Below are 57,671 nucleotides of genomic sequence, written 5' to 3' on the forward strand. Positions count from 1 at the left end.
ATACGTGGCTGGCACATCACTACAACTAGATCTTGTTAAAAAACCAGGTTCTGTACAGAAACGACAAGATTGGATATTTTACAAATCGTTACATGCAAAAATCACGAGAGATTTCCCAAGATTAGGTTTTGGTGATTATACAATTGAGACTCCAGATTTTAGCTCATTAGATATGCGAATGATGAAACCAGCAGCGAAACTTGTTTACTCATACAAAGATAATTGGGTTATCTATAAAGGTGGGTCTTTTAGAGATGACACTTCTCAAATGAAAGATTTGTGCTCCAAGTTGGTCAATTCGCCTCAAAATTACTTTTACGGGGAACCATTTTCTCCAGGAGACAAGAAGATCTATGACTGCGCTCTGGGCCAGTGTGGTACGGGTAACCTAAGTACATGGAAAGAAGCTGCAATTAGTCATCACCTCACACTAGTTGTACACCAGAACGCCAGTTTGAACGGTTTTCAAACGTTACCTTAATATTTTTTACAAGCTGATCTGTACTGATATGTTCAACGAGAGTTTTGTATAGATCTAACCTGGTAGCTCGACGGTTTTTAGATGAAACTCCCAGCTCCTCAAGCAAAGCTTGAGTTTCATCTTTCCACAAAAGGTGCGCAACTTTTATAGCTTCAACCTTAGGATTTCTTTTCGCTTTCCGATGCGTTCGGAAATGTATAGCTCCTTTACTTCCTTTAGTTGCAATAATGATACCGACCCAATCAGGAGCTACATCTAAAATACCGTTTACATGATTTGGTGCAGTAATTACAGTCAGCTTCTGTAAAGTTTTCATATAAGTATCAAGTTGATCTTTAAAGCGTGTTAGTGTGTCTTTAGAGCTTTTTATTTCATACCCATGTATACAACCATTAACTACAGCAATATCAATCCGATTCGAACCATGCATAAGCCCTAGCTCATCAATTACAAGAGTTTGGTTATCTTCATGTTGGTTCTTTAACTTTTTCTTATGAAATGCTTCTCTAATTTCAGAATCATTGGTCGCGAACATCTTTTCAATCTCAATCGAGTAGTTTTTAAATAACTAGTTTTTCAATATCGTATTCTACACCAAATTTGACAATACGGTCATCTACGCTGTTGCACTAGAATGGCTCACACCTCTTGCTTTTAATCTAATTCATAGCGAACATCTCTATCCAAAAGAAACAGCAAAAAAAGGCCTCGCAATTGCGAGGCCTTTAGTTTTTCTATCTATCAGAAGAGATTAGTCGCGAAGTGCTGCGCCGAATTTCTCTGAGATTGAAGCTACGATAGCATCTACTGAACCAGCGATGTCTGCATCTTCTAGTGTGCGCTCTACAGACTGTAGAGTCAGTGCGATAGCTAGGCTCTTCTTGCCTTCTTCTACGCCCTTACCTACGTAAACGTCGAACAGTTTAGCGTCTGTTAGGAATTCGCCACCAGCTGCGATACACGCTTCTACGATGTCGCCAGAAGCTACTGCTTCGTCAACAACAACCGCGATATCACGACGGTTTGCAGGGAACTTAGATACTGCTACTGCTTCTGGAAGCACGCGAGTGTTGATAGCTGCCCATTCGATTTCGAATACGATAGTACGGCCGTTTAGACCAAACTTACGCTCTAGTTCTGGGTGAACAGTACCAATGATACCCACTTCTTTACCGTCTACTACGATAGCCGCAGTTTGACCTGGGTGAAGTGCTGGGTGCTTAGCTGCTTTGAAGCTGTATGCTTTTTCGTTCGCTGTTAGCTCTAGAACTGCTTCTAGGTCGCCTTTTAGGTCGAAGAAGTCAACAGTGTTTGTTGCAACGTCCCAGTGCTCTTCGCCACGAGTGCCAGAGATAACGCCTGCTAGCATCATTTCTTGACGCATGCCGTTTTCAGCTGATGCTTCTGGGATGAAACGTAGGCCAGATTCGAATAGACGAACGCGTGGCTGTTGACGCTTCTGGTTGTGAACAACCGTGTTTAGAAGACCTTGGATTAGGCCAAGACGCATTGCTGACATGTCCGCAGAGATTGGGAATGGCAGGATTAGCGGCTCAACATCTGGAACGATCAGTTTTTGCTGTTCTGGTTCAACGAAGCTGTAAGTGATTGCTTCGTGGAAACCACGGTCAACTAGAAGATCACGAACGCGCTTAAGCGGTTGGTCAGCTTCTTTGTGGTCGTTCATCTTAAGTGCCGCTTTAGGCGCTTGGTTTGGAATGTTATCGTAACCGTAGATACGACCTACTTCTTCAATTAGGTCTTGCTCGATTGCGATATCGAAACGCCAAGATGGAGACGTTGCCGTCCAACCTGCGTCCGTAGTCTCAACTTCACAACCTAGACGAGTTAGGATTTCTACCACGTCTTCAGATGGGATTTCGTGACCTAGTAGGCTGTCTAGCTTAGCGCGACGTAGAGATACTACGTTTGCTTTTGGTAGATCAGCTTCAGATTCGCTGCCGTTTACTGGCGCAACTTCACCGCCACAGATTTCAACTAGAAGCTGTGTTGCACGCTCCATTGCTGCTGCTTGTAGTGTTGAATCAACACCACGCTCGAAACGTAGAGAAGAATCAGTGTGTAGGCCGTAAGCACGTGCGCGACCACGGATGTGATCCGGTGCGAAGAATGCTGCTTCTAGAAGTACGTCTGTTGTTTCAGTTGTTACACCAGACTCTTCACCACCAAAGATACCAGCGATTGCTAGTGCTTTGTTGTGGTCAGCGATAACAAGCGTGTTGCTGTTTAATTCAGCTTCGTTGCCATCTAGAAGTGTTAGTTTTTCGCCCTGCTCTGCTAGACGAACCACGATGCCACCTTCGATCTTAGATAGATCAAATGCGTGCATTGGTTGGCCTTGCTCTAGCATCACGTAGTTTGTGATGTCTACAACTGGGTCGATTGAACGGATACCACAACGACGCAGTTTTTCTTGCATCCAGATTGGCGTTTCCGCTTTCACGTTTACGTTCTTAACCACACGGCCAAGGTAACGTGGACAAGCATCAGTTGCTTTGATTTCAACAGATACTGTGTCTTCAATGCTTGTAGCAACAGCTTCAACTGCCGGCTCTGTAACGTCTGCGCGGTTTAGTACGCCAACTTCACGAGCAAGACCACGGATGCTGAAACAGTCAGCGCGGTTTGCTGTTAGGTCTACGTCGATCGCTACGTCTTCTAGATCTAGAAGTTCACGAACGTCCATGCCTAGAGTAGTACCTTCTGGTAGCTCAAGGATGCCGTCAGACTCTACGTCGATACCTAGCTCAGAGAAAGAACAAAGCATGCCGTGCGATGGAACACCACGTAGTTTTGCTTTCTTGATTTTGAAGTTACCAGGAAGTACTGCGCCAACTGTTGCTACTGCTACAGTTAGGCCAAGACGACAGTTAGATGCACCACAAACGATGTCTAAAAGCTCTTCTTCGCCGATATCAATTTTTGTAACTTGTAGTTTGTCTGCGTCTGGGTGCTGACCGCATTCAACCACTTTACCTACTTTAACGCCGGTGAATTCACCAGCAACAGGTTCTACATCGTCAACTTCCAAACCAGCCATAGTGATTTGGTGAGCTAGCTCTTCGCTGTTAATTGCAGGTTTAACCCACTCGCGTAGCCAAGATTCACTGAATTTCATAGTTTTGACTGCCCCGGATTACTTGAATTGTTTTAGGAAACGAAGGTCGTTCTCGAAGAACGCACGAAGGTCATTTACGCCGTAACGAAGCATTGTTAGACGCTCAACACCCATACCGAATGCGAAACCAGAGTATTTCTCAGGGTCGATGCCTACAGAGCGAAGTACGTTAGGGTGAACCATGCCACAACCTAGAACTTCTAGCCATTTGCCATCTTTACGTTTCACGTCAACTTCTGCAGAAGGCTCTGTGAATGGGAAGAATGAAGGACGGAAACGCACTTCTACTTCTTCTTCAAAGAAGTTACATAGGAAGTCGTTCAGAATACCTTTCAGCTGAGCGAAGTTTACGTTCTCATCTACCAGCATACCTTCCACTTGGTGGAACATTGGCGTGTGAGTTTGGTCGTAGTCGTTACGGTAAACACGGCCCGGAGCGATGAAACGGAAAGGAGGCTTGCCGTTTTCCATTGTACGGATTTGAACACCAGACGTGTGCGTACGTAGCATTAGGTCTGGGTTAAAGAAGAAGGTATCGTGGTCAGTACGAGCTGGGTGATCTTCTGCGATGTTTAGTGCATCAAAGTTGTGGAATGCATCTTCAATCTCAGGACCAGACTCAGTGTTAAAGCCTAGCTCACCAAAGAACTGTTCAATACGCTCAACTGTGCGTGTTACTGGGTGTAGACCACCGTTCTCAATGCGACGACCTGGTAGGCTCACATCGATTGTCTCTTCAGCCAGTTTCGCTTCTAGCTCTGCACGTTGTAGTGCGTCTTTGCGAGCTGCAATCGCTTGTTGAACAGCACCTTTCGCTTTGTTGATCTCTTGACCAGCAGTGCGACGCTCTTCAGGTGGTAGTTTACCTAGGCTTTGAAGCTGTGAAGTTAGTTCACCTTTCTTACCTAAATACTGAACTCGCACTTCATCAAGTGCGACTAACGAATCAGCGCTTTCAATCGCTGTCGTTGCATTAGCAATGATCTCTTCTAGATGTTGCATCGTTTCCTCATCTACCTTCTGGTAGTGTCCGTATCGGATGATTAGTTTTTTCGATAGCTACACATAGTAATCAAACCAGCTACTAATGCCAAATTGAATTGCCAAAAGAACAAGTTATTGACTAAAAACACGGCAACTTTAACGGGATATGAGTGAGGAGTAGGAGGAAGTGGTACAAATAGAGGTACCACTCCTTGATTTAAAGGTGAGTTTCACTTGAGATTATAACTAAGTTACACCCGAGAGAATGAGCAAACGGTATTCCAGAACAGGAAGAAAATCAGGCCTGAATCTGAATCGAACAAACGCTGTTTTTGCCCGCATCTTTCGCTAAGTAAACAGATTCATCGGCGGCTTTGATCAACTCACTCATCGATTCGAACTCTGGGGCTATTTCTGCCACACCAACACTAATACTGCCTACCCAAACTTGATGACCGGTTTCAACCTTTAATTCAGACACTTTCTGTCGAGCCGTTTCCGCGATGTACATCCCGCCTTTCAGGTCAGTATCCGGGCAAATAACCAAGAACTCATCGCCACCTAGCCGACATACAATATCGTCATTACGGAAGGTGTTTTTTAACTCACGTGCGAGGGTTTGCAATACCAAGTCACCAGCATCATGGCCACAGGTATCATTTATGCTTTTGAAATGGTCGGCATCAATCATAATGCAAACCAAAGGCAGGCCAAGCTCTTGGGATTCTTGCCAATGCACTGCGAGCTGTTTAAACGCACAGCGACGATTAGGTAATTTGGTGAGCGAATCTGTTAACGACAGCTCTTCAAGTTTCTTATTTGCTCGTTTTAATTCAGCAGTACGCTCCTCGACTTTATCTTCAAGTAACTGATTGAAACGTAATAACTGTTTATTGCGCTCAGAAACCTGTTCAAACAGACCTTTAAGTGCCGCTAATAAAGGAATGGTCGAAGAGTCTTGCTGCTTCTCTTCTGCTTCAAAGGCTTGTAGAGGTGTTGCGCCCTCTGCGATCGCTGCCATTTGTCGCGCCATGTTTTGGTCGATGCCAAGGATATGATAAGCAAGCCAATGGATCAGAAAATCAAGTAACTGTCGTGCCGATGATTGATCTTCTTCTAAGATAAAAGCCTGCATGCTGTAGATGTCTTGCATAAACACACGATGCACTTTGATGTGCTCTTCAATGTGCTTTTCATGCACACCACGCTCTCTCATCAAACACTCTTCTTCCTTGAAATGGAATTCGGCATAGCGTGTCAGATCGAGCAGAGCGACGTTAATGTCACCGATAGAAATCGTATTCTCCGATAACAGGTTGCCGTAGTGGTTGATAAAGCCAACAAGGTATTGATGTTGTTCGTCTACAGCATCAATACCTGTTTCAAAATTTTTATCCCAATTAAATGAATTCATAAGTCCCTTAGGGCCAATGCCGCCAGCATAATTTAAATGCATATCCGATCATTATAGGTGGTCAATTAACATAACCACCTTACCTTTAGGGCTATTTGATTTCTCGCCGATTTTATAAAAAGACGACCTTGATCGTTATAAACCGCAGTCCTAACTAAAATTGAGGCGTTTTGTTCAACAAGAACGCCTCAATTAGCCAACATTAGAAGTAATACTCCAACGCCAGCTCAACAAAGTCGTCCTTTCTAGCAAAGAAGAGCAAGTCTTCCGGCGTTTCATTCTCGAACAACCAACCGTTCAATCGCCACTTAAAGTGGTTATTGATGCGGGCTGAAGCTTCTACGCGCGCACTGTAAACATCGCTGTTGTCTAAGTCTTGCGTCATGCCGACCAGAACTTCGGTGCCGTCTTCATCGTTGAGCGCAAATCGCGTTCCGACAAACACATCGTTTTGGCCCACGTTTTGCGCATTATTGCCTCGGCTGTCATACAGATATTCTGCAAGAAAGCCAATGTCCCAATACGAATCTAACGCCCCTACCCAAGTGTATTCAAAACCTGTGACGAGCCCTGTGTGGTTATCGAAACTGTCTCGATAAACGCTTTCTAACTTGAGTAGCCAATCACCGACAATGCCTTGTACATCTAACCCAACGTGCTGCATTTGCGCGTAATAAGGTTTAAGCTTGTTCCCTTCAAAACGAAAGTATGGGTCGCGATTGGTACCCGCTAGATAGCTCAAGCCAACGTCCCAATCTCCGTACATTTGGCTATAACGCAGCGCAACATCGACGTGTTTTTCTTCTCTCGAAGATTCATACAGCGCATCATCAGAAACTAGGATGGTTGGTCGCAACCTTCCATCTTCGCCCGCAAAGGTACGCTCTCTGAAATACGGCAGTAGCATTGCATCCACGGTGCCCCAATCTTTAACAGACGTGAAGTGCACCATAGGTTGGCCAAGTTTGGCTTCACCATCGACCGATTCAATGGCATCGGTCTGGTTAACCACATCCACCAAGTGCGCAGATTCCGTCACGCCCCAGAACACTTTGCCGACACCGGCACGCAGTTCATAGTCGTCCCAGTAAGTAAGGTACAACGCCTCACGCACATCACCGTGGGTTCGCTCATCGTCTTGGCTGTCAAAACGATAAAACGGGGTAAAGGTGAAGCTACCATTGCCGTCTTGCTGTTCCCAATAGAGTTCAGGTTGCAGCACCAATGAAGTTTGGTCTTTGCTCTGCCCTTGTAAGCCGTCACTGAAGAACTGACGATGCTCCACGTTGACTTGCCCTGCCAGCTCAACCGAATGACACATCGAAGAGACACTCATTAAACCGAGTGTCGCTGCAATGGTCACCGCCAACTGCGAGCCTAGTAACACATTCCTTTTCATATCAATGCCCTACTTCGCTCGCTTGAGGGTGTTTTTCTGGAAGTCGCGGTCTTCAAGTCCGTTCTGGAACACCAAATCTGTTGTGGTTAGGACGGTGCTTTTACCCGTTTGGTGGTTCTGCATCGCCATAGTGTGAGCACGCCAGTACTGGTTTAGGTACTGCTTGTAATCTTGGAACGACAAGGTTTTCAACAGTGCACCTTTACGGTCGTAGAATTCGACTTTCATTGGGCGGTAATGCTCTTGGTCTAGCCACACTTTTTGCTTGGTGTAACCTGAGTTTTTGTCGGTCGGCACTTGCTCTAATACAAAGGTATCTAGCCCATCGAGTTTGGCGTCTTCTACATAGTTAAAGGTGTACTTTTCTAGCTCGAATGAACTCAAGTCTTCGTAAGCGAACTCACTGCCCATAAACGGGCCCGACTTATTACGTGAAGAGATACGTTTCACGCGTTTTAGAGCTGGAAGATATAGCCATTGATCGTCTGGCTTGGTGATGTGCGAATGGTTGAGGAAAGCCGTGCCTTTCACATCTCTCGGTTGGTCGAAGATGGTTAAGCCTTTATCGCCATCGTTATCAACCTCTAAAGATTTAAGGCGCATTAAGCGAGTGCTGCTCTCTCCTTGTTTATTTTTAAGCAGCATCTCCATGGTCGCAACCGAATCGCCCCAGCCCGTATCTAGGCTTTTGCGTTTTTCTGCAATTTCTAACCCTTTTGCAGGGTCAGCCAGCGCAGGTAAAGCCGCAAATGAGCCTATGGTTAGTGCACCCATTGTTATCATTGACGTTATTAGTGTTTTCTTTGCTTTTGTTTTGTTACGAATAGAATGTTTAAAGCTTTTCATAATGATCTCCTTGGTCAGCCCACATCTGCAGGCTGACATTTCCTTATTTGGTCGAAGTAGATAACTCGGCGGTTGGGTTTGCCTGTGTGTTAGCGGTTTGCTTTTTTGCGTCGCTCACGTAGTGGTTTTCTTTGTCGAAAATCATCAGCAAGATTGGTAGCAAAATGAAATCCACAACCAGTGCGATGAAGATAACAATGGCACTCAGTAAGCCCATGTCAGCGTTGAGTCTGAAACCAGATAGCGCGAGTACGCTAAAGCCAGCAACAAGCACCACTGTGGTGATCCACAATGCGCGACCAACGGTGTGGAAGGCGTAACGCACCGCCTGTTCAGCTGATTGGCCTTCTTTGCGAGCACGCTGGTATTTACTTAGGAAGTGCACCGCATCATCAACCACGATACCCAAAGTAAGCGTGACTACGACTGACAAACCAAGATTGATTTCGCCCGAGATAAGCGCCCACAAACCAAAGCCAATGATCGCTGGCGCAATGTTTGGTACTAGGCTTATCACCCCTAAGCGAACCGAACGCAGAGCGAAGATCATCAGCGCAGAGATAAGCACTAAGGTGATTGGCAAGGTAGAGAGCATGCTCGCCATGTTGGTTTCGCCGATGTGAGCAAACATTAGTGATGGACTAGACGCGACCACTTCATATTGAGGTGCATTGGCTGCGAACCACGCGTAGATACGCTCTTCAAGTTCCACTAGCTCCACACTGCCGAGGTTGTCGACGGTGAGTACCATTTTGATCGAGGATTTATCGACGTTGATCTGGTTGTTTAGGTCTAACCCGTAAGGCAGAGACATCTCGTAAAGCAGCAGGTATTGCGCCGCGAGTTCACGGTCGAGAGGCAGTTGGTAATAGCTAGGATCGTCACCATGCATGTTCTTATTCAAGCGCTTATAAACGTCTGACAATGTCGCGACATGGTCGGTTTCTGGTTGAACGCGTAACCACTCCGTAAAGTCGCCTATCGCTTGCAAGAATACAGGGTCAGCAATGCCTTGAGACTCATTGGTTTTTATCGCGATACTCAAGTTGGTCATGCCACTGATGGTCTGTTCCATAAAGTCAGCAGCTTGGCGAAACTCGTTTGAGGTATCAAAGTACTTCACCGACTCGTCATTAACTTTATTAAGTGGAATCAAGGCCGCAGCAACCACTATCACTAGCGTAGAAACAGGCAACAAGGCTTTGCGATTGTTGACAACGAAATCGCCCAACTTGTCCATGAAGGTGACTTTTTCAAACTCACTAGTGGTTGGCGCAAGGCGTTTCACTGGCAGCAGGTTAAGCAGCGCAGGCAGCAGAGAGACGGATAGTAAGCAAGCGATCATCACACCCAGTGCAGACAAGTTACCGAAGTCACGCAGTACTGGAGAATCTGACATATTCATCATCAAGAAACCAATCGCTGTGGTCACGGACGTGATTAGAATTGGTATGAAGTTAAGCTTGATGCTGTATTGAATCGCTTCGGCTTTGGTCATTCCGCGCTGCATGGCTTGGCGCATGGTTACAATCACGTGCACACAGTCAGCCACCGCTAGGGTTAACACCAATGTTGGAACGTTCACGGTTGCCGTACTTAAGAACATACCAGCCCAACCAGACAAGCCCATGGTCGCGAGAATCGAGGAGATGATCACCACAAGAGTTGCGACAACGCTAAAGAACGAACGCAGCATAAAGGTAAGGAACACCAACACCACTAACAGCATTAACGGTACTAGCGTTGAGCTGTCCTCTTGAGCTGAAGTCATAAAGGCGTTGTTCATGGCGATGATGCCCGCTTTATGGAATTCAACATTCGGATACTGAGCTTGGTACTTGCCGATCATGGTATTAATAGCCGCGATAACTTCTTGTACTTCAGCAGTTTTATCCACTTCTGGCAGTTGCACGGTTACGTTAACAATCGTGACATCGCCAGACGCTGACACCAACGCATTCTTGAGTAGTGGCTCATTGAGGGCGATCTGTTTTACTTTGGCGATTCGCTCTGGCGTGTGCTCGTACTCTTCATACAAGAGGTCTTCTACCAATAGGTCGTCTTCGAACGCTTCGGTATGTTGATAGTTAGCGATGGAATCGACACGACTAGAGTATGGGATCTGCCATGAGTCGACGGTGAGGTTTTGAATCAGAGTGAGAGTTTCTGGAGTGAAGACATTGCCATCGTCTGGGGCGATCACAATAGAAAGGTTGTCTGTTTTGGCGAAGGTGGTTTGAATCTCGTCAAACGCCATCAACTGTTTGTTGGTCCCTTCAAAGAAGATGTTGTAGTCACCTCTGAAATAGAGGTTCTTGGCGCCAAACGTAGCAACGGCGATCACCGCTAACACTACGAACAGCGTTATAAACGAGCGTTGGGTGGGTAAAGTATGCCAAGCACTCTGTGTTTCTGATGGTTGATTTTGGGGTTCCATCACAGCCTCCATATGTGACGATTCGTCATAAATGTATATTTAAAAACCAGCAATTCGCTGGCAAACATACAAAATGAGGTCAAAATTAAGAACTGACTCGCTTCTACTCAAATCAGCTCATTTATTTGACGATTCGTCACTAATGGCGCTTAAATAACCCACCAAGGTGGGTTAAGTATGATCAACGACCAACAGATTCTAGGTAGGCAACTTCTTCACTGAACAACTCTTGCTCTACTCGACGCCAGGTCTTTTTATAATCCCATTCCGAAGAGAGCGGCTGCCAGTTCAAGCCATCTAAAAGCATATTGGCGTTGTGTAACACTGAATATGGGTCTTGGATTCGTTGAATACAGTGGCTATTGGACGCATTTTGGTTCAAGGCGTTAGAACCAAAAGCGATCGACCAGTTAGCAAAAACAATAGCATCAGACCCGATCCCAGAAGAGAATTTCAGATCCCCAGCTTCAACAGCGCGATAAACTAACTCATCAGCATGGTTGATCACCATCTCTTCAAGTTCGTTAAGCTCTTGCACTCTTGTTGGTGAGGCCTTCTCTAGTATCCAAGGACTCTTAGCCATAATTGCACAAGTTGACAGTACAGGCTCCATGCGAGCATAGATTCGGTATGCAACGTGCAACGCTATTACTTTTTCACGGCTTGTGCCTTCAAACTCTCCAGAGCGCGCAAATAACATCGCCTCTGTTTTAAGTGAATGAATACACAGGGCTAAAACAACGTCTTCTTTGCTGCAAAAATGATTGTATATCGTCCCTTTCGAGTAAGAGCTCGCTGCGGTTAACTTATCCATAGTTAAGTTACCAAAGCCCTGCTCTCGAACGATATCCCTTGCCAACAACATAAGCTCTACCTCGCGTTCTGCGATCGCCTGTTGTTTCTTAGTCATGCCCGAGATGCACCCTAGCATTCCTTTTATTTCATCTTTGCAACCTAAGCCAAACTTCATGTTTAGTCCGTACCTTAACTTAGCCTATTTACAGGCGTGGTCTGTTTTAAACCTTGTCTGTATTAAACAATACTCCTACTCAAATAATAACATGAATCCCGTAATCATGTACGCTGCCATTTTGTGACGCTTCGTCATTTTTGACTTATCGTCATAATAGCTCAACTATTGATCAAATCAAGTCTCATTTATAAATTTATTCGACTCATGAATCATTTCTAACCATTACTCAACCAAGCTCATACACTTTCAATACCTTACGTGACGAACTGTTCACTCTTGGTCCGTTATGGTTCTTAAATAGGTCGGTATGATTCTGAAATACGCCGTTTTGAAATAGATGTGGAGTGTTGAATGCTCAGCAATGCTTAATATTTGTTTAGCTGACATTGATTTAGCTGAAGTTGCTATAAATTCCGGTGTGGGTGGCTTACAATGGGAACATGAGTTGTACTTTATCAAGAGCATCATTTTGAGCGCTAAATTTACCTATCTTACTTGGAAAATTAATACCAGCAGCCCAGCTGAAAAGTTGGTGATGCTTTTACTCGCAGACAATGCCGATGATGAAGGCTACGCAACGATTGAACTTAACAAGGCTTCTACGCTGACGGCTCTATCCGTTTTCGGATTAGCGGACTGCCTAAAAGCCCTAGTCGACAATGGTTGGCTAGATAAAGTGAAAGTCGAGCGCAGAGACAACCAAGAAATTCACGTGTTTAAGATGCTGCTGGAACAAGAGCAACCTGCACAACAGGTCAACTCCATTCCAGTTTATTCACCTGCACCTGCACCTGCACCTGCACCTGCACCTGCACCTGCACCTGCACCTGCACCTGCACCTGCACCGAAATATCAGCCTGCTCCAGCGCCAATGCAAGTGATGTCGACTTCCCCTCGCCCACAAAGCCGCGGTGGAATGAATGGCAACACAATTTCAACTCACGATCTGGACGAAGAGAACATTCCATCGTGGGCTGAACGTGCGTTTAAGTTTTCCGGATTGTCCGGTGACCATAATCTAATATGGAAGAAGTTTGTCCTTTGGTACAAAGCCAAAGCCAATGAATTAATGCCAATATCTCGAATTGAATCTAAGTTGCAGTACTGGCTAGTAAACGAGAAGCAAAATGAAAGACAACAACCGAAAACCGCTCAATATTCAGGAACTTCAGGACAAACTCAAGGAAATGGGTATCGACAAAAGCTTAGCCCATCTGAGCGCTTCAGGCAGCAACTCATCCAGAAAGGCAAAAAGCCAACTTTCTGATCCTGAGCCTACTGTTGTTCCAGAAGTTTTACCGGTCGCTGCTTCGCCATCGGTACCTGTTGTTGAGTCCAATACAGGCTCAAATCAGCAAGTGCCCGTCGTTGACCAAGATCCGGCTGAGCTAGAGCTGTCTGACTGGTGTATCCATGTATTCGGTTCATTCCTAAGCGTGTATGAAACTCAATGGGAATACCAATACGGTAGTGAGCCAAGCGGCAAGTTCATCGAGTTCGCGAATACCATCGACTCTGACGGCTTAAACCGCGTGCTGATGCACTGTCATGAGCGTATTCAATTGGGTAACAGCTGGCCGCCACAAATGGGTGAACTGTGGATCCTAAAAGATTCACTGACAGAAGAAGAGCTATTGGATAGCCGCATTCGCGTGTTGTCTCGTACTGCTATCAACCCAATTGAAAAGTGGCTAATTCAGAACAAGCTCTACGACTTGAAACGCACGGCTGAAAACAAGCTTGATGCTCTATTCAAGAAGTACTACTTGGAAGCGAAACGACTCGATGAGAAAGGTATGCTTCATACTGAGTTGCCACAACATTTGCTGGCTGCTAACTCAGTGAAGAACCTCAACGACTTGAAACGTGAAGAGTACGAAGAGAAGCACGGCAAAGCGCTGAACCCGAGAATCCAACAGATTCTAGACAGTAAAAAGTCTCGCTAAACTAGTTAGTTGCAATAGAGCTAGCTATTCGCAATAAACTCGCTAGTTAAAGCCCAAATACAAAAACGCCAGCAATTACGCTGGCGTTTTTATTAATTCGTTGTTTTTGGTGCGATTCAAATCGAAAGCGCCAAAATGACGACTCACTGCTTTAGAAGAATCTTACAGTAGGTGGATTGTCGCGTTTAGCGTGAATACACCTGAGTCATCGTCTTTCATCTTGAAGTTCTGGTAGCTTGCACCAACAGATACTGGGCCAAAGATGAAGTACTCTGCACCAACACCGTACATGATATCAACGTCGTCTTGCTTAAATGTTTCGCCCTTCAGCTCGTAAGAGTGCAGACCGCCTTTCGCGTAAACGTGTAGAGGGCCGAAGTCGATGCTTGGCTTAATAGCAAGGTAAGCTGTTGATGCGTCAATGTCTTGAGCAGTGCGGTTGCCGTATTTAGTGTTGCTGAAAGAACCTAAATCCCAGTAACCTGCTTCTACACCGATGATAGGTAGAATACCTGTACCCACGTGGATACCCACCGCTGATTCGCTCTCGTCAGCAAATGAGTTTTGACCACCCATTACACCACCGTATAACCATGAATCAGCCATCGCTGTTGAAGATGCACCTAGCAGAGCTAGCGCTAATAACGTTTTTTTCATACTTGACCTTCTCGTCCTAGCGACGCTTAAGCGGTAAATGATTGCCACTAAAACGTCTTTTTGTAATTACTATCCAATTAACAAGAAAATAAGCAAGATTCATACCTGAACCTTGCTCGATTATCTCGCTCAATCCTTAACAAGCATCGATAGCGTTTTTAACACGCTTGTCCGATACTGGGTACGGCGTGCCAAGTTGCTGTGCGAAGAAGCTTACACGAAGCTCTTCTATCATCCAACGCACCTCTTTGACATTTTCTGGAACCGCGATCCCTTTTGGCACCTTATTCAGTAACTCTTTGTAATCGCTCATTACTGATTCGACTTTAATCATGTGTAGGCGGTCTTTGTTCGGATCAATCGGCAGTTTCTCCATACGACGCTCAATCGCGCGCATGTAGCGCAGGATGTCCGGCAGACGCTTCCAACCACACTCAGTCGCAAAGCCCTTGAATATTAACCCTTCTATCTGCGCTTTGATATCCGACAAGGCAAATGCCATCGATAGATCAACACGCCCTTTCAGCTTTTTGTTGATGTTGAACGCTGTGGTCAGAATGGTTTCAACTTGCTGAGCGATCTCAACAACCGTATCACCAAGCTCTGCACGAACGTGTTCTTTCAATGCTTCAAACTGCTCTGGTTCCCAAACCAAACCACCCTTCTCTTCGATAAGCTTATCGATACCACAAGCGATACAATCATCAATCAAATCAAGGACTTTACCATAAGGGTTGAAGTACAGACCTAACTTAGACTTGTTTGGCAGGTTCGAGTGTAGGTACTTAATCGGCGATGGCACGTTAAGCAAAATCAGACGACGCTGACCTGCTTTCATTGCTGAGATCTGCTCTTGCTCAGTTTCGAACAGTTTGATCTCTACGCTGTCTTTGGTATCCACTAATGCAGGGAAGGCTTTTACGTCGTAACCGCCACGTTTCTGTTGGTACACCTTCGGCAGTTCGCCAAAGCTCCATGTGTGAAGGTTCTGCTGCTCGATGTCGTCATCAGCCACTTTAGAAAGCGTTTCTTGAACCTTGTCTTTCAAGCTCTCTTTCAACTCGTGCAGATCTTTGTGCTCTTTCAGCTTACGGCGACGGTGGTCTACCGCGCGGAATGTCACTTTCAAGTGCTCTGGAATCTGATCAAGCTTCCAATCATCACGCACGACTTCAACACCTGTCATACGACGCAGCTCTTTCTCTAGAGAATCGAGTAGCGGCGCTTCCAGTGGTGTGACTCGCGCAAGGAATGCATCTGCATAGTTTGGCGTAGGCACAAAGTTACGCCGTAACGTCTTAGGTAGCGATTTGATCAGGCTAATGACAAGTTCTTGACGTAATCCTGGGATCTGCCAATCAAAGCCACTCTGCTCTACTTGGTTCAGAATCGGCAGTGGAACATGAACCGTCACACCATCGTTGTCGTCGCCCGGCTCAAATTGATAGCTCAGTTTTAACTTCAGGCCATTTTGGTGCCAGAAGTTCGGGTAATCTAAATCGGTAACATGGCTCGCATCACCACGAAACAGCATCGATTTCTCGAAGTTCAGTAGCTCAGGCGTCTGTTTGCTGGTTTTCTTCCACCATGTATCAAAGTGACGGCCAGAAACCACCTCTTCACCAACACGCTGGTCGTAGAAATCAAACAGCTCATCGTCATCAATCAAGATGTCACGACGACGCGATTTATGCTCTAGCTCTTCAACTTCTTGTAGAAGCTTGCGGTTCTGTTTGAAGAAAGCGTGTTTGGTTTCCCACTCACCTTCAACCAGTGCACTGCGTACAAACAACTCACGGCTGACAGTTGGGTCAATTGAACCGTAGTTCACTAGGCGCTTAGGTACGATTGGAATGCCGTAAAGCATCACTTTCTCGTGGGCCATGACCGCGGCTTGTTTCTTCGACCAATGAGGTTCGCTGTAGCTGCGCTTGATTAGATGCTTAGCTAACGGTTCAATCCACTCAGGCTGAATCTTGGCGATGATGCGACCCCAAAGTTTTGAGGTTTCCACCAGCTCAGCGGACATGATCCACTTAGGCTGCTTCTTAAACAGGCCAGACGCTGGGAAGATATGGAAGCGAGCGTTACGTGCACCTTGGTACTCGTTCTTCTCTTGGTCTTTCATACCAACGTGCGATAGCAAGCCTGATAGTAGCGACTGATGAATACCTTCGTAGCTACCCGGTTCGTCGTTTAGCTTGGTATCCAATTCACGCATCGCTTGGTGAATTTGGAAGTAAACATCTTGCCACTCACGAATACGCAGGTAGTTCAGGTAATCTTGCTTACACTGTTTGCGGAACTGGTTGCTCGACAGCGCTTTTTGCTGCTTCTTGATATAGTCCCACAGGTTCACGAAGGTGATGAAATCTGAGTCTTTATCGAAGAAGCGCTTGTGTTTGTCGTCTGACGACTGTTGTTTGTCTGATGGACGTTCACGCGGGTCTTGAATCGAAAGTGCAGACGCAATAACCATCACTTCATGTAGGCAGCGATTGTTGGGCGCTTCAATCACCATACGCGCTAAACGTGGGTCTATTGGCAGCTTAGATAGCTTGCGACCAATAGCCGTTAGCTTCTTAGTATCGTCGCCTTGGTTCTTGTTCTTGCTATTTGGTTTGCCCGATGCAATTGCACCTAGCTCTTCAAGCAGTCTTACACCATCTTGGATATTGCGTTTGTCTGGCGCTTCTACAAATGGGAAGGCTTGGATATCACCTAGACCAAGAGCCGTCATCTGCAAGATTACCGACGCTAGATTGGTACGCAGGATCTCAGGATCGGTAAACTCTGGGCGTGATTCAAAATCTTCCTCGGAGTACAGACGAATACAGATACCTTCAGCCACACGACCACAACGACCTTTACGCTGGTTAGCACTTGCTTGAGATACCGGCTCAATCGGTAGGCGCTGAACTTTAGTGCGGTAGCTATAGCGACTAATACGCGCAGTACCTGGGTCAATCACGTATTTAATACCAGGAACCGTTAGCGAGGTTTCCGCTACGTTGGTTGCCAGTACAATTCGACGGCCCGTGTGCGATTGGAAGATACGGTTCTGCTCACCCGCTGACAAACGTGCATACAGCGGCACGATTTCAGTGTCACGCAGGTTACGCTTACTTAGCGCATCTGCGGTATCACGAATCTCACGCTCACCGTTCATGAAGATCAGGATGTCACCTAAGCCTTCATCACACAGCTCATCAACCGCTTCGAAGATACCTTCCATTTGGTCGCGATCAGAATCGCTATCTTCTCCACCCAGTGGGCGGTAGCGAGTTTCTACTGGGTACGTACGACCTGATACTTCAATGATTGGCGCATTATTGAAGTGCTTAGAGAAGCGCTCAGGGTCGATGGTTGCCGACGTGATGATCACTTTTAGATCCGGACGCTTTGGTAGCAACTCTTTCAAGTAGCCCATGATGAAATCGATGTTCAAGCTACGTTCGTGCGCTTCATCGATAATAATGGTGTCGTATTGATTTAGATAACGGTCGTGTTGAATCTCCGCCAGTAGAATACCGTCGGTCATCAGTTTGATTTGGGTGTTATCAGAGATTTGATCGTTAAATCGAACCTTATAACCCACAAACTCACCCAGTTGGGTTTCCATCTCTTCTGCAATGCGGTTTGCTACAGAGCGCGCAGCTAGACGACGTGGCTGAGTATGGCCAATCAGGCCATAGCGACCGCGTCCAAGCTCAGAACAGATCTTAGGAAGTTGAGTTGTTTTACCTGAACCCGTTTCACCCGCAACGATCACCACTTGGTTCTCTTCAATTGCCTTAGCGATATCGTCACGCTTTTGGCTTACTGGCAGGATTTCTGGGTATTCGATGGTTGGCTTTTGCGCAGCGCGCTGAGTTGCCGTCATCATCGATTGGGCAATATCTAGTGCAATCTCGTCAAAGACGGCGTGTTTCGATTTCTCGTTTTTAATTCGGCTAGCACCTGCAATTCGCTTACTCAGACGGAAGCGATCGCGCATCATACATTCTTTGAGCGCTTTACGAAGAGAGGCAGGTGTATTTTGGGAGGCCTTAGCCTGAGAAGCAGAATTCTTGTCTGCCGCGTCCGAACGTGCGGCGTCTTGATTCTTATCTGCTTTTTCCGGAGACGAAGTCAAAGCGTGTCCTATTCTTTTCATTACATAAAACTTTGCGAATTGTAGCACATAAGGGCTAGAACAAGATAACGGAAAGCACCTTACAAAGGCGCACCTTCTAGAGTCATTCAATTTTTTCGAACAACTCAAGCGAATCTATCGTCTTTTAGGCTTTCTTTGTTCTCCTATAATGCATCACATAACAAAAAGCACTTATTCAAGGAAAACCATTATGTCTCGTGTATTAGCCCTTAAATCAAGCATCCTAGGCGATTACTCTCAATCAACTAAACTGGTTGAAGAGTTCATCAAAAATGTAGACCAAGATAAACTGACGGTTCGCGACCTAGCTGCAAATCCACTTCCAGTGTTGGACTTTTCAGTAGCAACTGCGCTTCGCGCAACGGAAGACCTATCTCAAGACCAGCAAGCGATTGTTGACCTATCTGATACTCTAATCGAAGAGATTAAAGCGGCAAATACGCTAGTGATTGCTGCACCTATGTACAACTTCACTATCCCAACTCAGCTGAAAAACTGGATTGACCTAATTGCTCGTGCTGGCGTGACGTTTACGTACACAGAGAACGGCGTGAAAGGTCTAATCGAAGGTAAGAAAGCGATCGTAGTAACGACTCGTGGTGGTATTCACAAAGACACGGCGACTGACAGCGTGACACCTTACCTACGTACAGTACTTGGCTTCGTTGGCATCACAGATGTGGAATTTGTTTACGCAGAAGCACTAAACATGGGTGAAGACGCAGCAGCAAAAGGCATCTCAGAAGCACAGAGTAAGCTTGCTGAGCTAGTTTAAAACTGAGCCGACACAGCAAATCGCAGTGTTGGTTTGATCGATGTAAAAAGAGCCCCCTTATGTGCAGAAGCTTAAAGGGGGCTCTTTTGTTTTCTATTTGAATTTACTAAAGCATGTTTGGGTTATTTCAGAGTCACAGAAACTTTATCTGTCGCTAAACAGCTTCCACCGACATACACATCTACCTCACCCTCTTCGTACATAAAGCATTGTTGGCTGCCGTAGAACTTGAGTTCATTTGCATCAATCTCAAGCCGAACTGTTTTGCGCTCATGTGCTTCAAAATGGCACTTAGCAAAGGCTTTTAGTTCCCTCTGTGGACGAGTCGTCGAAGAGACCTTGCGAGAGATATAGCACTGAACGACTTCTTGCCCAGCAATCGCAGAGTTGTTCTCAACGTCAACCTCAAGAATGAGGCTCTCGTTCTCTGTAATTTCAGGCGTCAACGCCGTCAATTTTCCATACTCAAACTGCGAGTAGCTTAAGCCGAAACCGAATGGGTAAAGCGGTGTATCTTGCTCATTCTTATACGGCATGTACTCTTGATACGCTCGCATTTTTCCTATCGGTTTGCGGCCGTAATACATCGGGATTTGCCCTGTACTTCTTGGTACCGTCATGGTGAGCTTGCCACTCGGATTACTATGACCAAACAGTAAGTTACCGACCGCATTGCCTGTCTCTGTGCCGCTTTGCCATGCATAAACCAGTGACTGAGCGTATTGCTCAATCTTAGGTGACGGTACAGGTCTGCCAGTACATTGAACCACAATCAAAGGTTTGCCCGTTTTGCCAATGGCCTCAATCAGCTCTTCTTGTCCCGGTGGCAGCACAAGCTCGGCAATGTTGCGTGCTTCTCCCGTTCGGCGATGACTCTCACCTACGCATAGCACGACTACATCACTGCGATGCGCACACTCCATCATGTCATCACTGAATGCACTTGAATCAGTAATTATGGTGTTATCTGGCGCTGCGGCTTGAATACCATCAGCGATCGTTGCAACGTCGTCCGCATTGCCATCAAGACACCAAGAACCAAGGTGCTGCCTCTGCGAATGAGCATGAGGGCCAATCACAGCAATGGTTAAACCTTGTGAGTCCAACGGTAGCAAATCACCTTCGTTTTTTAGCAGCACCATACTTTCTTGTGCTAATTCCAGCGCTTTTTGTTTATGTTCCTCTAAGCCCAGCACGCCCTTATGCAGTTCAGGGTCGATGTATGGTCGTTCAAACAGCCCAGCGCGGAACTTAGTTAACAACACACGGTAAACGGCTTCATCTAGATTTTCTTCCAAACTTGGATTGCTCTTAACCAACTCTTCAAGGGTGTCTTCGTAGGCTTCGTGGGTCATCGCCATATCCACACCCGCATGCAACGCCTTTAATGCCGCAGCCGATGGGTCTTTCGCAACTTGGAAGTATTCCAGATCGGAAATAGATCCCCAATCACTGACGACCATGCCATCAAACTTATGCTCGCCTTTGAGCCAGTCTCGAATCAATGGACGAGAGCCAGTTACCGGTGTACCACCAAGGTCGTTAAATCCAGACATCATGGTTGCAACACCTGCTTTCACTGCTGAGGCAAACGGCGGCAAGTGTACATTGTGCAAGGTGTTGTCGCTGAATTCCGTGGTGTCGTAATCGCGACCACCTTCTGATGCGCCATAGCCAACAAAGTGTTTAGCACACGCCACCAGCTTATTTGGCTGCGAAGGGTCATCACCTTGAAAACCTTTCACCACCGATTTTGCAAACTGACTGGTTAAGTACGGATCTTCACCAGAGCTTTCAATCACTCGGCCCCAACGAGGGTCTCGAACGATGTCGAGCATCGGAGCGAAAGTCCAGTTGATGCCTAATGAGGCCGCCTCAGCTGCAATGCACTCGTAAGCCTCTTCAACCAGTGTTGGGTTCCAAGAACATGCTTGAGCCAGAGGAATAGGCAGCACTGTCTTTTGACCATAAATCACATCTCGAGCGAATATGACGGGAATCCCAAGGCGGCTTTTTTCCATCGCCACCTTTTGGATCTCATTCAGCTGGTGCGGATCAACCGATTCACCCGGCGCATTACCTGCCCAAGCCGTGTCAGCAAGGATGCGTGAGCCATACGCCCCCTGCTCCACTTTCATCAAGTACTCTTGCTTGTTATCGTCATAATCCAGCATTGGCGATTGGCAAAGCTGACCCACTTTCTCGGCAAGCGTCATCTGAGACAGTAAATCTTGCGCTCTGGTTTGGTAACTCGCTGAGCTGTCTTTGTATAGAGCCATCGATTAGATCTCTTTCATTTTGTAACGTGGGAAAGCTTCGGTTAGAAACTCAGTCATCTCTTGGTACAACGCATCATTACCAGACTGCTTCGCTAAGCGTCGCAGTTGGTCAGCGGCCGTTGGCACATAACGAGAATCAAGCTGAACGTAGATCTCGATGAACTCCATTAACTGTTGTTCGTTAAGTTGTTCAATGATCAATGCAGGCTTTTCTAATGACGCGTAGTACGCGTCTGGCTTAGGACCAAGCGTTGCGTTACGCCAAGTTTCAATCACCTGCTGATAGCCCCCCAAATACTCGTCTTCAATTCTAAGCTCGAGTTTGTTCATCCCTTTTAACGCAGTCACTAATTTACCTTGCTCGTATTGCTGCTCTGCGTATGCAAAGTAGTTTTCAGATAGTGAATAGGCTTTCAACCACGCCGAACCGTAGGCGATTAAAATAACCGAGGCCAGCGCTAATAATTTATATCCTATCGATACTTTCATTACTTAACCCCTACGCCAGTAAATGCCTTGATGAAGTTCTTCTGTAGGCAGAAAAAGACAATCACAACAGGAACCGCAATCATGGTGGTCATCGCCCACAGTTGTTCTAGGTTGGTTCCCGGTACTTCAGTTTTAAAGTTGTACAGAGCAAGCTGTAGCGTCATCAGAGAATCATCTCGTACGTAAAGTAATGGCCCCATAAAGTCATTCCACGCTCCCATGAAAGTCAGGATGCCGACCGTTGCCAAAGCTGGTCGCATCATCGGCAGAATGATTTTGAAGAAGATACGCATCTCACTTGCGCCATCAATACGTGCCGCTTCCAAATAGGCGTTGTCTATCTGCTTCATGAACTGCACCATCAAGAAGATATTGTATGCACTGATGGCACCCGGAATGATCAACACGCGATAGGTGTTAATCCAATTCCACTCATACATCATCATGTAAGTCGGGATAGTGAACAGAATCGCTGGAATCATCATCGAACCAAGAATCACTTTCAGCCAAAACTCGCGGCCAGGTAAGTTGGTTTTGACAATCGAATACGCGACCATCGACGAGAACAGTGTGTTTAGTACCGTGACAGTGACTGAGATGAAGATGGTGTTGAAGAACACTCTCCCCAAATTCACTGAATCAAACACCTTGATGTAGCCAGCGAACGACCACTCTTTTGGTAAGCTGTTCGGGCTGTGCATAATCTCAGGGCCGGTCTTAAATGAGTTGATCACCATGTAGAAGAACGGATACAACACAATAAGGGTGGCAACCAGAAGTGTGCCATAAATCAGTAGGTTCTTTTTCTTATCAGCATTCATGATTAGTCTTCCTTACTGGTGATTTTTAACTGCATCATCGTCAGCAGGTAAATTACGCAAGCGAGCATTAAGCCAATGGTTGAAGCTTCACCCATCTTCATCTGCTCAAAACCGGTTTGGTATAGGTAGAGCACCGGAGTGAGTGCCGATTGGTAAGGGCCACCGTTTAAGTCGAAGTTCATGAACACTTCGATAAACATCTGTAGGCCATTGATAATGTTCATTGTCATCACGAACACGATCTGAGGCATGATCATCGGCAGAGTAATTTTCTTGGTCTTACGCCACCACGACGCACCATCAATGTCAGCGGCTTCGAACAGAGATTTGTCGATGCTGGCGATACCACCAAGGAAGATGATCATCTGTACACCAAACCACTTCCATGCACTGAACACGGCAATCACAGGCATTGGTAACCACTCTTCAAACTTCCAGAACACTGGCTCTGAAAGAAGATTCGCGCCCACCATGGTGTCTTGAATTGGGCCTGAAGGACCAGACACGAAGTCGAAAATGATCATCGCTACGGTAATCGAGGTCACCACTGGAATGAACATGATGGTGCGGAACATGCTCGATAAGAACTTAATCTCATTGAGAAGCAACGCCAAACCCAATCCAATCACGAAGCTTAACGAGACGAAGATGACTTGGTTAAACACCACATTGAATAGCGACTTCCAGAACAAGAAGTCCGTTACCACGGTAATCCAGTTGGTTAAACCGATGAACTTGGTGTTCTCTGGCATCAAGATATTTACGCTGAGAAAGCTGCTCTCAAATGACAAGAAGAACGGATAAATCAAAAAGACCGCGAAGTACACAATCCAAGGTGCAAGGAACAGGTAGCCGGTTATGAGGTTATCTTTTTTCATAGTTTCACTTAGACCTATCACACTATTCGTTAATGAGTTTTTCAGCTTGCTGCGCCGCCGCTTCCACCGCTTCCTCAGCAGAGACATCGCGCTTAACCACAGCCTTTGAATACTGCTCAAGAATGACGCCAGCCATGTCCGATGACAGCGCAAAAGGCTCATTCAATTTGGCATTAGGTAGTTGTTCTACAAATGGCTTAGCTTCTGGCGTGTTGTAGTAAGGTCGGTCTTTTAGCGAGATCAGTGTTGGCAGTTGACCCAGTGCCATATTGGCCTTGTGGTTGAACTCGTCTTCCATCATTAGCTCTAAGAACGCCCACGACAGCTGCTCTTTCTCGACGCTATTTTTGAAAATCATCAGAGCGCGACCGTCTAGTGTGGAATATGAGGTGTCGCCCTTGTTCAGCGTCGGAATCGGTGCTAGTCCAACATCTTCGCCCACCACCATAGGTTTGCCTGCGGCTTCGGTTAGGTTAGCTTTCCAGCCAAAGCCAAACTGTGGCCACATGCCAATGGTGCGCGAGAAAAAGTTCTTCTCCATGGTCAGTGGCGCATACTGCTGAGCTTTAGCCATGGTTTCAAAGAACAGTGCTAGATTCGCTTCCTCTCTATCAAAGATAGGGTTAGTGCCGAAACGATTAAGCAAGCCGTATTGGCCGTCGTTGAAGTTGTAGTACATCTGAGCCAGCATGCTCCAGTACCAACTACCCCACGACAACGCTTCGTTCCAAAACACGGTGCCGTACACAGGACTCCCATCTGCTCTAGGAGGCAGTTGACTGATCTTTTCTGCCGCGTGTAAAAATTCATCCCAGGTTTGAGGTGGACTCTCTGGGTCTAATCCCGCTTCAATGAACAGCTCTTTGTTGTAGAGCATCAGCGTCGTTGTCGCATTCCATGGGATGTAGTAGTTTCGACCATAGTTTTTCTGCATAAAAACAGGATCGATCCTATCCGACATTGCCTCGAAACCTTCGAACTGCTCTAAGTAAGCGAGCTTACCCATCTTCGCGTATTTAGCGGGTTGGTAACCAAACACACCTGCATATAGGTTTGGCACATCACCTGCTGCCATACGGGTCTCTAAGTTTTCATCGTTTGATACGACTACATCTACGTTGGGATATCTTTTTTTGAACTCAGGAACTAACTCAGAACGGACAAAGTCCATGTAGTTACCCACTGGGGTCATGACTTCGATACGGGTATTATCTGCGAGTGATACTTGCGAACTCAGCGCAAGCACACATCCAATCAACCACTTTTTCATAACTATCCTACAGAGTTTCACGTAAAATTAATGAGGTTGGCAAAATCGTTAATGCTTTTGATTCTTTGGCTTTTTCATCAAGCGCATTGATAAGCGTTGATGCTGCAAGCTCCCCCATCCCCTCTTTTTCATGGGTAACGGTGGTCAAACTCGGAATCATTAACTCTGCCATTCTTATATTGTCGAAACCGACGAGCTTCATTTCGCTCGGGATGTCTATTTCATAACGCTTCGCTGCGCGAATAATGCCAATCGCCATCTCATCATTGGCCGCAAATACGGCGTCGGGTCTGCGCCCTTGCTCCAATAATTCCTTCATCTGCTTGTACGCGGTTTTTTCTGTAAAATCGCTTTTAATCAAATGATGGTTTTTGACCGGCATATTGAAATAACCCAACGCTGAGATGTAGCCATCCAGTCGCTTCTTGCTATCGTATGAGTCTTCTGGTCCAGTGAAGAAGTAGATATCCTTACAGCCCTTAAGCACCAACTCTTTGGTTGCACTGAACGCACCACCAAAGTTGTCAATTAGGATGTTGTAGATACCAGGAGCGCTTAATTCTCGGTCTAGAACCACCATAGGGAAATCTGGACCTGCGACCGACTTTAGAAACTCGGTATCAAATGAATTGGTTAATACCACGGCGCCATCAACGACACGGTCTCGAATGTACTTATGAGCAGTCGAATCTTCATTGCCGTACATGCTACAAGCCACAAGATCGTAACCGCGTTGGTGACAAACCTTCTCGATACCTTTGACAAGCTCGCTGTAAATCGGGCCAAACCAGTTGTTTAGAAACAGGCCGATGGCATAGCTACGGCGTTGCTTCAACTGCTTGGCATTGGTGTTAGCGACATAATTCATCTCGTGTGCAATATTAAGAACATGCTGACGCGTCTTTTCACTGACACGATTGCAGTCATTCATTGCATACGAAACGGTTGCGATTGAGACATTCGCTTTTTTAGCGACGTCTTTAATGGTCACTTTCATTTCACTTATTTCCTTTAAGAGCCCAGCTCTTCACACCTTGCACTTTTCTCATACTCAGCCTTTTGGGTTGGGCCCATCGCTGAGCCCAACAGATTATTAAAGGGAAATATGAAGGGTGTTTTCTTCACTACTCAATCTCTGAAGCAACCATTCGCGTGAGATCTTCGCACCACCAGAACGGTAGCGGTTCTCAGTCAGTTCAAATGGCACCGTTTCACCGTTTATCGAGATTGCTTTTGGCGTGTGTGAACCTTCAACCAAATCGATAACCAAGGTCACTGGTTTCTCATCAAGCTCGAACTGGATCTTCGTTTGACCAACTCGCGGTGAGATAACTGGGTCAAGAATGAGATCGTTGTGCGCGAATCGAACGCCAAATACGTTAGAGATAAGTTGGTTAACGTAGATACCTGGGCCACTTGAGTAGATTCTCCAGCCGCCTTTCACTGCAACCTCACCGTTTTTCACTTGCTCAAAGTTGTCATATGCGGTTGGTCTGTCGTTGAACTTCGCATCCGAACTTGAGAAGTACGCGTTCGACTGACGAAGCTCAGCATTTGGCACGTGGTCTTGAATACCTACAGGGATAATTTTGTACAGGTTGTCGAATACCGCTTCAGCATCGCCCAACTTACATAGCGCTTCGATGAATCGAATATGAGCGTGACAATATTGAAGGCCCACTTCACGTCCAAGGTTGGCTGCCAGTTCTGCGCGCTTAAAGTAGCTCTGCTTACCCGCTTTGTACTCGGCCATTTTGTCCATCAAGCGAACACCGTCAGGGTGAACAAGGTTCTGCTTGATGATGTCCATGTGAGTACTTGCCATCTCAGGATCAAATACTTCTGAAATGATTGAACGGCTTGCTGGCAATAGTCGGTAGTTGATGCCTGTTTTTTGGTCCGATGGGTGCAGCAAGTGTTCGATTTGTTTGACGCTACCCTCTTCATCGCGATCGAAGTGGATAAAGCCTGCAATTACGCCATCTTTAATCAAGTAGTGGTGGTAATCACTTTCCATCTTGTCGGCCAACTCCATCAAAGAAGCCGCGTAATCTTGATGTTCACTGCCTTGAAGGGCTTGGTACATACCTTTAAGGGCTTGTAGCGTTAATGGAATTGTCCAACCACTCACCATGTTCTCACGCAGTGATTGGTTCGCTGGTTGCAGCGTATCGTCCCAGTCGCCATCGCCGTAGCAAGAGAGCGATGTACCCGGTACCAAGTTATCAAGCATATGCTGAACTTGAGTCTGTACGTGGTGCATTAACGTGAAGCTGCTTTCGCTCTTTACAAAGCCCTCTTCTGCCAGCGTGTACGGCAGTTCAACATCCAGAATACTGATGTCGCCTGTCGTATTTAGGTAGTCAGCTAGAGCTTTGAGCGGCCATACTACGATGTCACCATGCGCTTCTTCTTGTTGGATAGTCGCGTACTGATCGAACATGAACCACTGAGGCCAAGTGCCCGTTTCTTGGTATTGGTGGCTGTAGATCTCTTCTAGCACCGCTTTTGCTTTTGCGTATTCCTGCATCGACATAAACAGTTCGAATGGGCCTTGAGACACATCACGCGTACCCCATGCCGCACCTGAGTATTGCTCTAAGCCGTGTGGTGTTGAGTAGTGAACTAAGGCGTTGTGAGTGAACCAGTTCAAACACGTATTGATGCGCTGGCTGTTTCCATTGTCTTCGCTGAAATCAACACTGAAGCCTTTGGTCAGGGACTGAATACCCTTTTGGTATTGCTCGCGTTCCGCCTCAAACGCCATAAACTGTGTGGTAGTGTTTAGCGCATCCGTCTTACCGCCAATCGCGATTGAACAGTGGCTTTCAAGGGAACCGCTGAGTACCAGATATTCTACTGAGTCCGAATCCGCACGCCCGATTGTTTCAGCCGTTACGCCCATGCCTGACACTGCAAGGCCATAACTCAGCGGCGACATGAATTGATCAATCAGTTCATTCTTGCCTGTCACAGTGAACAGTTCGCCATCTCTTGCAATCTCGACTCTGCCCTCACCTTCGTTGTTACCGAAAACAAGTTGGTGTGACACTTTAATTGAAAGCGGAGCCTCAATTCCGTGCTTGGTGATATCTAGCTGGATGATTGGGCTTTGCGCACTTGAAAACGAAACGATCTCTACGTAGCCGCCAAGTAGTTTATAGATCCAACGCGAATAGTTTTGGCCAGTTTCGTAAGCCGAAGGCATGCCCAATACGCGGTAGGTTCCGTCCACTTCAACCCATACTCTTTGTCCTGCATGAGTGAATTGGTTTAACGGGTTTCGGCAAACTCCCAATAGTTTGTTGAATGAAGTATTACCAAGCGTCAGCTGTGAATTGAAAACACCGCTGATGTAGTGAGTCGAGCTCATAATAGATTGCTGGTAATCTTGGTTGTTACCCGATGCAATCACATGACCTGTCATACGCTCTAGGTGCTTCTCTTTCTCTGGCAAGGTCACGTATTTGTTGTCGCCATAGAAGAATGACAACAGTTTACCGTCTTTAACGTCTGCGAACGTTTGATCATCACCGAAGAACTCCGTGATCTCTTTCTCACTCAGCTTTTCACCCTGCAGGTACTCGCCTTTAGGTTGGTGTACGCAAGATAAGGGCTCACGTTCCATTTCTTCAGATAACGTTCGTTGAGCGTGCTTAGCTGTAATCTCTTCCAGCTCAATAGGCTCGCCCGAATTTGATTTCGGGAAATCCGCAGTGACAACGCCGTAGAAAACCACTTCTTTAGACGAGTCTGCTGCAAGCGTGACTTCTTCAGTTTGAAGCGCGATGTAGCCCATCTCATATTGATATTTTTTGTTTTCAAGTTGAGGCGCGTTCAATGCTACTGCCTCACCGGTAAACTTGAACTCTTTACCAAAGAACTGGAAACCATCGGTGCTGTAGCCAACCACAGGTGAAAGAGAACCCAATTGAATGCGCGGGTTACCTGAAGATTGAGGCAAGTTCTGACGGCTACAAACCACGTAACCCATTTGGTTTTCAAAGATTTGATGGTCAAGGTACTGAGAGCAATACAGTTCATTGGTTTTAACTGCGCCTTCATCCGCAAGACCAACATCTTGACCGTAAATCAGGTCATACGTCAGTGGCTGTGAAGAGAGGTTGGTAATGCTCACATCGTAGAAAAACGTATGGTCAGCCGTTTTAATCGACACAACAGCTTCAAAGTCTTCTGTTGTTGTTACCCACTGTAGTGAACCATCGCTCTGCTTAAACGTTTCAATCTTGTTATTAAAAAAAAGCAATGGTGTGACATTTGATTTACCCTCACCCTTAACGCGAAGGAATACATTCGAGATAGCCATTTCTGAGTCAGGCGTATCGAACAGAGACACCATTAAACGATCACTGCGAATTGCGCCTAGTACGCCATCTGCGTTGAATGTGAGGTTTAGGCTTTCGTTGCCAACGCTCATTTGTGATCCAGGTTGAATGTGGTGCATAAAGCTTTACTCCAAACTTATTTTGATTCTGTGTAGTGGATATTTTCTTGAGAAGCGTCATCAAAGACGTGGCATTTCTCGACTTGAAGTTGAATGTGGCAATGAGTACCGACATCAGGTGTTTGCTCGGTATCGAGTAATTTGCAAACCACCGGTTTATCGAAGATGGTGACGTGTAAGTAGACTTCTGACCCCAACTCTTCTTTCGCCTCAACTTTTGCCGGTAGCGTGTTTTGATTCGCTTGATTAGATACCGACAAGTGCTCTGGACGAATACCAAGGTGAACGCGGTGCCCTACCCACTCTTTCGCTTTCTCTTGATGTGCTTGCGACAGTTCGATGGTGTGCTCATTGAGTTGCATGCACACTTTTCCGCTTTGTTCTAACAAGGTGCCTTCAAGCATGTTCATGGCTGGAGAGCCTATAAACTCTGCAACAAACTTGTTTTTTGGGTTGTGATACACATTCATCGGCGTATCGACTTGCATGATGCGACCTTGGTTAAGAATGCAGACGCGGTCTCCCATGGTCATCGCTTCCACCTGATCGTGGGTTACATAGATCATGGTTGCTGGCTTGCCCGACTCTTGAAGTTGGTTATGCAGGCGAATGATTCGGCGACGCATCGACACTCGAAGCTTGGCGTCTAGGTTAGATAGCGGCTCATCGAATAAGAACACATCCGGGTTACGTACCATTGCGCGTCCTAAGGCAACACGTTGGCGCTGACCACCTGACATCTGTTTTGGTTTTCTATCGAGCAGGTCAGTGATTTCTAAAAGCTCGGCTGCTTTGGTGACACGCTCTTTGATTTCTGCTTTCGGTTTTTTTGCCGTTTCTAAACCAAATGCTAAGTTTTCGTAAGCAGTCATATGCGGGTACAGCGCGTAGTTCTGAAATACCATCGCGATACCACGGTCTTTTGGCGGCAAGTCATTACACTCTCGGTCACCAATCACTAGCTGCCCATCAGTAATGCTTTCCAAGCCGGCGACCATTCTCAGCATTGTGGATTTAGCACAGCCAGATGGACCAACAAGCACCATGAATTCACCATCTTTGATGTCTAAACTCACATCGTGAATAGCGTGGAAGCCGTTGTCATAGACTTTGTTTACATTTTGTAGCGTTACTTTCGCCATGATTCTGCATTCCTATCTGTAAATGCGTTCACTATTTAGGTCACACCTTCCTTCGCGGTGTATCCAAACAATAGTGCAAGTGGTGAGGTGTGGGATTGTCAAATTCACGTTTGTTTCAGCTGATTAGCAATCCCACGATAACTAAAGTTGTTTTTAGAACTTCCAAACAATCCCGACTTTAGAGAACCAAACCAATTGGTCTCCTGTCCAAGGTGCCGGATCCGCGTGACGATCTTTCACCTGAATATCTGCCAAGAAGGAGAAATGTTCATTGATTGGTAAATCCGCGTATAGCGCATAAACATCATAGTCAAAATGGTCGCGGTTATTTGGATCTGAACCCATGTCTAACGTACCTCTCTCATAACGCAGCTCTAGGTAGTTGCCGTTATCAAAGTTGAACTGCACCAAAGGCTTAACGGCAAACTCGACGTAGTTGAAGTCGTTATGCTCTTCAACATAGATGACCTTTGCACCGATATTGATGCCGTTATCTAAGCGGTAAAGATACAAAGGCTCAGACTCAATGAAAGCGCCTCGGCTGCCAGGGCCTTGTCTTTCATCTTTGTAGCCTAGCTCCGCACTTAGGTGTAAGAAGTGACGGCCAAAGCTAAGGTCAATGCCCGGTTTTGCCATGTACTTGTCGTAGTGCCATTCGCCAATGGTTTTTTCGTACGACAACATTAGGTTGTAAGCAACATTGTCATTTTGACGCCAGTAAAAGCTCGGAATGATTTCAGAATAGTTACTTTGACCGGTGCTCTCGCCTCCACGGCTGTGGTGTATCTCTTTAAATACATAGCCCATACTGAAGTTGTCGGTCACACGGGTGAAACCGTCAGCGTAGATGTAGTGAAGAAGCTCTTCGTTTGGTTGGTTTTCGTTATCGATATGCTCGTATTCAATACCCGTTAATGCACGAGTTCGCGGCGCAGCATTACTGCTCTTTGCCGATTCAGTGGTCAGAATCAACTCACGGTATTGGTGGTCACTCCACAAACCCACTTCTTCCTCTTCTTGTGCCTCCTCTTGCACTTCGTCAGCATAAGCGACAGAAGGGATAGCCATCGCCATCAACGGGATGATGCTCGCGGCCTTAATAACGTTCACTGCTTTTTCAAAATTCACGACTCAATTCCTTTCTATTTGTTATTCGGTTCAAAGGTCTCGTACATATCAACGATCGCTGCGTAGTAATTCTTGCTTTCTAAGTACTTACGCACGTCTTGGTTGATAGCCGGTGAAAGGAAAGCTCCCACAAACATGCCTTGGTCTAGAGACAGAATTTTTGTCGACGTTTCACCTTTGCCGTTAATCGCGTCATACCAGCCATAAGGGGTCTCAAGTTGTGGGTAGTAGTCGATCACTGTGTTTAACAAGTTAACGGCTTCAAATGGATTCACCATGTAAGAAAGCGCTAGGGCGTGAGGTGTACCGGTATCACCACCAGCGATATCTGTGTTGTTAAAACGAACCTTAGATTCTGATAGCTCTGGGACACCGAATGCCGCATAACCATCGTCAACCGTTGCTGCGGACGACACGAAAGGAATTTGATGTTTGATAGCGTGGTACTTCTGGATCTCTGTCATATCTTCGATCATCGAGAAATCAGGGATCAATGAGCGCTCTTCCAACCAAATCATTGAAAGCATGCCTTGGAAATACGCACCATCCCAAGTCAGCATCGGCGAATATTTCTTACCATCTAGGTAGTAGTCTTGCGTATATAACTCCATGTTGTTAAACGCAGTTTTTGGCACTCTATTTTCTGAGTCTTGAGTGATCAGGTGAGCCCAGATTGGCGCGAGTCGGCTTTCATTGGCTTTACGATCAATATGGTAAGTCAGTGGTGCTTGTTTGGTTGTCGACCAGCCTGAGTACAGTAATCCTCGGCTCTCATCATAGAGCTCAGCCCAACCGTCTGTTTGGCTGTTAAGAATGGATTCAACCTTAGCGACGACTTGCTTTTCATCGGCTTGTTTTGAATCCAGATAAGCACCCGCTACACCCGCAAGAGCAAAGGCTAGATTGGCGTTATCCACCGCAGGAACAATGCCGTCTTTGTTCGGTTTTAGTTGATCACCTTCAATGTCATAAGGCCAGTAAAATAGGCCTTTCCAAGTCGGCGTACCGGCAAGTGCATCCAAGGTTTCATGAATACGCACTAACGCATCGGCATTGCCATTTTTGTGCGCTTCAACCAGTACGTTTAGGTACAGACCAATCTCTGTCGTATTGACGTAATACGCATGTTCAATCTGGCCGTCTTTATCGACAAAAATCGTGTCGTATGGGACTTTGGCTTTTTGATCTACACCTACGCCATCAACAAAGAAATCCAAGTTTCTTTGTAAATGTTGTTCAAACCCTACTGGGTAGAGTTGTGGGTTAACGGTAAGTTCGGTGATGGTGACATCAGCGAACGTTGACATGCTAGCCATGAGGGTACAGGTAGCTAAAAGGCTTTTTTTAATCATTTCTCGTTTCGACCTTTATGTATAAACGTTTCACCACGGATATTCCCACCGGAGTAACATTATCAGCAATGTGGTCATTTACCTTTTGTGATTACGGGATTGTCAGATCGAAAGTTACTGCTTAAACCTTTAAGCATTTAAGCTAAAACATGTGAGAGATCTATCAACTTTGCACAAGTGACAGCACGGCAGTAATAAACAAAATGTATCGGTTTGAAGGCTTATTCTGTGCAAAACACAAACAGATTGCGCACAAAAAAACGCCAACTCAGTAATGCTAAGTTGGCGTTTAAAGAAATCTATTTTGTTTAAGTCGAGTTACAGAATCCGTTTAAAACTCATACTGGAAATAGATGGTGTTGTAGTTACTGCCACCTTTAATGCGACCAAACTGCGACGCGTTTTCGAAGATAGCCGAGCGGTGGTGGAGTGAGTAACCAAACCACAGATTGTTGAGATCATTCTTGCCGAACAGATCGCCTACATTGACATCAAACGAGAAGTCTAAGTAGTTCAATAGGTGACTTGCGGTATAGCCCTTCTCTGCCATCTCTGTAGCTTCAATGTACGTAATTGAATCGATGTATGACATACCTTCTGCCACACCAAAACGCCATTGCGTTGGCCAGTTAAAGGTGTAGTAAGCCTTAATCGCAACCACATATTCCGTACTGCTTGATTGAACCTCTGAACTCCAGTGGTGAACGATACCGGGCGTTAGATAAATATCTAACGGGAAACCAAATATCTCATCCGTCAGTGGATGACCGTAGAAGAATGAGGTCAGTTGGTTATTGAACTCATCTTTCTCGCGATTGAACTTCATGATGTCGCCGATGTTTGAAGGCGTTGCCCAACCGTGTGCCACACGAAGATAGGCTGGGTTACTAAGTCGAGGTTTTGGTGCTTTCTCTTTGTCATTAAAGAAACCAAATCCGACGTAGAATTCACCTTGGTAGCGATCTTCAACAATTGACGATTCGTAGGCGTTATCATCTAAACGAGTAACGCTTGTCGAACCAAGCAGGTACAAGTTAGAAATAACATGATACTTGGCTTCAACACCCACATTGAAATCGACACCGGCACCAATCGACTGCCCACCTACTTCGTAATACTCAGTGTTAAAATCGGCACTCTTATAACGCAGTGTTGCACTTGGTGTGAACTCCCAATCCCCGACTTCGTAGTAGCCTTTGGCTCTAAAGTTGCCATGAAAACGGTAAGAGTCGTCGCTCATAAACTCAGTTTCTAAGCGCCATTGATCGTCCAGTTGGTAGGCAAGCTGCGCACCAAAATCAGCGGTGTCACCCTCAATTGCATTCTGTTCAGATGCAGGAATATCGATAAAACGCATGCGCGAAATCGCATTCAGCTGCCACTTCTCATCGTCAGACTCGAGCAGGTAGGCACCCATTTCTGTGCCATCAATAAAGACGTAGTCGTTCTTAAAAAACAGCATCGGCACGAACGAGCTTACCGTTTGGTCACCACCGGACGTGTCATAGGGAATACTCGCCGTTCGATACATCGCGGCAATTCCCCACTCTTGCTCTTCGATCGCTGCTGCATTACCACCGCTAAGTAGCGCACCCGAGCTAACCATGGTTGCTATTAATTTGTTCTTCATTACTGTTTTTTCTCTGTTGAGCCGATTTCTGCTACCGAATAGACATTTCTTGACCAATTTTGGTCAACTAACTTTAGGTTTGATCGTCATTGACCGTTACAATGAAGATCACCCTATGGTCAATTTAAAGTATTGTGAAAGTTTCCGAATTACAAAACATTATAAACCAGCTTCCGAGCGATGCCGATCCTGACGTTGTCATGGGAGAGGCTTGGTTACCTGAAAGACTAGTCGACACCACGCTTGATGGTGATCTGTTGTTTCTTCAATTTGATAATGCTCCTGAAGAAACGCAAGGAGACGAAGAAGGTCGTGGTTTTGTGGAGCACGAAGTTACCATGATCCGAGAAAAACTCGAACAAATACTTGATGCTCCTTCAGACACAAAAACAAAAGCCGACGCGATGCTGGCTCTATTTTTAATGGGTCATGAACTTTCTAGCTCGGAAGTTATCGAAATACTCGAGACGCCCGAACCAGATAACGACTTAATATAATTAAAGAATAGTCCACCACCACGATTTTAGGAACACTGTGAAGCATTCGACACCTGAGACACTCCCCTTACTTATTGCTGGCCCTATACTGCGTAAAACGACCAAAGACGAGGTTGTAATCTGGGCCGTCACCAGTCAGCCGCTTTTAGGTACGGTTTCGCTCTACCATCGCGACCAAGGTGACGCATTTTATCAGTCAAAGTTGGCTGAGCAGCAAAGCTTGCGAATTGGTGTTTCAGCTTGGGTAACGCTTATCCAGCTTCACGGTGAATTTCCAACCAATACGCCACTCGAGTACGATATCGAGACTCAGCAAGACACGCTTAAAACACTAGCACCACATCTTACTTACAACGATCGCCAACGCGTTGAGTTTGTGGTGTCTGAAGAGTCGAACTACATTCTGCATGGCTCTTGTCGCAATCCACACCATCCGAGTAAAGACAGTTTGGTCGCGGCTGACAGCAAAGTAGAAAAACAGGCGCCGCAAGAACGTCCTGACTTGCTGATGATGAGTGGCGACCAGATTTACGCTGACCACGTTGCAGGCCCTATGTTGGATGCCATTTGGCAAGTAATCCAGCTGCTTGGTTTGCCAGATGAGCGCCTACCGACAGACGCTCAGGTTAATGATATTCATGACAGCCAATCCCTGTTTGAAAGTGAATATCACCTTTACCAGCGCCACCACTATCTGCCGCATCACAATCAGTCAGACTCTTTGTTGGACAAACTGTTCCCTAACCGCAAGGTTCCTATCTTCAGTTCTCGTGATTGTGAAAACCACTTAGTGACATTGTCTGAATTTGTCGCTATGTACCTATTGGTGTGGTCACCTACTCTTTGGCAGTGCATTAACCGTGAGCGCCTGATTGAAAACAACTTTGAACAAGGTGGTAGAAAGCTAACACCACTTGAGCAACAACAGTGGCGTGATGAAACTGAGGTTATTAACGACTTCATTAAAGGTTTGCCGCAAGTGCAACGCTTGCTCGCACACATCCCGACCTACATGATCTTCGACGATCATGACGTTACCGATGACTGGAATCTCACCGTCGGGTGGGAACAAGCGGTATTACAAAACCAACTCGCTACACAAGTGATTGGTAATGGCCTCGCGTCTTACTGGCTTTGCCAAGGTTGGGGTAATGCGCCTGAGAAGTTCAATGATGTGTTTATCGAGCACGCTCAGTCGGTGTTTGAGATTCAAAGCTCGCAAGAAGCCAAGTCACTTCAACCTACGCCACTTGAACCTATGCCACTTCAACCCAAGATTGACGAGCAAGCGCATCAAGCGTTCGTCCAATACTTGAGTCGCTTTGAAGATTGGCACTACACCATCGATCTATCACCGAAGGTGATTGTGCTTGATACTCGTACTCGTCGTTGGCGTTCAGAGTCACGCATGAACAAACCGTCAGGCTTGATGGATTGGGAAGCTCTGATTGAATTCCAACATCAACTCATGCATCAAGATAAGGTAATCATTATCTCTGCTGCACCGATGTTTGGCGTTAAGTTTATCGAAGCACTGCAGAAAATCATGACTACCTGTGGCCAACCGCTGCTCATTGACGCGGAGAACTGGATGGCCCACCCAGGTAGCGCTAACACTCTGATCAGCATTTTCACCCACACCAAGACTCCGACCAACTTCGTGGTGCTTTCTGGCGATGTGCACTACTCCTTTGCGTACGACATCAAGCTGCGTTATCGCAAAAACAGTCCGAACATCTATCAGATCACTTGTAGCGGTATCAAGAACGAGTTCCCAGCACCTCTGCTTAAGTTCTGCGACGTATGTGATCGCCTGCTGTATAGCCCGCGTTCAATACTTAACTACTTTACCAAACGTAAGCGTTTGAGAATCGAGAAAAGAAGCCCTGACAACCAGAACTTCTATCGCCTTTCAAACCGCAGCGCGATTGGTGAACTGAAGCTCGATGAATCGGGAAAACCTATTTCAATCACTACCTTGAGTGGCGATGGTAAAGTGACTCGTTTCCCAGAGCCTGATTAGGGCTAATGACTCGTCAAACTACCTATAGTTTTGTCAACATAGTGTAAATCCACTTGCGATTGACCAAGGTAAGCCCAATATTAATAGTATTAGCTCAACCTATATCTCAATATTATCAATTCGGTTGAGCGTGCAACTTAGTCCTATTTCGTAGATTGGAGCTTATTATGTTTAATTCTCTTACTTCACTGTTCAAGCAACTGATTGAAGGTGAAGACCTTAGCAAAACCTCGAAAGCATCGCCCAATATTGCGATTGCGAGCCTGCTGTGTGAAGTCGCTGGTGCTGACCACGAAATCGATGAGAAAGAGCAAGCGGCCAAACTCATGCTGATTCAGCGCCTGCTAGGTCTAACAGAAGAAGAAGCTGCTCAACTGCTTGAGAAAGCGCAGCCACAGGTTGACCAATCTGTGTCTCTGTATGATTTCACTTCTCAGCTTAGAGAGCTTTCACAACCGGTGCGTATCGACTTAATTAAGGCGATGTGGGAAGTGGCTCATGCTGATGGTGAGATTGATCCGATGGAAGATGCGGTGATCCGCAAAACCGCAGAACTGCTTTATGTGGACCACAGCGATTTCATTAAGACAAAACTGAGCGTGCTTGGCGAAGAGTAGCCTTATCGCAATCCCTCATACAACACCACCTAATATCCCAATAGCGTCGAAGACTAACCCAACAGTGAGTTAGTCTTGATATCTATAATCACTAAAGAGGGAACATCAATCACTAGAGAGGGAACGTCCGTAGAAAATGCCCTTTAACTCCAGAGGGACACCATTTTTATGGATAAATAGTCCTCTTTGGTCTGAGACCAACACACTGCGTTTATTATCTAGTTCTTGAATAAACAGGTTTTTAACGTTGAACGTTTGAGGGTTAGAAGCCTGATCTTGTTCCGTTTGGTAGAAATAGTAATGATCCCCCCAGCGCAGGAAAACGCCAAAGAACTGCTTTGCCTGAATTACCTTACCTTCGCGGTCATAACCAATGTAGTGCATTTTTGAGCGACCATTTCGAAGGCGCAGTGTCAGCTCTTCATACCCTAGACCATCATAAGTCACCTTAAACTGATAAGCGTTATTGGTGGACATACCGGAAACCAATCCTACCGATAAGATAAGAACAGCAACCAGGATAATTGGTAGAAAAAAATGTCTCATACTAAGACTCTTGACGACAAGTAAGTGACAAAAACTCAGAGGTAATCTCAACCCACTGACCATCCATTAAAGCAACGGCTTGAATATTGTTGCATCCCACACCTCGGTCATGCAGATACACGCGAGTTACCCCTCGCTCTGAGAGCTTTTCAAAAAGCGTCTCGTCTTTCTTAATGATTTTGATGTCATCATGAACGACCTCTATCCCAGCAATGGTTTCATGATTCATAAAAAACGCCATTTGAGAAAAGGTGGTTAAAAGCCCGATAGCTACCAATGAGCCGAGCGCTCCTTTCACTATCGATGCTAAAGCGATTCCAAATACCATTTTCTGGGTGGATTCAAGAGTATCGGATAGCTCAGCCGTTTCAGCGTGAGTTTCTACCTTCGCTAGCGTTGCGTCAGTAGTCGAAATCGACGCTAAGGAATCAAGAGCTGGAATGCAGTAGCCCTCTTTTTGCACTGTCACGACTTTGAATGGCGCATCCAATGTAATCAACGCATTACGAAGGTTTTTAATGGCTACATTTAACGAGCTGCTGGTGACTATTTTCCCAGGCCAACACTGTTCGAGCAAAACATCACGCTTAATGGTCTTCGGGGACTCTTTATACAAGAGATTTAGGATCAGGCACTCTGAATAAGAGAGGTTAACTTGGTGAGAAGAAGTCGTGCTTCGTAAGGTGCAAGTATCAAGCTCAAGCACTAAGTCATTTAAGGTAATTTTATTATTGTCCATACAGTAGAAAAACGAATGTGCCAATCAATATAGATTAGCACATTTACAAATAATATTTCGGAATCAAAGCTTTAGCTTAAAACCCAGCTCGCTAACATGTATATCTGCAAAGCCTAGCTTAACTGCTTCGAGTTCATTCGCCACTTGCCGTGCATGCTCCTCATCTTTGGCGAGCACTGCGATTGAGTAAACAGGTCGAATCATCTTTGCCTCACCATCAGCAGAGTCTGAAATGTCTTTGTTATAAAGATATGCTGAAGTGATGGTGCTTGTTGCACTCCAATCAACAATTTTCTGCAAATCACGTCCGATAACCTTATCCACCAGCAATTTATCTTCTGGCTTTTTCCAACTCAGTTCTACGGCGTAGTTGGTGAAGGCAACGTCGGTATTTAGCCACTTGTTCCCGATCTCTCTCACCTCGGTGATCTCTGCCAACTCTTTATATTGCAGTGGTAAGTTACCTATTGTATTTCGAACTTCTTGCTCACTGTTGGCTTCCATCACGAACTTAATGATAGGAAACGACTTGTCACCGATGAAGCTCTCGCTCACAAACATATCGTGAATTAAACCTGCATCAATCAAATTGGCGAAGGCTTTCTTTTGATTGGGCATTGCATCAAACACCGCTTGAGCATCATCGGTTTTCCACGCAACAGCAACGCCAAAAGCCGCTGCATTAATATTAAAAGATAAAAATAAGCTAAAAAAAGCTAAAGTCAGAGGGGTTGTATATCGCATCGACGTCATCTCTTAGTCTCGTATAGTCTGGTATAGGTTAGGGTCAGCAGATACGCCTTGAATCATCATCGGCGGTAACTCTTTTCTCATGTTCGCTATGGCACTTTTAAACATGGCCTCGCTTTCCCATTGCGCTACGTTGATAAAACGGTAAGGAGCATCATCATCGAGTGAACGGTGCAATTTAGTCGATATATACCCCGGTTGTTGCTCAAGAATGTCTCTCGCAGCCTCCCAATACTCAAGCGTTACCTCTTCGCTTGCCGCATCGACAGCAAACGTATTGATCAACACTACTGGCTTAGCCACAGCCAAGCTGCTCATCGCTAACATCAAAGCACCGAGTGTGTGCTTTAACGATTGTCTGATTATTGTTTCTTTCATACTCACTCCCTTGTAAAAGCGAGAGAAACTTAACATAGGATTTAACGATAAAAAGACCACGAGTCGATCTTTAATATTAATTAAATATAGATACCTTAATCGCCCCCTTCCCCCCACAAAAATGCACCTAAATCCGTTTCCACAACTTCTGCAATTCGCTGTTCCATCATTTTGATTCTCATATTGATATATTCACTCACTCTCCTATCCCCAAAATAACAACAACCAATAAACCATATTATTTTCATATAGTTAAATTTTGGCACCCTCTTTGCTCTAGTTAGGTTTTTAGGGACAAAAGGGAACCGACCATGAGAAAGCTACTTCCAACAATATTAACAACAGCAGTTGCTCTCACCTTGCATGGTTGTGGAGGAGGTGGCGGCGGAGGCGGTGGCAGCGCATCAACGCCAGCAGCAACACAAAGTTTCTCAGATATCTCAGTGCCGAGCTCTTTCGAATGGAGCGGCTCAACTTCTCGAGACCTGACAATTAATGTTGTCAGTGATGTCTCACAGCGTGACGGAGAGGCGGCAGCGATCCGCGGTGCTCACATCGTAAAACTGTATAGCATGAGCAGTGACGGTACCGACTCCCAACCATTTTATACGGGGATGACGAATAGCGATGGCCAACTGACTAACACATTAAGTCTGCTAGACACATGGCAAGGCATTAAGTTAGTGGCACTTGTTCGTGGTAATGAGTGTATCTCTCAAGTTGACTCGACAGACATTACCAATGATTTGTACGTCAGCTGCAACATCGTTTTAGACGCAGATTAAGGAGTGAATATTATGGATAATATGAAAAAATCACTGCTTGTTGCTGGTTCCATCGCTGCGTGTAGCCTTTCCAATCAAGTATTTGCAGCGGCTTCAGACAACCAAACCGTCGATAACGGGGACGGCTCTACGACCGTGACCCAAACGATCAATGCTAGCAGTACTTCTCCTCATTATGTTGCACCGTCTGGATACGGATTTTCGATCTACAGTAACAAGAATGAAGACTACTCTTGGCAACATGACATCTCTATTCCGGCTGGAGCTCAAGTAACCTCTGCGACATTGACAATTTATGCCTACGATGTGGATTCTGAAGCACACCATGGTGAAAATGGTGAGTACGACAGTGTTACCGTCGATGGCACTATGCTCAACCCTGGCTTTCTACAAGGTACCAACAACAACTGGTCTACTACTGTATTCGATCTACCGCTTGCTTCATTGGACGACGGTTTAATTAACGTAGACCTAGATATCGATGTTAATGGTGACGGTTGGTTAACTACGCTCGACTACAGCTTATTGACGGTAACTTATACTGAGATCGAGAATGATCCTCCATTCACCCCAACCTTATCTCGCAGTAGTGGATTAGGCGATAATGACCCACTAGTAGTGTCAGTAACAGGCCCAAGCCCTGCCGACCCAGACGGTGACTCAGTCACTTATACCTATCGCTGGTTTGTGGATGTTGGACAAGGTTTCTACGTGGACGATGAATTCGTCGGCAAGAATGACAACAATGGCGCGACCCTGCCTGCTAATCAAACTGAAAATGGCGAGCTTTGGAAAGTGCAAGTCACTGCCGTTGACTCTAACGGTCTAATCAGTAACTTTGCAGAAATCAGTTGGCCAGAGATTGGTGATAGCGATGGCGACGGTGTTGCTGACGCCAACGACTATGCGCCAAACGATCCGAATATCGCCTTCTACAGCCGTACGCCAACAACCGGTTGGCATACATTAGCGTACGAAGATCTATGGCCTTATGAAGGCGATTACGACCTGAATGATTTCGTCACTCGCTACGCTTACGGTGTTTACACTAACGCAAGCAATGAGATCACCCGCTTCGATTACTACGGTCAAGCCGTTGCGCGTGGTGCCGCTGACAACAACAGCTTCGCCATATCTCTCGCTGGATTGGAAGCGTCTGATGTCGGTACACTGACTCGTACAATCGACGGCGTAACTACAACAGTGACTCCTGAATCTGGTCACAGCGGCGAGATGGTCTTCGTGTTGATTGACAGTGTGAGCGATCTGTTGCCAGCCAACGGCTCTTCTAACTTCTATAACACTGAGGCAGGTGATAACCGAAGTGCGATAGATTACAGCGCATCACTAGTCATTGATGGCTCTATGAGCAGTTTGGCACCAAAAGCGTTCAACCCGTTCATTTTCAAAGTGGGTTCTCGAAACAAAGAGATTCATCTAATGAACTACCCGAACACCGACCTTGCGAATACCAGCATATTTGGCGTAGGTGATGATGACAGTGTTGTTGAGAATAACGAGTTCTATCAAACTCAGGCGGGTCTACCTTGGGCATTGGATATCCCTGCAAACTGGGCTCATCCATACGAGAAAACAGACACCAGTCAAGCTTATCCTGACATTACACCTTGGGTAGAAAGTGGCGGTGCTACCCATACCGACTGGCACTCTAACCCAGCACCATCGAAAACGTGGTAACAGAGTCGCTATCCCAACCGATAAAGAGTAACGAATAAGAAAAAAGCCATCATTACTGATCGAGTAATGATGGCTTTTCTAATGAGTAACACTGATTTCTAGAGCATGGTTAGTGTTAGCTTGGCGAGATTGTATGCATCGACATACCCTGAGTGCTGACGCCCTTCCCATTCGATATTTTGTGCTTCTTGAGCAGCTCTGTGACCGATGCGTTTGTCTTTGAGACGATGTTGAATGCGATACAAGGTCGCGATATTCAAGAACTCGGTAAACGGAGGTTCAATCCCCTTCTCAATACACTCTTTGTGTAGGATTAGGTCATCACGCCCCCAAGCTGCATAAATCTTATTTGGACCACCGAAGTTTTTGATCATCGACTGAACGACAGACGCCAATGGACGGCCCTGCTTTTCGATTTTACGTGGAGTAATACCAGTTAATTCAGCACAAAACAGAGAGACTTCATCTTTTTCAGGCTTAACGTAGTACTGCGCACGTTTAACGATTTCTCCTGAAGCCAGATCAATCTCAGCCAGACCCACTTCAATGATCTCGCCGGTTGTCCCTACTCCATCTTCGTTCCAACAGCACATTTCCAAATCGAAACAGACTACTCGATTGTGATTCATACGTTGCCTAATTCTCTCGTCTAAAATTTTAAAGCAGGGATTGTACCTGAGCCTATTCAAGATCTCGACCCCAAGGCAACTAAGTGTTCAAATCACCTGCAATCGTCACTTGGTTGCGCCCGTTGACTTTACTTTGATAAAGCATACTGTCGGCGAGTTGAAGCGTCTCTTCGATGCCCTCATTAACGCGGATAGCTGCACCGATACTCAAGGTGCAATGAAGCTGTTGACCTTTGTGTTCACAAACGGTTTCTCGCACCTTATTTAGAATACAGTCTAGATAACTCGACAGTTGCTCCCTCTCAGTAATACTAGAAAGAATACAAAACTCATCCCCGCCAACTCGGAATAAATTGTCGCCTGATTTAAGGCTGGTTGAAATAAGTTTCACTACGTGCACCAACAAAGCATCGCCGGCAGGATGACCATACTCATCATTGATCGCTTTAAATTTATCAATATCAAACCCGATGAGGGTAAAGGGGGTATCGCTATCTATGGCACTGTCGAGCATTTTGTTAAAGGCACGACGGTTATAAATTTCAGTCAAGCTGTCGTGATTTGCATAAAAACGAAGCTCTTCCGTACGCTTATCGAGCATTAGGGAAAGTCGCTCTTTCTCACGTACTTGTAGGTTCACAATGTACGCCAACAACAGCGAGATCATAGTCCCGACTAGAGCGATACCAGCCAATACCAAATAACCGTTAAAAGAGATGTAAGAATTGATCTTATAATCGATAGTCCATTGTCGATTCGTCAACATAATATGCTTAGTAATGCTCTGACCATCGACGTTTTCAAACCCTTCAGACTCAAACAATAGAGGTGCATCTTCCGCTTCAAAGCCATGATCCGTAACGCGAACATACACGTCTAAATCCCCCACGGTTGAGGCTAGAAGGTTTTCAAAGTAGAAGGTTGTCCGGATCACACCAATCACTACACCAAGCAAATCATCACTGTGACCATCAAACACCGGGTGGTACACCAACATACCGGTTTTAGGTAAATCTCTACTCAAGCCATCTTGCAGTAGTCGTACTTTATCCGAAATATTTGCCTCTCGAGTTTCACGTATATTGTCTACGATGAGCTTAAAACGGTCACGAGAGGAGTAAAACCCTAATACCTGATTATTAGGTTCTGTATTTGGGTAAAGGTCAGTCGCGATAAACGCTGGTTCACCTTCTAGCAGATAGCCATAGGTTTTAGGACCATGTTTAGGGATAGTGTAGATTTCAAAAGAGGGATACAGCGCTTTCATTTTCGCTGTGTATTGTTCCATTTCGTCTGCTGTGACTTTTTGCATCCACTGCAGACCAATAAGGCTTTTGGATCCGTTGATGGTTTGTTCAGCGAAACGATCGAACTTGTCCCAATGTTGGGGATCATTGGAGTAAAAGAAATTTGCACCAGAGCCAATATAGGCAACATCGTTATCGATGAAAGCTTTCAAACTCAAAGTCTGATGATCAGCAAAACTGTTTAGGTTGGCCTTTAAGGATCGACTTTGAGTTATGGCAACGATGACGAAACACAAAACCGTTATTAAAAACGTGACGAAAAAAGTAATTAACGGGAGCGTTCGTTTTTTCAACCCAGTCCTAGGGTCGATAGTATGCGGCATAGAGCTTCCAAAACATGTTAATTGTTTCGAAATTATACACTGACAATATAACAGTCTCTATTCCCCTTTAGGGATGATTCTGGAATATAACTAACACTATTTACACACCACGGACATTAATGATGATTAAACCAACAAATCCAGATTACTTTTCAAGCTAACACACCAAAAAAACCCTTTATCAAAAACATTAAATAAAGCTCTTAGACCTTGAATATGCTAGTATCTACCCATATTTATAGCTTGAAAGAAACTGAATTACCCTAAGGTAAATCACTCTTCTTTCCGACCAGTATATTCATCTATACAAGCGAATATACCGTTAAATCAATCTAAAGAGAAATCACAATGAACTTTGATTTAAACCTTATCCCACAAACGTTTGATATGCTTCACGCAGGCCTAACTGCATCAAGCGTTTTACTACTGCTGATCGCTGTATCTCGCAAATCTAAAGTCGTCGAGAAAGTGGTTGAAAAACCAGTAGAGAAAATTGTTGAAGTTGAAAAGCCGGTTGAAAAGATCGTAGAAGTTGAGAAAGTTGTTGAAGTAGAAAAAGTTATCGAAAAAGTAGTAGAAGTTGAATCTAAACTAGCAACAGCATCAACGGATTCTGCAATGCAGCTTCTATCTATCATGCAACAAGAAGCTCGCCTGATTGACTTCCTTAAAGAAGACCTAACGTCGTTCTCTGACGAAGAAGTAGGTGCTGCGGCACGTGTTATCCACACAGGCGGCCAAAAAGTACTGAGCGACTACGTAACTCTATCTCACATCCGTAGCGAAGACGAAGAGACTCGCATCACCGTGGCTGAAGGTTTCAACCCACAAGAAGTTCGTCTAACAGGTAACGTAACGGGCAGCGCACCATTCAACGGCACGCTTGTTCACAAAGGCTGGAAAGCGACTGAAATGAAGCTACCTAAACTGGCTGAAAACTACGATGCATCTGTTATTGCTCCTGCAGAGGTAGAACTATAATGGACCATCATAACCATTTATCTCAAAACGCTTCGTCTCAAGAGCAACCAGCACAAGAGCAAGGCGCCAAATACAGCGTAGGTATCGACTTAGGTACTACTCACTGTGTGCTGTCTTTCATTGATACAACCAATGAAGATGCACGAGTTGAAGTGATGCCAATCCCTCAGCTGACTGCACCGGGTACAGTAGAAACGCGCAGCCAACTAGGCTCGTTCTTATACCAGCCGCACGAACACGAGATGAACGAAGCGTCACGCGTTCTTCCTTGGTCAACAGAACCAAAAGCACTGGTTGGTGCGATTGCTCGTAACCTTGGCTCGAAAACGCCAATCCGCCTAATCGCTAGCGCGAAATCTTGGCTATGTCACGGTGGCGTTAACCGTCGTGATGCTTTCCTTCCTGCAGGTAGCCCTGAAGAAGTTGAAAAAGTATCACCGCTGAAAGCGACTGAGCTTTACCTAGAGCACCTGAAAGATGCTTGGAACCACGCTAACCCATCACACCCGCTTTCTGAGCAAGATGTGACCATTACTGTTCCTGCATCTTTCGACCCTGCAGCTCGTGACTTGACGGCAGAAGCAGCACGTAACGTTGGCTTCACACACCTAACACTTCTAGAAGAGCCGCAAGCGGCACTGTACAGCTGGATCGATAACAGCAACGATCAATGGCGTGACGAAGTTGAAGTTGGTGACATCGTACTTGTTGTCGATATCGGTGGTGGTACGACTGACCTTTCTTTGGTTGAAGTAACTGAAGACGACGGTAACCTAACTCTGAACCGTATCGCGGTAGGTGAACACATCCTACTTGGCGGTGACAACATGGATTTAGCGCTGGCTTACCGTCTGAAGATGAAGCTAGCACAAGAAGGTAAAGAGCTGGCTCCTTGGCAAGTTCAAGCGATGACACACGCATGTCGTGATGCAAAAGAAGCGTTACTAAACGATGCTGAACTACAATCCGTGCCAATCGTTGTTCCAAGCCGTGGTTCTAAGCTACTGGGCGCAACGCTTAAAACTGAACTGACACAACAGGAAGTACAACAAACTCTGGTTGATGGGTTCTTCCCTAAAGTGGCTGTAACTGATCACCCAGTTCAGAAAACACGTGGTGCACTGACTCAAATGGGTCTGCCTTACGCTCAAGATGCGGGTATTACGCGTCATATTGCGGCTTTCCTATCTAAGCAAGCAAACGCGCTATCAGGTGGCGAAGAGACGGCTCAGCAAGATTTCAACCCATTCGCAAACATGCCAGGTATGCCAGGAGCGGAAGCGCCAGCTGCTGACTTCATTAAGCCAACGGCTATCCTATTCAACGGTGGTGTTCTGAAATCTAGCCTACTGGCTGATCGCCTTTCGGACACGATCAATGAGTGGTTGATCAACGCTGACGCTGAATTTGCTAAGCAGCTTTCTGGTCTGGACCTAGATCTTGCCGTTGCAAGCGGTGCTTCTTACTACGGCGCTGTTCGTCGTGGTCAAGGCGTACGTATTCGCGGTGGTATCGCTTCTGCTTACTACGTAGGTATTGAAAGTGCAATGCCAGCAATTCCGGGTATGGCTCCTCCAATGGAAGCACTGTGTGTTGCGCCATTTGGTATGGAAGAAGGCTCAAGTGTTCAAGTGCCAAGCCAAGAGTTCGGCCTAGTGATCGGTCAACCGGTTCACTTCCAATTCTTCGGTTCAACGACACGTCGTGACGATGAAGCTGGTACTCACCTTGACCACTGGGCGCCAGAAGATCTAGAAGAGCTACCAGAGATCCAAGTGACTCTGCCTGTGTCTGAAGGTCGTCGTGAAGGCGAAGTTGTTCCTGTAACACTTGCTTCTCGCGTCACTGAGTTAGGTACGCTTTACCTAGAAGCGATTGCAACTGACAACGGTCAGAAATGGCACGTTGAGTTTGACGTTCGTGAAGATTCGAACCAAGACTCAAACGAGCAAGCTTAATGATTCAACGGCACCTTCGCAGGTGCCGTTATTTTATCAAAGCGTGATTCTCTACCGCTGATACGGATAACCTAGAGAATCTGTTTTCAACCGATACATTGAAATCCAAAGTGATGATATTCCCGACTCAATTGTTTATCACGATTGATGTAATACCTTCTTATCGGGAATAACGTTTAAGAATTACGACAATAAGACCAACTCTTTCAACAAACTGGTCATCACTTGAGAAGAATAAGGTTTTGTATGGCATCTCCTCGTTTCTTAGTCGGTATCGATTTGGGTACCACCAACACTGTGGTGGCTTACTGTGAAATCACCGACGATTTACAACAATCCCCTGTTTCTCTGTTCGACATCGACCAGCTTATTGGCCCTGGCGAAGTGGTTCGTAAACCCCTACTCCCCTCTTTCCGTTATCACCCAGCTCAAGGGCAGATTGCGCAAAACGATCTTACCCTTCCATGGGACGTTGAACCTGTCGCCGGTGATATTAGTAATGTAATTGTTGGTGAATGGGCACGTGAACTCGGCGCTAAAGTTGAAGGTCGTCAGGTATCCAGTGCTAAAAGTTGGCTCTCTCACCAAGCTGTAGACCGCAACTCGGAAATCTTGCCATGGGCAGGTGCAAGTGACGTTGATAAAGTCTCACCCGTTGTGGCGAGTGCAAGCTACCTCAACCATATCCGTCAAGCATGGAACTACCGCAACCCTAGCAACAAACTAGAAGATCAAGACGTTGTAGTCACTGTGCCAGCATCGTTTGATGAAACTGCACGTAAGTTAACCTTAGAAGCGGCTCAATTGGCGGGTCTTAACAAGATCTTACTACTCGAAGAGCCTCAAGCAGTTTGCTACGACTGGTATGCACGCCACCAGCAAACGGCTGCTCAAGAGCTTGAACAACTACCTCTGATCTTGGTGTGTGATGTCGGTGGTGGTACAACCGATTTAAGTTTGATTGAAGCACGCTTCAATTCTCAAAATGGCGCTGAAGTAGAACTCGCCCTTGATCGTATCGGCGTCGGTGAACACTTAATGCTTGGTGGTGACAACCTCGACTTGGCTCTAGCTCACCTCGCTGAGCAGCGTTTCAACCAAACGAAAAAGCTTAACGCCTCTAGCCTAACCAAGCTTATTCAACAGACTCGTAGCGCTAAAGAGAGCCTACTCTCGAGCCAAGCGCCAGAGGATGTGAAAATCACTATGCTGGGTAGTGGTTCGAAACTACTTGGTGGTACAAAAAGTATTGGATTGACCAAATCTGAAGTACACCAGATTGCTCTTGAAGGCTTCTTCCCTCTTTCTGACTTTAATGAAGTTCCAGACAAACGCCGCAGTGCGGTGGTCGAGTTTGGTCTTCCGTATGTTGCTGATCCAGCAGTAAGCAAACACATTGCCGAGTTTCTAACTCAGCACCAACAAGTGTCAAAAGCTGCGTTGGAAAACTCTTCAATCGAGCACGATGAATCTGCACCTGCGATTCCAGTAGCCATCCTATTGAACGGTGGTGTGTTTAACAGTGACTTGGTGACCGATCGTATCACTCAATTGATGAGTGGTTGGAAAGGCTCGGATATCACCGTATTAGACAACCCGCATCCAGATTGGTCGGTCGCTTTAGGTGCCGTAGCCTTTGGTAAAGCACGCCGTGGCGCACAGCTTAAAATTGGTGGCGGTGCCGCTCGTTCTTACTTCTTGCATCTACAAGAAAAGAACAAGATGGGCAAAGCACTTTGTCTACTGGCTAAAGGTACCGAAGAAGGCCATGAGATTCGTCTAAACAGTCGTCGCTTCTCTTTAACCCTTGGCGAGCCAGTACGATTCAACCTACTCACTTCCACTCATGACCAAATCGCTCACGATACTGCGATTCAAAATGGCGTGATGGTTGACGTCGATGCGGATCTTTTTTCACCGTTACCACCTTATATCTCAACGCTGGAAAGCTTGGATGACAAAGAGCTTCAAGCTAACCAGAAAGAGCGTGTTGAGGTTCAGCTTGCTTGCCAATTAACAGAAGTCGGCACACTGAAAATGGAGTGTGTTAGCGTTAATGATGACAGCCAGCGTTGGTCGTTGGAGTTTGAGGTTCGCAATAAGCAAGGCGATGATACTGAGCAAGAGAAGCTCCATCCTCGCCTTGAAGAGTGTAAAGAGCTTGTGTCTCGCCTCTACAGTGGTAATAAGAAAAGTGCCGATTCAAAAGAGATTAAAACCCTCGCTAAAGATCTTGAAAAGCGTTTAGGTAAACGTGATGAGTGGGACTTCACCACCTTGCGTCACCTATTTGATACCTTCTCACTAGGTAGAAAACGTCGCCGCCGCTCTGAAGCCCACGAGAAAAACTGGCTTCGCTTGGCTGGATATTCCATGCGTCCCGGTTTTGGTGATCCAACGGATTCATGGCGTATGGAACAGCTGTGGGGTCTTTACCAGCAAGGTATTCAGTTCAAAAATCACCAAGGCTGGACGGACTGGTGGGTATTCTGGCGTCGTGTTGCGGGCGGCTTAAACCAAGAGCAGCAAGAGACCATCTTGGCGGATATTGCTAAGTACTTGCACCCAGGCGCGATGAAGAATCCGAAGTCAGCGAAAGATGCGCAAGACCATGGCTACGAGTCTATGGTTCGTTTAGCCGCATCTTTAGAGCAACTGGAAGTAGAAGATAAAGCGCTGCTTTCGACTTGGTTCCTCAACAAAGCCATCAACCATAATCAGTTCGAGCAAGCGCACTGGTGGGCTTTAGGTCGTTTAGCGTCTCGTACGCCTCTGTACGGTAGCCAACACAGCGTCATTCCTCGTGAGCAAGCGGAGCAGTGGCTACCTAAGCTGCTTGAACAGAATTGGCACAAAGAGCCTATGATCGCCTTTGCGGCAGTAATGATTTGTCGTAAGACCGGTGACCGCTTATTCGATATTTCTGATGATTTCCGTGCACAAGTTGTCGAGAAATTGAAGAGCAGTAAAGTGCCAGACTCGTGGCTAACGTTGGTAACTGAAGTCACTGAGCTTTCGGAGAGTGAATCTAAGCGTGTGTTTGGTGATGCTCTACCAAGCGGGCTGAGTTTGATTCAGAGCTAATCGCTGAACACAATCACTTGATAATAAAAAAGCCACTTTCGCTGATTGAAAGTGGCTTTTTAGTTTATGTTGGTTACCTTGTTTAACCATTTAAATCGTTGAACCATAACGTGGTTTGTCATTACTAATGTTTTGTTCCAGTTGGGTTAATCGTAAAATCCGTGTGTTCGTAAATATCAGACAGTTTTTTAGGTTTCTTTGGTTTTGCTCCTCGTTTAGTTGGTTGATGAGTTTCGTTCAATATCCACTCCTCATGCATTTTTGCCGAATCCAAGAAATCTGGATCTTCCATTGCTTCCTTGCGAAGTTTATTTACACGTTCGAGAGTTTCCCAAATCATAATACTTCACCTCCACTAAGGCAGTACTATAAATTTAGTTCACGAGGGAAAAACTTCAAATAAACTAATGAGATAGCGATCTCATTTTAAGAATCCAGCCGATTATCAGGTCAATTTTTACCCAATCAGAACGATCAAAAAAGCGAGCATCAAGCCCGCCTTTTTCATCTGATCACGCCAAAAGCATACCGAGATATTACTCTGCGCGATTACCGATCTTCACTGTACCATTGGTTGCAAACCATAATGCTTGTGATCGACGACGTCCGAGCAGAATTGGGCCATCATCGTAGAACAAAAAGTTCTTCCAATGCTTCTTAAATACCGACCATTTAGTCTCAAGAACATTATATTTTTCATAGCAAAAATAAACAGTTACGTCATCCTGCCAGTCAATGAAGTCTAAGATCTCTTGTGGCATATCCGGTTCGTCAGCTTCCCAGTTTTCCATCCAGCTGATCTCTTGCTCCCAGTTAGATGCTTTGCTTGGCCAGTCTTGCGAGCTCAGTCTATCTGCGTCTGGGCTCTGTGGGCTTACATTCTCTTTCCAGAACTGAGAAGCACGCGCCTGTGTCATAGGTTTGATCTTTTCTAAGTCTTCAGCAGGCAATGGCATTGACTGATGAGTGAAAATCCATTTTCTTTGGTATTCGTCCAAAGTTGTATATGACATCAAATTTCCTTAACTTTTAAAAAGCCTTGTTCAATCGGCTTGATATTTTTACTACCGAGCTTAAACACTCAGCAAATTCTAATTCTAGATCATCGCGATCATTTATCTTCCCAATTCGGGTTGATCAATGAAGTGAGGACATGATCTCGCCACTGGCCATCGATCAAAAGGTAGTCTTTAGCAAACCCTTCTTTCTCGAAGCCTAAATGCTGTAATACCGCCGCACTTCTTTCATTATGTGGGATATACCCAGCCATGATGCGATGCATCTTCTGCACTTCAAACATGTAGTCCAAAGCCATACGAAGCGCTTTACGCATGTAACCATTGCCCTGCGCATCTTTCGCCAAGGAGTAACCCAGGTTACACGCATGAAATGGGAATCGAGATAGATTACTGAACGACACGGTGCCTAACATTTCGTTGGTCTCTGCGTTGATAATCAAGCAGTAGTAAGCCAGCCCCATTTTGTGCAGCTCATTAAGCTTAATTAGACGCTGAGCCCAACCAGTGCGTTCGAAAAACGCCTCTTCACGAGTGGGTTCCCACGGCTTTAAGTGCTCACGGTTGGCTTGAAAATAACCACTAATCAAAGACGCATCGTCTATTTCTGCAGTACGCACAATCAGATTGCCTGAGCGTTTATACAGACGCTCAGGAGTACTTCTATCTTCCATCAAACGTCCCTAATTCTTGCGGATACCATAGTCTCGAAGCTTGTTAGCAATCGAGGTATGAGACACATTCAATCGCTTAGCGAGTTTGCGGCTAGATGGGAAAGACTGATAAAGCTTCTCTAAGATTTGCGATTCGTAGTCTTTCATTATCTCATCCAGTGAACCGTCTAGGCTAAGGTTAGCCATTCCAGAGTTCATGGTTTCTAGCTGAGGTAAGTGGAACTGCTCAACCGCTAAAGTATCACCCTCTAACTCAGTCAGTGCGCGAAGCACCATATTATCGAGCTGACGGATATTACCCGGCCACTGATAATTGCCAAGCTGCTCCACCAATTCAGCAGTGAGCTTAGGTTTCAGCATACCGAGTTGCTGAGCGTACTTAGCAACAAAAAGCTCAAGTAGTGGCGCAACGTCATTCGAGCGCTCTCTCAGTGCTGGAATCGACAGCGTCAGTACATTTAAGCGGTAGAAAAGGTCTTCACGGAACGAACCGGAGTCAGCCAGTTCAGACAGTTTGTGGCGCGTTGAAGCGATAATACGCACATCGGCATGCATCTCTTCTTCTTCACCAACACGTCTAAAGCTGCCGTCTTGTAGGAAGCGTAGTAGTTTAATCTGCAGGTGTGGGCTCATCTCACCGATTTCATCGAGGAAAACCGTACCGCCATTCGCTTGCTCAAAGATACCTTTATGGCCCTGCTCATGGTTAAACGAACCCGGAGCGTGACCAAACAGTTCTGTTTCCGCAACATCATCTGGCATTGAGGCACAGCTCAACACAAGGAAAGGCGATGAAGAACGATGAGAGCGGTTATGACACGCTTTCGCCAGCATCTCTTTACCTGTGCCCGTATCACCTTCAATCAGTAGCGGTTGGTCAAGCATCGCCAGTTTCTTAGCTTGGCTGATCAGCGCTTTATGACGGTTAGAGACACCGACAAAATGCTCGAAGCCTAAGTTGTTCTGCTCTGACAAAGAGTCTTGCTGGGCTTGGTCTTGCTGACACGAACGAATGGTCATTACGCCACTGGCCAATACTGGCTCATTGACGTCACCACCAAGGTAAACAGGAAGGATTTCAATAGAGAAGTCTAAACCATCCAAAACCACGACTTCACGATGGCGTTTTACGTCACCCTCAATCCAACGACTGAAGTTAAAGTTAGGGACAAAAGTAGAGATTGGCTCACCCACGACCTCTTTCTCTGTCTTACCAAACAGATTAAGTGCAGCATGGTTAACCATGTCTACTGAGCCTTTAAGGTCGATTGAGATAACCGGATCTGGAAGGTTTGCAAGTAGTGCAATCAGCTCTGTGTTATGCCTTTCGCTTGGCATAAACTGAATTTTTCGGACGTCCTTTACACCAGAAATTCGACGAATTTCAGCCATAAGTTCACTAAAGGCATCGAAATCGATATCTGGGCAATTCAGATAGATAATGCCTTTAACATCAATCTCGATACCACGCAGATCGATGCTTTTGGTTGCTAAAATATCAAGCAGCTCACGGGTTAAACCGAGTCTGTCTTCACACAATACTTCAAGACGCACAAGTATTCCTATTCAAGGTGTCAGGATAAGTTGACAGTAGTGTGAATTAAGGCCTCTATTCAGTCAAGAAGAAGAGTAAACAGATGTTTACTCTTCTCTCAATAATTACTTGATTGCGATACGTTTCAGCTCGTGTACCACGGCTTTGCGCATATGCGATAACTTCACTTTGCGATCTTGATGCCAAGGCATTGGTCGCAGCAGTGCCATCGCTTTTAATCCTAAGCGTGCAGTCAGTATACCGACACCTAAGCCTTGACCCGCTCTCGCTGACACTTTGCCTGCTAAATCCATAGAAACGAGATCCATACTTGCATCGATAGCCAGCTCACTCGCACCCGCGGCCGCCATGTTCACCAATACCAGTTTGAACAATTTCAAACGCGACCAGTAACCTAGCTCAATCCCATATACATCAGCCAGTTTGTCAATCATGGTGAAGTTACGCCAAGCCACCAGTAACATATCAGCTGCGGCTAGCGGACTCACTGCAACAAGAGCTGCTGATTCTGTTGAGTATCGTGTAACAAGATTGGTAGCAATCTTATCTTGTTGCGACACCACAATCGCATCATACATATCTAGCACTTCGGCATCGCTGTGCGCTGGGTTAATGCTGTTCTTCCATTTATCGAACGCTGGCGACTCAGCAATAATACCGCCTTGCTTGGCGATATCTTCACAGAAGGCTTTGCCCTTGCCGACACTGTCGCTTTTCAGTAGCACTTCGCTCTGCTCTTGAACACTGAAATGTTTTCTCAAAGAACGCAGTTTCCACAATTCTTTACCCATAGCACCAAGACCGAGCGACGCGATGGCCGCCATAAAGCCAGCCCAGCCAAGTGATAGCCAGTCCGCCGTTTGGATAGCAGTGACAACACTATCGATAGCTTGCCAGCCCACTAAGCCTGCAAAAGCCGTTAGTAAACCTGAAGCGAGCCATTTACGACCGCGACTTGGACGGATGACCTGCTCTAGCTGTTTCTCCGGCTCGCCCTGCTGTTCGCTGTCTTGTTCTACAGCAGCGGGTACAAACTTCTCTTGCTGTTCAAATACGGTCTGCACATTCAGCTCTGGCGTATCTTGACGTTTTTCTTCATCGGCAAACTCACTATTCAGTGGTTGGTCGAAGACTTGTTTGGTTTTCAATTCACTCATTCTTTAACCCCCTACTTCAGTTTATCGCCAATAAGATATTCAAGTGCTTTGTCCATTCTCACATGCTGACAAGGTTCATCAGAATGCTGAGGCATCGGCCTGAAGCTAGTGAAATCGAAACTATTCTGTTGCCAATAATCTTTGTGCGGCAACTTCTTCGGTACTTCACCTGGATACATGGTTTGTGGCTGTCCATCCAATGTGGTCCCTTGCAGCGCTGGCTGGCTACTCGAGCCTGAGGCGATAAAGCCTGCACTGGTCGCCTGAATCGACGCTATACTCATGCAGCTCATTTCAATATGCTCAAAGGCCGCTTGCTGCCAAGCTGGATGAACCATCTGCTTTAGCAAAGACACAAGATTTGGATGCTGATCCGGAGTTATATGGTCTGCTTTAGTCGCTGCAAATAGGATCTTGTCGATCTTCGGTGCAAACAGTCGACGCAGAATATTGCTACGCCCATATTTAAAACTCTTTAATAACTGCTCCAGTGCGCCACGCATGTCCATGAAAGAGTCATGGCCCGCATTTAGAGGCTGCAAGCAGTCGACCAATACGATTTGGCGATCAAACGTAGCGAAGTGGTTCTTGTAAAACGCCTTCACCACTTTCTGTTGGTACTCTTCATAGCGCGCTTTAAGAACTGCATAATTGCTCTGTTTGCCATATTTTTCCGCTGGCTCAAGGCATGGGAAGAACTGAAGCACAGGTGCACCTTCTAATTCACCCGGCAAGACAAATCGACCCGGTTGAACCCAGTGCAGACCTTGCTCTTTACAGCCATGCAGGTACTGCGTGTATATATCCGCAATTTCTGCTAGGCGCTTTTCGTCCGCATCTGCAAGCAGATCCAGTTCACTCGCTTGCTCTTTCCATACTTGTGCCAATTCAGCGCGTTGACCTTTCAGCGCAGCAAACTGAGACTGGCTCCAGGTATCAAAATCCATATCCAGTAGCGGTAAGTCCAGTAGCCACTCTCCCGGATAGTCAATAATATCGAGATACAAGGTGCTATTTTTACTGAGAAGCTTTTTCGCGCCACTCGCTGGCTTGTATTTGAGTGCCAAGCGAATCTCACTCACATCACGCGTTGGCACTGGCCAAAATGGTGGCTCTGCGTGCAGCGCGTCCATCGCCTCATCATAAGAGAAGCGTGGAATCATCATGTTGTGTTGGGGAATTCGTTTTGCGCCAATCAAACGTCCATCTCGCGCCGCAGTAAACAAGGGCAAGTTGTTGTGCGTTGAAGTATGCAGCAGTTGATTCACTAAGGAAGTGATAAAGGCGGTTTTACCAGCGCGCGATAGGCCAGTTACCGCAACTCTAATATGAGAATCCGTTCCTCGACTGATAAAGTCACTCACTTCTTGTGTTATTTTTTTCATTCGAACGACTCCGTTATACTTGGCTCGCATGCTTGTCTGCACATGAGCGTATTTCAAAAACAGGGGATAAGAAAGAGAAGTAAATGAAAGCATCCGTCCTGTTTATGCGAGGTATTATCTAATATCGTTTCTTAATGCTAGATGAATAAAAGCCCCTGATTATCGTTATAATCAGGGGCTTTTGACAATTTGTCTTTCTTGCATTTGAAGAACGTTTGACGACTAATCGTCTTCTATCAACTTATAGATAACAAATAGCGCAATCTCTGCAATCAACCACAATGAACATGTAATTGTGACGTATTTATTATCGAAAATGCTAATCCCTTTCAAGATCAGATCATAACCAACAAAACCACCAATCACCACGGCTAAAATAATCTGGAGGATCTGAATAAAACGAGGCATCCGTTTCTCCTATATTCTTATATCAAACTATGTGTTTATCACTATATCATTGATAATAAGACAAAAGTGCAGGACTTGCTGCACTTTTGTCGTTTTCGAGTAAAAAATCTAGACCTTTTACCCTAATCGCTTGCAATTATTGCTCAGCTTCAGCGATTTTAACCTTCCAAGTATCAGGGCCGATTTGGTGAGCGTTTGCGCCCGTTGAATCAACCGCAACTGTTACTGGCATGTCTTCAACTTCAAACTCGTAAATCGCTTCCATACCAAGATCTTCAAACGCAACAACGCGAGCTTTCTTGATTGCTTTTGCAACTAGATAAGCAGCGCCACCTACAGCCATCAAGTAAACCGCTTTGTGCTCTTTGATTGATTCAACCGTTGCAGGACCACGTTCCGCTTTACCGATCATACCCATGATGCCTGTTTCGTTTAGCATCATGTCAGTGAACTTATCCATACGTGTTGAAGTTGTTGGGCCAGCAGGACCTACCGCTTCA

At 45.8% G+C, this 57,671-nt stretch carries 46 protein-coding genes and 1 pseudogene (2 of these 47 running past the window's edge); 12 read left to right on the forward strand and 35 right to left on the reverse strand.

From position 1 onward, the window contains the following. On the forward strand, nucleotides 1–481 hold the 3' portion of the coding sequence (locus FIV04_RS08465; protein ID WP_152468869.1) for a beta family protein. 626 nt of this gene lie to the left of the window's left edge; only the last 481 of its 1,107 coding nucleotides appear in the window; its start codon lies beyond the left edge, outside the window; the stop codon is at nucleotides 479–481. On the opposite strand, the gene FIV04_RS08470 is transcribed toward FIV04_RS08465, so the two are convergent. The 8 genes from FIV04_RS08470 to FIV04_RS08505 all read right to left on the reverse strand — a co-directional run bounded on the left by FIV04_RS08470 (nucleotide 426) and on the right by FIV04_RS08505 (nucleotide 11,670). Next, a complete protein-coding gene (locus FIV04_RS08470; RefSeq protein WP_152468870.1) occupies nucleotides 426–1,016 on the reverse strand; it encodes a sce7726 family protein in 591 nt (196 codons plus the stop codon). The genes FIV04_RS08465 and FIV04_RS08470 overlap by 56 nt on opposite strands. A gap of 216 nt (nucleotides 1,017–1,232) precedes the next feature. Continuing rightward, complete coding sequence (pheT, locus tag FIV04_RS08475; protein WP_152468871.1) at nucleotides 1,233–3,620, reverse strand: phenylalanine--tRNA ligase subunit beta; 2,388 nt, start codon at nucleotides 3,618–3,620, stop codon at nucleotides 1,233–1,235. 18 nt (nucleotides 3,621–3,638) lie between these two features. After that, nucleotides 3,639–4,622: a phenylalanine--tRNA ligase subunit alpha gene (gene pheS / locus FIV04_RS08480; RefSeq protein ID WP_032548794.1), complete on the reverse strand. Its 984-nt coding sequence runs from the start codon at nucleotides 4,620–4,622 to the stop codon at nucleotides 3,639–3,641. 280 nt (nucleotides 4,623–4,902) lie between these two features. Continuing rightward, the gene (locus tag FIV04_RS08485; protein WP_152468872.1) at nucleotides 4,903–6,018 is read right to left on the reverse strand and encodes a GGDEF domain-containing protein; all 1,116 of its coding nucleotides are present in this window, start codon (nucleotides 6,016–6,018) and stop codon (nucleotides 4,903–4,905) included. A 202-nt stretch (nucleotides 6,019–6,220) separates the two neighbouring features. Continuing rightward, the gene (locus FIV04_RS08490; protein ID WP_152468873.1) at nucleotides 6,221–7,417 is read right to left on the reverse strand and encodes a hypothetical protein; all 1,197 of its coding nucleotides are present in this window, start codon (nucleotides 7,415–7,417) and stop codon (nucleotides 6,221–6,223) included. Nucleotides 7,418–7,426: 9 nt separating this feature from the next. Then, complete coding sequence (locus FIV04_RS08495) at nucleotides 7,427–8,200, reverse strand: outer membrane lipoprotein-sorting protein (RefSeq protein WP_253895406.1); 774 nt, start codon at nucleotides 8,198–8,200, stop codon at nucleotides 7,427–7,429. A gap of 106 nt (nucleotides 8,201–8,306) precedes the next feature. Then, on the reverse strand, nucleotides 8,307–10,712 hold the full coding sequence (locus FIV04_RS08500) for an RND family transporter (protein ID WP_152468875.1): 2,406 nt from the start codon (nucleotides 10,710–10,712) through the stop codon (nucleotides 8,307–8,309). 169 nt (nucleotides 10,713–10,881) lie between these two features. Next, entirely contained in the window at nucleotides 10,882–11,670 is a 789-nt protein-coding gene (locus FIV04_RS08505; RefSeq protein WP_152468876.1) for a TetR/AcrR family transcriptional regulator, read from the reverse strand. Between the two features lie 472 nt (nucleotides 11,671–12,142). Here FIV04_RS08505 and FIV04_RS08510 point away from each other — a divergent pair, with 472 nt between their 5' ends. Both FIV04_RS08510 and FIV04_RS08515 read left to right on the forward strand, forming a co-directional pair. After that, nucleotides 12,143–12,940 (forward strand): hypothetical protein, encoded by a 798-nt coding sequence (locus FIV04_RS08510; RefSeq protein WP_152469549.1) that lies wholly within the window; start codon nucleotides 12,143–12,145, stop codon nucleotides 12,938–12,940. After that, nucleotides 12,861–13,619, forward strand: coding sequence for a hypothetical protein (locus FIV04_RS08515; RefSeq protein ID WP_152468877.1), 759 nt, complete (start codon nucleotides 12,861–12,863; stop codon nucleotides 13,617–13,619). The genes FIV04_RS08510 and FIV04_RS08515 overlap by 80 nt, the downstream gene beginning before the upstream one ends. A gap of 162 nt (nucleotides 13,620–13,781) precedes the next feature. Here the strand turns inward: FIV04_RS08515 and FIV04_RS08520 are convergent, their stop codons facing one another. Together FIV04_RS08520 and hrpA are read right to left on the reverse strand one after the other, a co-directional pair. Further along, the gene (locus tag FIV04_RS08520; RefSeq protein WP_150872788.1) at nucleotides 13,782–14,276 is read right to left on the reverse strand and encodes an outer membrane beta-barrel protein; all 495 of its coding nucleotides are present in this window, start codon (nucleotides 14,274–14,276) and stop codon (nucleotides 13,782–13,784) included. Between the two features lie 136 nt (nucleotides 14,277–14,412). Next, complete coding sequence (hrpA, locus tag FIV04_RS08525) at nucleotides 14,413–18,411, reverse strand: ATP-dependent RNA helicase HrpA (RefSeq protein ID WP_152469550.1); 3,999 nt, start codon at nucleotides 18,409–18,411, stop codon at nucleotides 14,413–14,415. Between the two features lie 211 nt (nucleotides 18,412–18,622). Here hrpA and FIV04_RS08530 point away from each other — a divergent pair, with 211 nt between their 5' ends. After that, nucleotides 18,623–19,207, forward strand: a complete 585-nt coding sequence (locus FIV04_RS08530) for an FMN-dependent NADH-azoreductase (RefSeq protein ID WP_152468878.1) — start codon at nucleotides 18,623–18,625, stop codon at nucleotides 19,205–19,207. A gap of 122 nt (nucleotides 19,208–19,329) precedes the next feature. Here the strand turns inward: FIV04_RS08530 and FIV04_RS08535 are convergent, their stop codons facing one another. The 11 genes from FIV04_RS08535 to FIV04_RS08585 all read right to left on the reverse strand — a co-directional run bounded on the left by FIV04_RS08535 (nucleotide 19,330) and on the right by FIV04_RS08585 (nucleotide 34,661). Then, entirely contained in the window at nucleotides 19,330–21,486 is a 2,157-nt protein-coding gene (locus FIV04_RS08535; RefSeq protein WP_152468879.1) for a glycoside hydrolase family 3 N-terminal domain-containing protein, read from the reverse strand. Between the two features lie 3 nt (nucleotides 21,487–21,489). Next, nucleotides 21,490–21,975: a hypothetical protein gene (locus FIV04_RS08540; RefSeq protein WP_152468880.1), complete on the reverse strand. Its 486-nt coding sequence runs from the start codon at nucleotides 21,973–21,975 to the stop codon at nucleotides 21,490–21,492. After that, a complete protein-coding gene (locus tag FIV04_RS08545; RefSeq protein ID WP_008222128.1) occupies nucleotides 21,975–22,796 on the reverse strand; it encodes a carbohydrate ABC transporter permease in 822 nt (273 codons plus the stop codon). Before FIV04_RS08545 ends, FIV04_RS08540 begins: the two co-directional genes overlap by 1 nt. A gap of 2 nt (nucleotides 22,797–22,798) precedes the next feature. Next, nucleotides 22,799–23,674, reverse strand: coding sequence for a carbohydrate ABC transporter permease (locus FIV04_RS08550; protein WP_150872794.1), 876 nt, complete (start codon nucleotides 23,672–23,674; stop codon nucleotides 22,799–22,801). A 22-nt stretch (nucleotides 23,675–23,696) separates the two neighbouring features. Continuing rightward, nucleotides 23,697–24,944: an extracellular solute-binding protein gene (locus FIV04_RS08555; RefSeq protein WP_152468881.1), complete on the reverse strand. Its 1,248-nt coding sequence runs from the start codon at nucleotides 24,942–24,944 to the stop codon at nucleotides 23,697–23,699. 7 nt (nucleotides 24,945–24,951) lie between these two features. Then, nucleotides 24,952–25,941 (reverse strand): LacI family DNA-binding transcriptional regulator, encoded by a 990-nt coding sequence (locus FIV04_RS08560; protein ID WP_032548779.1) that lies wholly within the window; start codon nucleotides 25,939–25,941, stop codon nucleotides 24,952–24,954. Nucleotides 25,942–26,037: 96 nt separating this feature from the next. Next, complete coding sequence (locus tag FIV04_RS08565) at nucleotides 26,038–29,409, reverse strand: cellobiose phosphorylase (RefSeq protein WP_152468882.1); 3,372 nt, start codon at nucleotides 29,407–29,409, stop codon at nucleotides 26,038–26,040. Nucleotides 29,410–29,426: 17 nt separating this feature from the next. Next, nucleotides 29,427–30,551, reverse strand: coding sequence for an ABC transporter ATP-binding protein (locus tag FIV04_RS08570; protein ID WP_152468883.1), 1,125 nt, complete (start codon nucleotides 30,549–30,551; stop codon nucleotides 29,427–29,429). A gap of 153 nt (nucleotides 30,552–30,704) precedes the next feature. Further along, complete coding sequence (locus tag FIV04_RS08575; protein ID WP_152468884.1) at nucleotides 30,705–31,679, reverse strand: hypothetical protein; 975 nt, start codon at nucleotides 31,677–31,679, stop codon at nucleotides 30,705–30,707. A gap of 14 nt (nucleotides 31,680–31,693) precedes the next feature. Further along, nucleotides 31,694–32,995: a hypothetical protein gene (locus tag FIV04_RS08580; RefSeq protein WP_152468885.1), complete on the reverse strand. Its 1,302-nt coding sequence runs from the start codon at nucleotides 32,993–32,995 to the stop codon at nucleotides 31,694–31,696. A gap of 367 nt (nucleotides 32,996–33,362) precedes the next feature. Next, the gene (locus tag FIV04_RS08585; RefSeq protein ID WP_152468886.1) at nucleotides 33,363–34,661 is read right to left on the reverse strand and encodes a MipA/OmpV family protein; all 1,299 of its coding nucleotides are present in this window, start codon (nucleotides 34,659–34,661) and stop codon (nucleotides 33,363–33,365) included. A 79-nt stretch (nucleotides 34,662–34,740) separates the two neighbouring features. Here FIV04_RS08585 and FIV04_RS08590 point away from each other — a divergent pair. The 3 genes and pseudogenes from FIV04_RS08590 to FIV04_RS08600 form a co-directional block, all read left to right on the forward strand. After that, a pseudogene (locus tag FIV04_RS08590) lies at nucleotides 34,741–35,146 on the forward strand (hypothetical protein); the annotation flags it as partial. Nucleotides 35,147–35,195: 49 nt separating this feature from the next. After that, entirely contained in the window at nucleotides 35,196–37,181 is a 1,986-nt protein-coding gene (locus FIV04_RS08595; RefSeq protein ID WP_152468887.1) for an alkaline phosphatase family protein, read from the forward strand. 167 nt (nucleotides 37,182–37,348) lie between these two features. After that, a complete protein-coding gene (locus tag FIV04_RS08600; RefSeq protein ID WP_032548770.1) occupies nucleotides 37,349–37,798 on the forward strand; it encodes a TerB family tellurite resistance protein in 450 nt (149 codons plus the stop codon). A 105-nt stretch (nucleotides 37,799–37,903) separates the two neighbouring features. On the opposite strand, the gene FIV04_RS08605 is transcribed toward FIV04_RS08600, so the two are convergent. From FIV04_RS08605 to FIV04_RS08620, 4 genes are all read right to left on the reverse strand, one after another. Further along, entirely contained in the window at nucleotides 37,904–38,344 is a 441-nt protein-coding gene (locus FIV04_RS08605) for a hypothetical protein (protein ID WP_152468888.1), read from the reverse strand. A gap of 1 nt (nucleotide 38,345) precedes the next feature. Continuing rightward, complete coding sequence (locus FIV04_RS08610; RefSeq protein ID WP_152468889.1) at nucleotides 38,346–39,083, reverse strand: winged helix-turn-helix domain-containing protein; 738 nt, start codon at nucleotides 39,081–39,083, stop codon at nucleotides 38,346–38,348. A 63-nt stretch (nucleotides 39,084–39,146) separates the two neighbouring features. Continuing rightward, on the reverse strand, nucleotides 39,147–39,827 hold the full coding sequence (locus tag FIV04_RS08615; RefSeq protein ID WP_225312843.1) for a hypothetical protein: 681 nt from the start codon (nucleotides 39,825–39,827) through the stop codon (nucleotides 39,147–39,149). A 12-nt stretch (nucleotides 39,828–39,839) separates the two neighbouring features. Then, complete coding sequence (locus FIV04_RS08620; RefSeq protein WP_152468890.1) at nucleotides 39,840–40,211, reverse strand: antibiotic biosynthesis monooxygenase; 372 nt, start codon at nucleotides 40,209–40,211, stop codon at nucleotides 39,840–39,842. Between the two features lie 311 nt (nucleotides 40,212–40,522). Between FIV04_RS08620 and FIV04_RS08625 the strand changes: the two genes are divergently transcribed. Both FIV04_RS08625 and FIV04_RS08630 read left to right on the forward strand, forming a co-directional pair. Next, nucleotides 40,523–40,996 (forward strand): hypothetical protein, encoded by a 474-nt coding sequence (locus FIV04_RS08625; protein WP_152468891.1) that lies wholly within the window; start codon nucleotides 40,523–40,525, stop codon nucleotides 40,994–40,996. 12 nt (nucleotides 40,997–41,008) lie between these two features. Next, nucleotides 41,009–42,694 carry an LruC domain-containing protein gene (locus tag FIV04_RS08630; protein ID WP_152468892.1) on the forward strand — a complete coding sequence of 562 codons (1,686 nt, stop codon included), beginning with the start codon at nucleotides 41,009–41,011 and terminating at the stop codon, nucleotides 42,692–42,694. 98 nt (nucleotides 42,695–42,792) lie between these two features. Here FIV04_RS08630 and FIV04_RS08635 read toward each other — a convergent pair whose 3' ends face one another. Next, nucleotides 42,793–43,323 carry a 3'-5' exonuclease gene (locus FIV04_RS08635; protein ID WP_032548762.1) on the reverse strand — a complete coding sequence of 177 codons (531 nt, stop codon included), beginning with the start codon at nucleotides 43,321–43,323 and terminating at the stop codon, nucleotides 42,793–42,795. A gap of 79 nt (nucleotides 43,324–43,402) precedes the next feature. Continuing rightward, complete coding sequence (locus tag FIV04_RS08640; RefSeq protein WP_152468893.1) at nucleotides 43,403–44,953, reverse strand: sensor domain-containing diguanylate cyclase; 1,551 nt, start codon at nucleotides 44,951–44,953, stop codon at nucleotides 43,403–43,405. A 348-nt stretch (nucleotides 44,954–45,301) separates the two neighbouring features. Here FIV04_RS08640 and FIV04_RS08645 point away from each other — a divergent pair, with 348 nt between their 5' ends. The 3 genes from FIV04_RS08645 (at nucleotide 45,302) to FIV04_RS08655 (ending at nucleotide 50,976) form a co-directional block, all read left to right on the forward strand. Next, entirely contained in the window at nucleotides 45,302–45,934 is a 633-nt protein-coding gene (locus tag FIV04_RS08645; protein WP_032548760.1) for a DUF2760 domain-containing protein, read from the forward strand. Next, nucleotides 45,934–47,892, forward strand: coding sequence for an Hsp70 family protein (locus FIV04_RS08650; RefSeq protein ID WP_152468894.1), 1,959 nt, complete (start codon nucleotides 45,934–45,936; stop codon nucleotides 47,890–47,892). The genes FIV04_RS08645 and FIV04_RS08650 overlap by 1 nt, the downstream gene beginning before the upstream one ends. A 246-nt stretch (nucleotides 47,893–48,138) precedes the next feature. After that, nucleotides 48,139–50,976 (forward strand): Hsp70 family protein, encoded by a 2,838-nt coding sequence (locus FIV04_RS08655; protein ID WP_152468895.1) that lies wholly within the window; start codon nucleotides 48,139–48,141, stop codon nucleotides 50,974–50,976. A 124-nt stretch (nucleotides 50,977–51,100) separates the two neighbouring features. Here FIV04_RS08655 and FIV04_RS08660 read toward each other — a convergent pair whose 3' ends face one another. The 8 genes from FIV04_RS08660 to FIV04_RS08695 all read right to left on the reverse strand — a co-directional run. Next, a complete protein-coding gene (locus tag FIV04_RS08660; RefSeq protein ID WP_032548757.1) occupies nucleotides 51,101–51,316 on the reverse strand; it encodes a hypothetical protein in 216 nt (71 codons plus the stop codon). A gap of 196 nt (nucleotides 51,317–51,512) precedes the next feature. After that, on the reverse strand, nucleotides 51,513–51,989 hold the full coding sequence (locus FIV04_RS08665) for a DUF2947 domain-containing protein (protein ID WP_152468896.1): 477 nt from the start codon (nucleotides 51,987–51,989) through the stop codon (nucleotides 51,513–51,515). A 98-nt stretch (nucleotides 51,990–52,087) separates the two neighbouring features. Then, entirely contained in the window at nucleotides 52,088–52,666 is a 579-nt protein-coding gene (gene rimJ, locus FIV04_RS08670; protein WP_032548753.1) for a ribosomal protein S5-alanine N-acetyltransferase, read from the reverse strand. A 9-nt stretch (nucleotides 52,667–52,675) separates the two neighbouring features. Beyond that, a complete protein-coding gene (tyrR, locus tag FIV04_RS08675; protein ID WP_032548752.1) occupies nucleotides 52,676–54,220 on the reverse strand; it encodes a transcriptional regulator TyrR in 1,545 nt (514 codons plus the stop codon). 105 nt (nucleotides 54,221–54,325) lie between these two features. After that, nucleotides 54,326–55,378 (reverse strand): YcjF family protein, encoded by a 1,053-nt coding sequence (locus FIV04_RS08680; RefSeq protein ID WP_152468897.1) that lies wholly within the window; start codon nucleotides 55,376–55,378, stop codon nucleotides 54,326–54,328. An 11-nt stretch (nucleotides 55,379–55,389) separates the two neighbouring features. Next, nucleotides 55,390–56,763 (reverse strand): YcjX family protein, encoded by a 1,374-nt coding sequence (locus FIV04_RS08685; RefSeq protein ID WP_152468898.1) that lies wholly within the window; start codon nucleotides 56,761–56,763, stop codon nucleotides 55,390–55,392. 222 nt (nucleotides 56,764–56,985) lie between these two features. Continuing rightward, a complete protein-coding gene (locus FIV04_RS08690) occupies nucleotides 56,986–57,171 on the reverse strand; it encodes a hypothetical protein (protein WP_152468899.1) in 186 nt (61 codons plus the stop codon). 136 nt (nucleotides 57,172–57,307) lie between these two features. Next, on the reverse strand, nucleotides 57,308–57,671 hold the final stretch of the coding sequence (locus tag FIV04_RS08695; RefSeq protein WP_152468900.1) for a fumarate hydratase. The gene runs 1,151 nt beyond the window's last position; 364 of the gene's 1,515 nt are visible here — the last part of the coding sequence; the start codon falls outside the window, past its right edge — the gene reads right to left on this strand; the stop codon is at nucleotides 57,308–57,310.

It is taken from the genome of Vibrio sp. THAF190c (genome assembly GCF_009363355.1).
GTDB lineage: Bacteria > Pseudomonadota > Gammaproteobacteria > Enterobacterales > Vibrionaceae > Vibrio > Vibrio fortis_A.

Bases quoted from the DNA above. Each gene is read 5' to 3' on its own strand.
- FIV04_RS08605 (WP_152468888.1), bottom strand. From the start codon at position 38,344: ATGAGACATTTTTTTCTACCAATTATCCTGGTTGCTGTTCTTATCTTA.
- FIV04_RS08545 (WP_008222128.1), bottom strand. From the start codon at position 22,796: ATGAATGCTGATAAGAAAAAGAACCTACTGATTTATGGCACACTTCTG.
- FIV04_RS08620 (WP_152468890.1), bottom strand. From the start codon at position 40,211: ATGAAAGAAACAATAATCAGACAATCGTTAAAGCACACACTCGGTGCT.
- FIV04_RS08650 (WP_152468894.1), top strand. From the start codon at position 45,934: ATGGACCATCATAACCATTTATCTCAAAACGCTTCGTCTCAAGAGCAA.
- FIV04_RS08570 (WP_152468883.1), bottom strand. From the start codon at position 30,551: ATGGCGAAAGTAACGCTACAAAATGTAAACAAAGTCTATGACAACGGC.
- FIV04_RS08600 (WP_032548770.1), top strand. From the start codon at position 37,349: ATGTTTAATTCTCTTACTTCACTGTTCAAGCAACTGATTGAAGGTGAA.
- pheS (WP_032548794.1), bottom strand. From the start codon at position 4,622: ATGCAACATCTAGAAGAGATCATTGCTAATGCAACGACAGCGATTGAA.
- FIV04_RS08645 (WP_032548760.1), top strand. From the start codon at position 45,302: ATGAACTTTGATTTAAACCTTATCCCACAAACGTTTGATATGCTTCAC.
- FIV04_RS08550 (WP_150872794.1), bottom strand. From the start codon at position 23,674: ATGAAAAAAGATAACCTCATAACCGGCTACCTGTTCCTTGCACCTTGG.
- FIV04_RS08495 (WP_253895406.1), bottom strand. From the start codon at position 8,200: ATGATAACAATGGGTGCACTAACCATAGGCTCATTTGCGGCTTTACCT.
- FIV04_RS08520 (WP_150872788.1), bottom strand. From the start codon at position 14,276: ATGAAAAAAACGTTATTAGCGCTAGCTCTGCTAGGTGCATCTTCAACA.
- FIV04_RS08640 (WP_152468893.1), bottom strand. From the start codon at position 44,953: ATGCCGCATACTATCGACCCTAGGACTGGGTTGAAAAAACGAACGCTC.
- FIV04_RS08615 (WP_225312843.1), bottom strand. From the start codon at position 39,827: ATGCGATATACAACCCCTCTGACTTTAGCTTTTTTTAGCTTATTTTTA.
- FIV04_RS08565 (WP_152468882.1), bottom strand. From the start codon at position 29,409: ATGCACCACATTCAACCTGGATCACAAATGAGCGTTGGCAACGAAAGC.
- FIV04_RS08685 (WP_152468898.1), bottom strand. From the start codon at position 56,763: ATGAAAAAAATAACACAAGAAGTGAGTGACTTTATCAGTCGAGGAACG.
- FIV04_RS08530 (WP_152468878.1), top strand. From the start codon at position 18,623: ATGTCTCGTGTATTAGCCCTTAAATCAAGCATCCTAGGCGATTACTCT.
- FIV04_RS08580 (WP_152468885.1), bottom strand. From the start codon at position 32,995: ATGGCTAGCATGTCAACGTTCGCTGATGTCACCATCACCGAACTTACC.
- FIV04_RS08660 (WP_032548757.1), bottom strand. From the start codon at position 51,316: ATGATTTGGGAAACTCTCGAACGTGTAAATAAACTTCGCAAGGAAGCA.
- FIV04_RS08690 (WP_152468899.1), bottom strand. From the start codon at position 57,171: ATGCCTCGTTTTATTCAGATCCTCCAGATTATTTTAGCCGTGGTGATT.
- FIV04_RS08555 (WP_152468881.1), bottom strand. From the start codon at position 24,944: ATGAAAAAGTGGTTGATTGGATGTGTGCTTGCGCTGAGTTCGCAAGTA.
- FIV04_RS08535 (WP_152468879.1), bottom strand. From the start codon at position 21,486: ATGGCTCTATACAAAGACAGCTCAGCGAGTTACCAAACCAGAGCGCAA.
- FIV04_RS08585 (WP_152468886.1), bottom strand. From the start codon at position 34,661: ATGAAGAACAAATTAATAGCAACCATGGTTAGCTCGGGTGCGCTACTT.
- FIV04_RS08515 (WP_152468877.1), top strand. From the start codon at position 12,861: ATGGGTATCGACAAAAGCTTAGCCCATCTGAGCGCTTCAGGCAGCAAC.
- FIV04_RS08470 (WP_152468870.1), bottom strand. From the start codon at position 1,016: ATGTTCGCGACCAATGATTCTGAAATTAGAGAAGCATTTCATAAGAAA.
- FIV04_RS08680 (WP_152468897.1), bottom strand. From the start codon at position 55,378: ATGAGTGAATTGAAAACCAAACAAGTCTTCGACCAACCACTGAATAGT.
- pheT (WP_152468871.1), bottom strand. From the start codon at position 3,620: ATGAAATTCAGTGAATCTTGGCTACGCGAGTGGGTTAAACCTGCAATT.
- FIV04_RS08500 (WP_152468875.1), bottom strand. From the start codon at position 10,712: ATGGAGGCTGTGATGGAACCCCAAAATCAACCATCAGAAACACAGAGT.
- FIV04_RS08485 (WP_152468872.1), bottom strand. From the start codon at position 6,018: ATGAATTCATTTAATTGGGATAAAAATTTTGAAACAGGTATTGATGCT.
- FIV04_RS08490 (WP_152468873.1), bottom strand. From the start codon at position 7,417: ATGAAAAGGAATGTGTTACTAGGCTCGCAGTTGGCGGTGACCATTGCA.
- FIV04_RS08560 (WP_032548779.1), bottom strand. From the start codon at position 25,941: ATGAAAGTGACCATTAAAGACGTCGCTAAAAAAGCGAATGTCTCAATC.
- FIV04_RS08625 (WP_152468891.1), top strand. From the start codon at position 40,523: ATGAGAAAGCTACTTCCAACAATATTAACAACAGCAGTTGCTCTCACC.
- FIV04_RS08505 (WP_152468876.1), bottom strand. From the start codon at position 11,670: ATGAAGTTTGGCTTAGGTTGCAAAGATGAAATAAAAGGAATGCTAGGG.
- FIV04_RS08655 (WP_152468895.1), top strand. From the start codon at position 48,139: ATGGCATCTCCTCGTTTCTTAGTCGGTATCGATTTGGGTACCACCAAC.
- FIV04_RS08635 (WP_032548762.1), bottom strand. From the start codon at position 43,323: ATGAATCACAATCGAGTAGTCTGTTTCGATTTGGAAATGTGCTGTTGG.
- FIV04_RS08665 (WP_152468896.1), bottom strand. From the start codon at position 51,989: ATGTCATATACAACTTTGGACGAATACCAAAGAAAATGGATTTTCACT.
- FIV04_RS08610 (WP_152468889.1), bottom strand. From the start codon at position 39,083: ATGGACAATAATAAAATTACCTTAAATGACTTAGTGCTTGAGCTTGAT.
- rimJ (WP_032548753.1), bottom strand. From the start codon at position 52,666: ATGGAAGATAGAAGTACTCCTGAGCGTCTGTATAAACGCTCAGGCAAT.
- FIV04_RS08630 (WP_152468892.1), top strand. From the start codon at position 41,009: ATGGATAATATGAAAAAATCACTGCTTGTTGCTGGTTCCATCGCTGCG.
- FIV04_RS08540 (WP_152468880.1), bottom strand. From the start codon at position 21,975: ATGAAAGTATCGATAGGATATAAATTATTAGCGCTGGCCTCGGTTATT.